The organism is Pseudomonas sp. IPO3778 (assembly GCF_013386825.1).
In the GTDB taxonomy this organism is placed as follows: Bacteria; Pseudomonadota; Gammaproteobacteria; order Pseudomonadales; family Pseudomonadaceae; genus Aquipseudomonas.
In genome coordinates this window covers 115,344-173,014 of record NZ_JACARC010000037.1, presented here as the reverse complement: position 1 = coordinate 173,014, position 57,671 = coordinate 115,344, and the positions used below count along the sequence as shown (strand labels likewise).

General features: G+C 61.3%; 46 protein-coding genes (2 of these 46 cut by a window edge). 20 read left to right on the top strand and 26 right to left on the bottom strand.

Features of this window, described 5'->3' with window-relative positions:
* On the top strand, positions 1–382 hold the 3' end of the coding sequence (locus HX855_RS19115) for an ABC transporter substrate-binding protein (RefSeq protein WP_177088233.1). The gene continues 635 nt to the left of window position 1, outside the view; 382 of the gene's 1,017 nt are visible here — the last part of the coding sequence; the start codon falls outside the window, past its left edge; it ends in the stop codon at positions 380–382.
* A gap of 137 nt (positions 383–519) precedes the next feature.
* Here HX855_RS19115 and HX855_RS19110 read toward each other — a convergent pair whose 3' ends face one another.
* Positions 520–2,646, bottom strand: coding sequence for a TonB-dependent siderophore receptor (locus HX855_RS19110; protein WP_177088231.1), 2,127 nt, complete (start codon positions 2,644–2,646; stop codon positions 520–522).
* A 95-nt stretch (positions 2,647–2,741) separates the two neighbouring features.
* A complete protein-coding gene (locus tag HX855_RS19105; protein WP_177088229.1) occupies positions 2,742–3,131 on the bottom strand; it encodes a DUF2946 domain-containing protein in 390 nt (129 codons plus the stop codon).
* A 93-nt stretch (positions 3,132–3,224) separates the two neighbouring features.
* Between HX855_RS19105 and HX855_RS19100 the strand changes: the two genes are divergently transcribed.
* Complete coding sequence (locus HX855_RS19100) at positions 3,225–3,662, top strand: DUF3995 domain-containing protein (RefSeq protein WP_169388104.1); 438 nt, start codon at positions 3,225–3,227, stop codon at positions 3,660–3,662.
* Positions 3,663–4,017: 355 nt separating this feature from the next.
* Here the strand turns inward: HX855_RS19100 and HX855_RS19095 are convergent, their stop codons facing one another.
* Positions 4,018–4,443 (bottom strand): Imm50 family immunity protein, encoded by a 426-nt coding sequence (locus tag HX855_RS19095; protein ID WP_177088227.1) that lies wholly within the window; start codon positions 4,441–4,443, stop codon positions 4,018–4,020.
* The gene (locus tag HX855_RS19090; RefSeq protein WP_177088225.1) at positions 4,440–9,104 is read right to left on the bottom strand and encodes an RHS repeat-associated core domain-containing protein; all 4,665 of its coding nucleotides are present in this window, start codon (positions 9,102–9,104) and stop codon (positions 4,440–4,442) included. Before HX855_RS19090 ends, HX855_RS19095 begins: the two co-directional genes overlap by 4 nt.
* 338 nt (positions 9,105–9,442) lie before the next feature.
* Here HX855_RS19090 and HX855_RS19085 point away from each other — a divergent pair, with 338 nt between their 5' ends.
* The 7 genes from HX855_RS19085 to HX855_RS19055 all read left to right on the top strand — a co-directional run bounded on the left by HX855_RS19085 (position 9,443) and on the right by HX855_RS19055 (position 16,915).
* Positions 9,443–10,873: an amidase gene (locus HX855_RS19085; protein WP_177088223.1), complete on the top strand. Its 1,431-nt coding sequence runs from the start codon at positions 9,443–9,445 to the stop codon at positions 10,871–10,873.
* Positions 10,874–11,085: 212 nt separating this feature from the next.
* Entirely contained in the window at positions 11,086–11,844 is a 759-nt protein-coding gene (locus HX855_RS19080) for a DeoR/GlpR family DNA-binding transcription regulator (protein WP_177088221.1), read from the top strand.
* Positions 11,822–13,102, top strand: coding sequence for a Zn-dependent hydrolase (locus HX855_RS19075; protein ID WP_177088219.1), 1,281 nt, complete (start codon positions 11,822–11,824; stop codon positions 13,100–13,102). Before HX855_RS19080 ends, HX855_RS19075 begins: the two co-directional genes overlap by 23 nt.
* Before the next feature lie 8 nt (positions 13,103–13,110).
* Positions 13,111–14,067 carry an aminoglycoside phosphotransferase family protein gene (locus HX855_RS19070; protein WP_177088217.1) on the top strand — a complete coding sequence of 319 codons (957 nt, stop codon included), beginning with the start codon at positions 13,111–13,113 and terminating at the stop codon, positions 14,065–14,067.
* Entirely contained in the window at positions 14,064–14,999 is a 936-nt protein-coding gene (locus tag HX855_RS19065) for a choline kinase family protein (protein WP_177088215.1), read from the top strand. Before HX855_RS19070 ends, HX855_RS19065 begins: the two co-directional genes overlap by 4 nt.
* 132 nt (positions 15,000–15,131) lie before the next feature.
* On the top strand, positions 15,132–15,386 hold the full coding sequence (locus HX855_RS19060) for a hypothetical protein (protein ID WP_010173095.1): 255 nt from the start codon (positions 15,132–15,134) through the stop codon (positions 15,384–15,386).
* Positions 15,383–16,915, top strand: a complete 1,533-nt coding sequence (locus tag HX855_RS19055) for a sodium:solute symporter (protein WP_177088213.1) — start codon at positions 15,383–15,385, stop codon at positions 16,913–16,915. The genes HX855_RS19060 and HX855_RS19055 overlap by 4 nt, the downstream gene beginning before the upstream one ends.
* Positions 16,916–17,037: 122 nt before the next feature.
* On the opposite strand, the gene HX855_RS19050 is transcribed toward HX855_RS19055, so the two are convergent.
* Positions 17,038–18,882, bottom strand: a complete 1,845-nt coding sequence (locus HX855_RS19050; RefSeq protein ID WP_177088211.1) for a sigma-54-dependent Fis family transcriptional regulator — start codon at positions 18,880–18,882, stop codon at positions 17,038–17,040.
* A 338-nt stretch (positions 18,883–19,220) separates the two neighbouring features.
* Here HX855_RS19050 and HX855_RS19045 point away from each other — a divergent pair, with 338 nt between their 5' ends.
* Genes HX855_RS19045 through HX855_RS19020 form a run of 6 tightly spaced genes read left to right on the top strand, consistent with a single transcriptional unit; the run spans position 19,221 to position 25,147 of the window.
* The gene (locus HX855_RS19045; protein WP_177088209.1) at positions 19,221–20,315 is read left to right on the top strand and encodes an ABC transporter ATP-binding protein; all 1,095 of its coding nucleotides are present in this window, start codon (positions 19,221–19,223) and stop codon (positions 20,313–20,315) included.
* Positions 20,315–21,412, top strand: coding sequence for an ABC transporter ATP-binding protein (locus tag HX855_RS19040; protein WP_177088207.1), 1,098 nt, complete (start codon positions 20,315–20,317; stop codon positions 21,410–21,412). The genes HX855_RS19045 and HX855_RS19040 overlap by 1 nt, the downstream gene beginning before the upstream one ends.
* The gene (locus tag HX855_RS19035; protein ID WP_177088205.1) at positions 21,409–22,275 is read left to right on the top strand and encodes a carbohydrate ABC transporter permease; all 867 of its coding nucleotides are present in this window, start codon (positions 21,409–21,411) and stop codon (positions 22,273–22,275) included. Before HX855_RS19040 ends, HX855_RS19035 begins: the two co-directional genes overlap by 4 nt.
* 10 nt (positions 22,276–22,285) lie before the next feature.
* A complete protein-coding gene (locus tag HX855_RS19030; protein ID WP_177088204.1) occupies positions 22,286–23,086 on the top strand; it encodes a carbohydrate ABC transporter permease in 801 nt (266 codons plus the stop codon).
* 10 nt (positions 23,087–23,096) lie between these two features.
* On the top strand, positions 23,097–23,369 hold the full coding sequence (locus HX855_RS19025; protein ID WP_177088202.1) for a DUF2160 domain-containing protein: 273 nt from the start codon (positions 23,097–23,099) through the stop codon (positions 23,367–23,369).
* 35 nt (positions 23,370–23,404) lie between these two features.
* Positions 23,405–25,147 (top strand): ABC transporter substrate-binding protein, encoded by a 1,743-nt coding sequence (locus HX855_RS19020; RefSeq protein WP_177088200.1) that lies wholly within the window; start codon positions 23,405–23,407, stop codon positions 25,145–25,147.
* Positions 25,148–25,319: 172 nt separating this feature from the next.
* On the opposite strand, the gene HX855_RS19015 is transcribed toward HX855_RS19020, so the two are convergent.
* The 8 genes from HX855_RS19015 to HX855_RS18980 form a co-directional block, all read right to left on the bottom strand.
* Positions 25,320–26,960: a BatD family protein gene (locus tag HX855_RS19015; protein ID WP_177088198.1), complete on the bottom strand. Its 1,641-nt coding sequence runs from the start codon at positions 26,958–26,960 to the stop codon at positions 25,320–25,322.
* Positions 26,957–28,699, bottom strand: a complete 1,743-nt coding sequence (locus tag HX855_RS19010) for a tetratricopeptide repeat protein (protein ID WP_177088196.1) — start codon at positions 28,697–28,699, stop codon at positions 26,957–26,959. Before HX855_RS19010 ends, HX855_RS19015 begins: the two co-directional genes overlap by 4 nt.
* Positions 28,696–29,784: a VWA domain-containing protein gene (locus HX855_RS19005; RefSeq protein ID WP_177088194.1), complete on the bottom strand. Its 1,089-nt coding sequence runs from the start codon at positions 29,782–29,784 to the stop codon at positions 28,696–28,698. The genes HX855_RS19010 and HX855_RS19005 overlap by 4 nt, the downstream gene beginning before the upstream one ends.
* Complete coding sequence (locus HX855_RS19000; RefSeq protein WP_177088192.1) at positions 29,777–30,271, bottom strand: DUF4381 domain-containing protein; 495 nt, start codon at positions 30,269–30,271, stop codon at positions 29,777–29,779. The genes HX855_RS19005 and HX855_RS19000 overlap by 8 nt, the downstream gene beginning before the upstream one ends.
* The gene (locus HX855_RS18995; protein ID WP_003218540.1) at positions 30,268–31,200 is read right to left on the bottom strand and encodes a DUF58 domain-containing protein; all 933 of its coding nucleotides are present in this window, start codon (positions 31,198–31,200) and stop codon (positions 30,268–30,270) included. The genes HX855_RS19000 and HX855_RS18995 overlap by 4 nt, the downstream gene beginning before the upstream one ends.
* Before the next feature lie 5 nt (positions 31,201–31,205).
* A complete protein-coding gene (locus HX855_RS18990) occupies positions 31,206–32,165 on the bottom strand; it encodes a MoxR family ATPase (RefSeq protein WP_003218556.1) in 960 nt (319 codons plus the stop codon).
* A gap of 319 nt (positions 32,166–32,484) precedes the next feature.
* Entirely contained in the window at positions 32,485–32,835 is a 351-nt protein-coding gene (locus HX855_RS18985; protein ID WP_177088190.1) for a hypothetical protein, read from the bottom strand.
* 127 nt (positions 32,836–32,962) lie between these two features.
* Positions 32,963–34,651: a dermonecrotic toxin domain-containing protein gene (locus HX855_RS18980; RefSeq protein WP_177088187.1), complete on the bottom strand. Its 1,689-nt coding sequence runs from the start codon at positions 34,649–34,651 to the stop codon at positions 32,963–32,965.
* Between the two features lie 500 nt (positions 34,652–35,151).
* On the opposite strand from HX855_RS18980, the gene HX855_RS18975 reads away from it, so the two are divergent.
* Complete coding sequence (locus HX855_RS18975) at positions 35,152–40,011, top strand: NAD-glutamate dehydrogenase (RefSeq protein ID WP_177088185.1); 4,860 nt, start codon at positions 35,152–35,154, stop codon at positions 40,009–40,011.
* Positions 40,012–40,234: 223 nt separating this feature from the next.
* Here the strand turns inward: HX855_RS18975 and HX855_RS18970 are convergent, their stop codons facing one another.
* From HX855_RS18970 to HX855_RS18960, 3 genes are all read right to left on the bottom strand, one after another.
* A complete protein-coding gene (locus HX855_RS18970; RefSeq protein WP_177088184.1) occupies positions 40,235–40,933 on the bottom strand; it encodes a GntR family transcriptional regulator in 699 nt (232 codons plus the stop codon).
* A 17-nt stretch (positions 40,934–40,950) separates the two neighbouring features.
* Complete coding sequence (locus HX855_RS18965) at positions 40,951–41,655, bottom strand: FadR/GntR family transcriptional regulator (RefSeq protein ID WP_177088181.1); 705 nt, start codon at positions 41,653–41,655, stop codon at positions 40,951–40,953.
* A gap of 158 nt (positions 41,656–41,813) precedes the next feature.
* Positions 41,814–43,139, bottom strand: coding sequence for a C4-dicarboxylate transporter DctA (locus HX855_RS18960; RefSeq protein WP_177088519.1), 1,326 nt, complete (start codon positions 43,137–43,139; stop codon positions 41,814–41,816).
* A 217-nt stretch (positions 43,140–43,356) separates the two neighbouring features.
* Between HX855_RS18960 and HX855_RS18955 the strand changes: the two genes are divergently transcribed.
* Positions 43,357–43,986 carry a DNA-3-methyladenine glycosylase I gene (locus HX855_RS18955; protein WP_177088179.1) on the top strand — a complete coding sequence of 210 codons (630 nt, stop codon included), beginning with the start codon at positions 43,357–43,359 and terminating at the stop codon, positions 43,984–43,986.
* A gap of 134 nt (positions 43,987–44,120) precedes the next feature.
* Here HX855_RS18955 and HX855_RS18950 read toward each other — a convergent pair whose 3' ends face one another.
* The 9 genes from HX855_RS18950 to HX855_RS18910 all read right to left on the bottom strand — a co-directional run bounded on the left by HX855_RS18950 (position 44,121) and on the right by HX855_RS18910 (position 52,898).
* Positions 44,121–44,522 carry a cupin domain-containing protein gene (locus tag HX855_RS18950; protein WP_177088177.1) on the bottom strand — a complete coding sequence of 134 codons (402 nt, stop codon included), beginning with the start codon at positions 44,520–44,522 and terminating at the stop codon, positions 44,121–44,123.
* 84 nt (positions 44,523–44,606) lie between these two features.
* A complete protein-coding gene (locus tag HX855_RS18945) occupies positions 44,607–46,040 on the bottom strand; it encodes a PLP-dependent aminotransferase family protein (RefSeq protein ID WP_177088175.1) in 1,434 nt (477 codons plus the stop codon).
* Between the two features lie 59 nt (positions 46,041–46,099).
* Positions 46,100–46,867: an SDR family oxidoreductase gene (locus tag HX855_RS18940; protein ID WP_177088173.1), complete on the bottom strand. Its 768-nt coding sequence runs from the start codon at positions 46,865–46,867 to the stop codon at positions 46,100–46,102.
* Between the two features lie 19 nt (positions 46,868–46,886).
* Entirely contained in the window at positions 46,887–47,954 is a 1,068-nt protein-coding gene (locus tag HX855_RS18935; RefSeq protein ID WP_177088171.1) for a phosphotransferase family protein, read from the bottom strand.
* 130 nt (positions 47,955–48,084) lie between these two features.
* Complete coding sequence (locus tag HX855_RS18930; protein WP_177088169.1) at positions 48,085–49,938, bottom strand: pilus assembly protein TadG-related protein; 1,854 nt, start codon at positions 49,936–49,938, stop codon at positions 48,085–48,087.
* A 90-nt stretch (positions 49,939–50,028) separates the two neighbouring features.
* Complete coding sequence (locus HX855_RS18925) at positions 50,029–50,979, bottom strand: 2-hydroxyacid dehydrogenase (RefSeq protein WP_177088168.1); 951 nt, start codon at positions 50,977–50,979, stop codon at positions 50,029–50,031.
* A gap of 132 nt (positions 50,980–51,111) precedes the next feature.
* Positions 51,112–51,648: a cysteine hydrolase family protein gene (locus HX855_RS18920; protein ID WP_177088166.1), complete on the bottom strand. Its 537-nt coding sequence runs from the start codon at positions 51,646–51,648 to the stop codon at positions 51,112–51,114.
* A gap of 217 nt (positions 51,649–51,865) precedes the next feature.
* Positions 51,866–52,462, bottom strand: coding sequence for a TetR/AcrR family transcriptional regulator (locus HX855_RS18915; RefSeq protein ID WP_177088164.1), 597 nt, complete (start codon positions 52,460–52,462; stop codon positions 51,866–51,868).
* Between the two features lie 52 nt (positions 52,463–52,514).
* A complete protein-coding gene (locus tag HX855_RS18910; RefSeq protein ID WP_003210790.1) occupies positions 52,515–52,898 on the bottom strand; it encodes a tautomerase family protein in 384 nt (127 codons plus the stop codon).
* 252 nt (positions 52,899–53,150) lie between these two features.
* Here HX855_RS18910 and HX855_RS18905 point away from each other — a divergent pair, with 252 nt between their 5' ends.
* The 3 genes from HX855_RS18905 to HX855_RS18895 all read left to right on the top strand — a co-directional run bounded on the left by HX855_RS18905 (position 53,151) and on the right by HX855_RS18895 (position 56,838).
* Positions 53,151–54,428, top strand: coding sequence for a serine/threonine transporter (locus HX855_RS18905; protein WP_177088162.1), 1,278 nt, complete (start codon positions 53,151–53,153; stop codon positions 54,426–54,428).
* 168 nt (positions 54,429–54,596) lie between these two features.
* Positions 54,597–55,214 (top strand): ParB-like protein, encoded by a 618-nt coding sequence (locus tag HX855_RS18900; RefSeq protein ID WP_177088160.1) that lies wholly within the window; start codon positions 54,597–54,599, stop codon positions 55,212–55,214.
* Positions 55,204–56,838 (top strand): SulP family inorganic anion transporter, encoded by a 1,635-nt coding sequence (locus HX855_RS18895; protein WP_177088158.1) that lies wholly within the window; start codon positions 55,204–55,206, stop codon positions 56,836–56,838. The genes HX855_RS18900 and HX855_RS18895 overlap by 11 nt, the downstream gene beginning before the upstream one ends.
* 20 nt (positions 56,839–56,858) lie before the next feature.
* Here HX855_RS18895 and HX855_RS18890 read toward each other — a convergent pair whose 3' ends face one another.
* Positions 56,859–57,671 carry the 3' portion of an FAD-dependent oxidoreductase gene (locus HX855_RS18890; RefSeq protein ID WP_256353049.1) on the bottom strand. It continues 723 nt past the right edge of the window, so 813 of the gene's 1,536 nt are visible here — the last part of the coding sequence; its start codon lies beyond the right edge, outside the window; its stop codon occupies positions 56,859–56,861.

The window sequence follows — 57,671 nt, the reverse complement described above, 5'->3', positions numbered from 1 at the left end:
GGTGCTGTTCTACTACTGGTCACCGACGCCGCTGATGGGGCGCTACAAGCTGATCCAGCTGGAAGAACCGCCGTTTGATGCCGAGGCCTGGAAGACCCTGACGGATGCGGACAATCCTGATCCGAAGCCCACCCGTTCACTGGCTTCCAAGCTGAGCATCGGTGTGTCCACGCCGTTCCAGAAGGAGTACCCGCAGATCGCCGAGTTCTTTGCCAAGGTCGACTTTCCCATCGAACCGTTGAACAAGGCACTGGCCGAGATGAGCGAGAAGCACAGCCAGCCACGTGAAGTCGCCCAGGCATTCCTCAAGGATCATCCGCAAATCTGGAAGGCGTGGTTGACTGAAGATGTGGCGCAGAAGGTGGAAGCCAGCCTTAAGTAACCCCTCAATAGACATGACGGGCACCGACTAACTGTGGGAGCTGGCTTGCCTGCGATGCCGGCACCTCGGTTTGACTGCCAGACCGAGTTGCCGGCATCGCGGGCAAGCCCGGCTCCCACATGGACCCTGTTCCAGTCTTAGAATTTCGTCTGCACCGCCAGCTCAAACGTCCTCGGCGACCCGAGGTAATACGCCGGCGATACGTGGGCAAACTCCGCATACACCTCATTCGTCAGGTTGCGCACCCGGCCGGTCACAGAGGTGTGTTGATCCACCTTGTAGGTCAAGAACGTCCCGAACAAGGTATACGCCGGCACCGTCAGGGTGTTGGCGTTATCGGCATACACCGACGCTACATACCGCGCATCCACGCCCCCTTGCCAATCCTCGGCAAAGTCATAGGTCAGCCACAGATTGCCCACTTGCCTGGGCACATTGGTCGGCGTATTGCCCTTGCGCGACACCACGGCCCCGCTGGCGATTTTCTCGTTGAAGTCTTCGTACTCGGCATCGACCCAGGCGTAGTTGCCTTCCACCAATAGCCGGGGGGTAACCCGCAACGAACTGGCCAACTCGATCCCCTTGGACGACTGCGCGCCCACCGGGATGCTGTTGGTCGGGTCCAGTGGGTCGGTCACGGCGAAGTCCTTGCGCTCGATTTTATAGGCAGCGACGGTGGCCGAACCTCGGCCGTCCAGGTAGTCGAACTTGCTGCCCACTTCCCATTGCTTGCCGGTGGAGACATCGAACACCTGGGTGGTGCTGCTCGGCTGTTCGGCGGCGGTGCTGTATTGCACATAGACATTGGCTTGGGGAATGAACTGATACGTCAGGCCGATGCGTCCGGTGACCGGCTCCCAGCTGCGTTTGACGTGCCGGGGATTGCTGGCGGTGATGGCCCGGTGGTTGGTGACCTCAAGGTCAATCGCGTCGTAGCGCAGGCCGGTGAGCAACGACAGTTTGTCGGTCAGGCCCAGGCGGTTTTCGACGAACAGCGCTTGGGTGGTCACCGCGTTGGTTTTGTCCGGGTCGAAGCCGGGCTTCGTGCCGGGGATGTCATAGAAATGCCCGGGATCATAGTGGTTCGGGTCCACCGTACTGTTGCCTGGCACGTTAAGCGGGTTGTTCGTGGTGCTGTTGACCTTGTACTCAAAACCGCCCGACCACGTAGTGCTCAAGCCAAAAAACGTGTCTTCATGGAGCAGCTCGAACTGGTTGCCGTTCTGCTCGCCCTGATGCCGCACCTGATAGGCCGTCGAGCGATTCACGGCGCTGTTATCGGCGTTGTACTGGTAGGTTTCCAGGTTGCGATAGTCGCGCTGGCTGTCGAGGTGGTAGAGGGTGTTTTTCAGGGTGGTGCTGTCGTTGATCCGGTAATCGATGATCGAGCGCACCCAGATCGTGCGCTGCTCATAACGGCCGTCCGCCACGTTGTAGTTGTTGAAGCGGTTGTGCTTGTCGATCTTCAACTCCCCCGACTTCGGGTTGAGCACCGGCGTGCCCCAATAGGGGCTGTCTTCGTGCTCGTCCTGGTATTCCAGCGCCAGGGTGTGGGACAGGTTCGGCGTGAAATCACTCAACAGGGAAAACGCCACGCTCCAGGCATCGCGCTGCTGACGATCAATGTAGGTGTGGTTGGTGTTGCGGCTCACGTCCAGGCGCGCGTAATGCTGCACCTCGGCGCCCGGCTCGGTCAGTGCGTGGTTCAGACCGAAGGCCATGCCGGCGGTGTCGTAGCTGCCATACGTGAGTTGGCCTTCGGCGGCCTGTTCCTCACGGGTCGCCAGCTTGGTCACGTAATTCAGCGAGCCACCGACGGAACCGGCGCCGTTGATCAGGGAGGAGGGGCCACCCACCAGTTCGACCCGGTCATAAATCCACGCGTCCACCGGGCGGGCTAGGCCGCCGGCGACAGCAACGCCATTGAACATCTGGGTGATCTGGCTACTGGTAAACCCGCGATAAGAAATAAAACCGCCAAACCCCGGCGGCGCGCTGGCGTTGACCCCGGGCAGGCTATTGGCCGCGTCCTGGAAGGTTTTGGCGCCTCGGCGCTCGATGTCGTTGCGGTTGGCAATGGCGATGGACGCCGGGGTTTCCCGCACGCTCAGCCCCAGGCGCGAGGCCATGCCGCTGGATTGGTCCAGGGCCAGGCCGGGTTCGCCGGTCTGCTCGCCATCAATGGTGGTGGGTGCCAGCTCAATCGCCCAGGTGCTGACAGGCAGGCAGCCGAACAGGCCCGCCAAAAGGGGTAAATGTTTCATGGTTGAATCCTGAAAAACATGGCTTGAAAACAACGCACAGCCGCCCGTACTCCCGAGGGAGACGGCAACACGTGCCAATCAAAAAAGCGCAGGGATCAGGCGAAGGCGGGTGGGGCGCGCGGATTGGCCGCAGGCCAGGTGAAGCGGGCAGGAATGTCGGCGCTGGCAACGATGGCCGGCGGCGGTGCATGGGGTTGTGGCAGGACGACTATGTTGAGGCTGGAGCTGAGCGCCGGGCCCATGCCGCCGGTTGAGCACAGCGGGCAACCGAAGGCTTTCGAGAGCGTGGGCAGGGATTCATCGGTGGATTTGTAAGGCGCTGGCGCCTGGGTGCGCGGGTCCACCGTACAGAACTGGCCGCCGATGCCGTTGAGCTGCATCCCGACCATTTGCCCGTGGCCGATGCTGCAGGCGAACACATTGAACAGGACGCAGCAATAGAGCATCCAGGCAATGAGCGAGCGGTCGGTACGGGCGAGTTTCATGGGGCGGCACTTTACCATCAGCCGCCGACGAATTGCCTGCAAAAAATCTCAAGAGGTCTATCCTCTTTCGGACTTTTCCAAGGATATCCAGCCATGAGCTTTTTAGTCGCGCGATGGATCGTCGGGGTGTTTGGCTTTATCAGCCTGGTGCATTTGTACTGGGCGGCCGGTGGCAAATTGGGGGTTGCCGCGGCGATTCCGCAGCTGCCGGGTGAATTCGCCAGCGGGCCACGCCCGGCGTTCAAGCCCTCGGCGCTGGGCACGTTGCTGGTGGGAGTGGGATTGGTGGCGATTGCGGTGCTGGTGTGTTTGCGGGCCGGGCTGTATTTCGAGCCGGTGTCCAACCATGCGTTGCAATGGGGGATCAGTGCGGTAGCGCTGGTGATGTTCGCCCGGGCGATTGGGGATTCGGAGCTGGTGGGTTTTTTCAAGAAGGTCGGTGGGTCGCGGTTTGCGCGGCTGGATACGTTTTTTTACTCGCCGTTGTGTTTGGTGTTGGGGGCGGGGTTGTTGGTGGTGGCGTGGAGTTGAGGGGAGCGATTGCCGGAATAGAGTGAGGCTTGCGCTGTATAAACTAAAAGCCCTCTTGGTGATAGAACGTAAGGTGGCCCTCAAAAATCAAGGGCTTAGGAAGTAGTTTGTGGGGCATAAGCTCGGTAAATCGTCCCCATCCAAATTCTCAGTTTTGAATAACGAGTTAAGTAAATCAATTTGTGTTTTGTCTTTTTCTTGGAGAGTCAGTGAAAACTCACGTCAATTCACCTGCAAGCCGTGATTCTCTGAATATATATTGGTTTTTTTATGATCACATTTTCTTCAGTTAAGGGGGGCGAGTATTTGTTCTCAGGAAATGTGGCCGATCTTTACGTAAATTGGATAATCCAAATTAGGTGTGTTTGGGATTAGCTAAAAATTTATCATCCTCAGGGCCGTTTATGTAAACCGAAGGACCATTCAGAGATATGAATTGTGCTTTGAATTCGATTGAGGATTTTTTTGCGGCGGCTTGGAATATAAGAATTCCGTTTTCTTCCGCGATAGTTGCGGAAAAAAATTCTTTGGTTGGGATGTTGGTGATTTTCAAATCGCTGATGTTCGAGCAGGTAAGCCCGAGTCTGCAAGTGTTGAACCCTTTGTTTTGCCATTTCTCTGGTAAGTTATCTGGGAATTCCGGTATGTCAAATCCCAGCCCTAGCGAGGGCTGATCGTTCTCTATTTGTAATGAAAAAAGAGAAATTCGGCCAATTTCGATTGGGTGACTAAAAAGCTTACAGAAAAATATGCTTTCATCTAATTCATTCCAATATTTCATTTTTTCTCCTTGAAAAAGTAATGTTCCTTCGCGCCGGGTACGTTACCGTTCCTTGGTTTTTCTATGGGTCGTAAGTTGAAATGTGCGCCTTGGTCACCTGTTCCGCCTTTGCTGCCGAATCGGTGCCCGGCAGAATGGTCTTGAATCAGTACTTCAGAACCATCGCTCTTTGTATATTTATATACCCTGGTCTTTATCGGTTTGCCCGCGTCATTCAAAATACTTTCACCATTTTTGTCTGTCATTTTTACTATTTCATATTGTTTTACAGCTCCAGTCCTTGGGTCCACTACCATGTCTGGGTCTTGGCGCATCGGTATCTTGGCAGCTCTTTTTGCTTGTCTGAAAGCTCCTTTGCGAGAGACCTCAGGAGCGTCGGGTTCAACCGGAACACCGCAGTTCGGGTTACTTCGTCCTCCGGGTGGGCAATTGGCGCTCAATCCTAACGGATCCACCCACCCCGTAGGGTTGGGCACGTACTGGTATCCGTTCAGCCCACCCGCGAGCTTCACGGGATCAGGCGTCAGATAGCGGCCAACGTCCGGATTGTAGTAGCGATGGCGGTTGTAGTGCAGCCCGCTTTCCGGGTCGAAGTATTGGCCCTGGAAGCGCAGTGGGTTGGTGACGGTATTGACGTCCAGTTTCGCGATTTGGCCGTAGGCGCGGTAGTGGGCGGACCAGACGATTTCGCCATCGGGCGCGGTGAGTTCTTGTGGGGTGCCGAGGTGGTCGAGTTGGTAGTGGAAGGGTTCTGCTGCTTCCGGGCCGTAGCCTTTCAGCAGCGCTAACGGGCGGAAGCTGTTGGGTTCGTAGAGGTAGCTTTGGTGGTGATCGGCGCTGTGTTCGGCGATCAGCGTGTCGCCTTGCCAGAAAAACTCGGTGGTCTGGCCATTTAGGGTTTTGGCGATACGGCGGCCAAACGGGTCGTAGCGGTAGCTGGCGTGGGTGCCGTCGGGTTGGGTGACGCTGGTCAGGCGGTGTTGGCAGTCGTAGCGGTATTCGGTGACCAACTGCTGGGCACGGCCCCGACGCTCGCGTAGGAGATTGCCGAAGGCGTCGTAGTCGTAATGACGATCGCCTTGCATCAGCAGGCGGTTGCCTTTGATCACACTCGGCCCTACGCGGTCTTGCATCAGCAGGTTGCCCGCCGGGTCGTGGAAGAAGCGTTCTTGCAGGTCGTGCGAGTGGTTGGCGCGGGTCAGGCGGTCGAGTGGGTCGTAGTGGTAGTCGTGCTGGCCTTTGCGGGTATCGAGGATGCGGGTCAGGTTGCCGCGTTGGTCGTAGTCGTATTGGCGGCGTTGGTGGCGTTGTTCTTGTTGGGTGATGGCATGGGCGTGCAGGCGGCCGTGGTCGTCGTAGTGGTAGTGGCTGAGGAGTTGGCCCTGTTGGCGTTGGTGTTCGCGGCCGGATTTGAACAGGTGCGAGGTGAGCGGGTTGCCATTCAGTTCGATGGTGGCGAGGTCGCCGCCTTTGTCGTGATGGAAGGCCAGGCGGTTGTTGTCGGGCAGTCGCAGGTGGTTGAGTTGGCCGCATTCGTCGTAGCGGTAGCGCAGGGTGCCCCAGCCTTGGTGTTCGGCGGTGAGGCGGTTTTGCAGGTCGTATTCGTAGTGCAGCGGCCAGTGGCCGTCGTCGACACTGAGGAGATTGCCGAGGCGGTCGTAGGTGTAATCGACAATGCTGCGGTCGGGCAGGGTTTTTCTTACCAGGCGACCGGCGCTGTCTCGCTGATAACCGGTAACCAGCTGGCTGCCATCGTCACCGTATTCGGTCTTTTCCAGCAGATGGCCGGCGAGGTCGTAAACGTAAGCCGTGCGGCGTCCATCAAAGCCGGTTTCCTGCTGGATCAGGCCGTTGGCGTGGTAGTCGAGCCGATAGGTTTCGCCGACTTCGTTTTCAATCTCGGTCAGTAGCAACCGGACATTGTTGTAGCGGTATTTGAGCTGTGTGCCGTCGGGGTTGATGCGGCGGCTGATCAGGTGCAGGCCGTCCGCATATTCGTAGCGGGTGACGCGGCCCAGTTCGTCGCGCTCGGCGGTGATTTTTCCGTACGGGTTGTAGCTGAATTCGCGAGTGGCGCCGCCCGGCTGAATCACTTTCAGCAAGCGACCTGCGGCGTCCCACTGATACTGGGTCAGTGCACCGTGCTCATCCTCGCAAGCCACCTGCCGTCCCAGATCGTCATAGCGATAACGCCGCACACCGCCATTCGCCAGCTTCTCTTCGATAAGCTGGCCACGTTCGTTCCAGATAAATCGCTGGCTGCTGTTATCCGGGTGCCAGACGCCGGAGAGTTTTCCGTGTTTGGTGTAGGTGTATTCGGTGTAGTTGCCGTCCGGATCGGTCTTGCGGGTGATATCGCCTTGATCGTTACGCTGGTATTTCCAGACGGCATCGCCACGGCGTACGACTCGGACGAAACCATTGTCATGCTCGTAGGACGTGGGCGCATCGTCACCGGGAAACAGCGCAATCAACCGACCGGCTTCATCGTATTGATACGCCGTCACCGCCCCGAGTGGATCCTGCTCGACCGTCAGCCGGCCTTTGTCATCGTAGGATTTGAAGTGCTCGGCGCCGTCCGGATCAATTCGCTGCACCAGCCGTGCGCGCTGGTCGTGGACGTAGACTTCCTGGCTGCCATCGGCGTTGTGCACGGTGACCGTGCCGTTGTCATCCCATACATACCGCGTGTCCATCTGGGAAAAGCTGGCCCAATGCCGGACGCATCGCGCCGCCTTGCCGGACCGTTCCCACTCCCAGAAGAAACTCGCCCCACCGGCCAGTTGCCGTTCCAGGATCACCTGCTGATCGTCGTACCGATAACGCTCGCTTTCGCCGACAGCGTTGGTCGCCTCAACCAACCGCCAAGCGTCGTCATACTTGTAGGAAACAACGTTCTGCTCGGTAATCCAGTCCAGCTCCCGCTGTACCTGATAGTCGACCGCAACGATGTGCCCGCGGTCATAACGCAGCAGCAATCCCTGGCCGACGTGGTTATCAATCCGCTGAATCCGCCCGGAATAGTCACGGGAAATAAGCAGCCGGTTGTCATACGCGTCGCTGATCGACGTCAGCACACCGTCGCGGAAGTGATAGAAAAGGGAGGTTTGAGCCAGTACCAATTCATCAGGCAAAGCGCCCAGATAAATCGCGGCTTCCGCCAGGCTATTGGTGATGGCTGGCCGCGTAGCAGAGGGCAGGGGAAACGTAGTGCTGCGGTTTTCGTGATCGGTCCAGACCACCGTTTCACCGCTAACCACCAACCGCTGAGCCAGCGCATGACTCCAGCCAAGCCCCAACCCGCAATCCACTTCCACCGCACTGCTGCGATACAACCGCGTCCAGGCAAACGGCAGCACACCCTCCAACGAGCCATCCGTGAGGGTCAGCAGTTCCTCGCCGGTAACCATCGACACCGGGCAGCCATTGGTTGCGGTCTTGTCTGCGGGAGCGGCCGCATCGCCGCCGGGGTTCTTGGCGGAGGAGGGCACATCGTCGACAGGGTCTTGCCTGACCAACGCGGTCGTCGGCTGCCTCTTATCCCTGGCCAGCGGCATCGGATTTGGCACTTCATGCTGTCCGGCTTTCAACGGCACCGCCGCCGCCTTGGCCGGTACCGCCTGGCTTGCCAGCAACATCGGCTTGACCGCCTCGGCATGCCCATCCATCCGCAGGGTGCCGCCCAACTTGGCCATCTGCTCCAGCCAGTCCCGCGCTCGGCCGGACCTGACCTTTCCCAGCACCTGCGCCCCCAAGCGCACCGCCACACCCATCCCGCCGGTGGCCCACAGCAACAGCAGGTTGAGCAGCACCTCGAGCGTTATTTCTCCCAGCAGCTCGTTCATATCCGGCGGCGGAAGCAATTGCGCCCAACTGAACATCGCCGACAAATAGATGAACAACAGCGGTTCGTCACTCAGTATCAAAAGACCGTTGGCAATGGCCTCATTGCTAAGCTTCAACAGCTCTTCAAGTTCGCCTTGGGAGATGTAGTGCAGCAACTTTTCGCTATTGGGTTTGATGTCCGCCAGCAAGTTGTACAGGTTGGGAATTCCGTCCCAAAGGCTGTACAGCGTGTTCGCAATCCCTCGCACAAACGCTGCGTCCATCAACTTGCGACGGTCGAGGGGGCTGGCATTTGAATAATGGTTCCACTGCGCTTCGAACGTGTTCGTCCATTCGCTGCGCAAGCTGCTTTCCAGCGAGCTGATTACCGACTGATAGGAGGCGTAGAGCGTCTTGACGTGATCGTTGGAAACATTGGGATAAAAACTGACCTGATACTGCTGGTCGCGGGTGCAGTCGGTGACTTCGAGAATGCCGCTGGGGCCGATGGTTTTATGGATAGGAGGACCGATCGGACTGCCGTCCTCGGCGATGGCCTGGAGCATGACCGGCGTGTTGCCGATCGGCACAAACCGCCTGCTCTCAAACATATGCACCAAGGTGAGTGCGCCGTTCGATTTGCACATTGCAACCGTGGTACTTGGGGCTTTCGAGGAAACAGGTGCGATCAGCGCCACCTCATCCCCGACCTTGAACACTTGCTCGACTTCCAGCGCCGAAAAGCTCCAGAAGCTCTCAGCCCAATCGTCAAAGGTGTTAAGGCACTGCCTGAAGTTACGAAAGACCGCTTCGACGTCCTTCGTCTCCACATCCATGGGAGCCAGGGCCAACCTGCCTATGGCGGAATTCAAGAGGCAGCCCCATCGGGCAGAGCAGTAATCGAAAAAGACATCGGCGTTCCCTCGCGCTGTGTGATCAGGCGAGGGACTTTGCAGCGGTTTGTGAGAGAAAGAAGTCAGAGCTATCCACTGCTACTGATAGGACGTTTCGCCAAATTTCCCGCTAAACCGGCCCGTTTTCGTAAGCCAAATCTCCGATAAAAATAAAACCCACAAAACCCACATACACAACAAATCCAACTTGACAGCCGCCATTCCCTTGGCGTCTATTGACGTACCCGCTGGACCATTTCGCAGATGTCCCAGGATGCTCAATGAAGACTGATACCTCACTGACCGATATGCCCAGCGTCCTGTACGCAGCCGAAAGCATCCGCCAAGGCACGCTCACCCCCGTGCAACTGGTGGAGCAAAGCCTCGAATCCATCAAAACCCACAATTCCACACTGAATGCCTTTGGCGACGTCTACACCGAGTCCGCGCTTGAGCAGGCGCATGCCATGACGGTGGCCGCCGAGGCCGGGCAGATAAAAGGCCCGCTCCACGGCATCCCCTTCGGCATCAAAGACCTGTTCTCCACCGCCAACCTGCGCACCACCCGCGGCTCGCTCACTGGGCTGGACAACGTCCCAACACAAGACGCGCCGATCATTCGCCGTCTCAAAGACGCCGGCGCGATCATCCTCGGCAAGACGGCCACCACCGAGTTCGGGTGGACCGGCGCCAGCACCTCCCGCGTCTTCGGCAATGGCCGCAACCCCTGGAACCCGCAACTCACCAGCGGCGGTTCCAGTTCCGGTTCGGCAATTGCCGTGGCGGCGCGGATGGTCCCGGCCACGCTGGGCTCCGACGGCGGCGGCTCGGTGCGTATCCCCGGCGCCTTCTGCGGTGCGTTTGCCCTTAAAGGCTCCCTGGGGCGCATCCCCACGTGGCCCTGGTCCGCCACTGAAATGCTAAGCCACGCCGGCCCGATCACCCGCACCGTGCGTGACAGCGCGTTGCTCTTCGACATCCTCTCCGGCCCCGACCCGCTGGACCACCAGGCCTTGCCCGCACCCACCGAGTCCTACCTGGCCCGCTGCGACCGGCCGTTGGGCCCGTTGCGCGTGGCCTACTGCCCGACCTTGTTCGAAACGCCGGTGGACCCGGTCATCGCCGCCACCGTCGAAGCAGCGGTGCATTACCTCGCGGAAGAGCTGCCGGTCACCGTCACCACCCTGACCCTGGACTGGCAAGATCCGCTCTCCACCTTCGAAACCCTGTGGGTCGGCGGGCGCGGCATCGCCTACGGCAAATCCCTGGCCGATCGCCTCGACCAACTGGACCCCGGTTTTGCCGCGCTGATCAAACGCTCCGCCGATTACGATCTGGCGGCCTACCTCAAGGCCGTGCAGCAACGCGCACTGTTTGCCAATCAGGTACACGCGCTGTTTAACGATTACGACATAGTGTTGATGCCGACAATGCCGATCCTGCCGTTCGCCGCCGACCGGGTGGCCCCCGAAGGCTGGCCAGGGGAGGAGGGCGCGGTGCCGTGGGCACGCTGGACGCCGTTTACCTATCCGTTCAATATCACTGGCAACCCCGCCGCCAGCTTGCCTTGTGGCTTCAGTCCGAGCGGTTTGCCGATTGGCTTGCAGGTGATCGGCCCACGGTTTGCCGACGCCCAGGTGCTGCAGTTCTGCGCCGCCGTGGAAGCCATCGCCCCTTGGGATCAGCACCTTCCCCCGATGCTGACGCCCTGACTGATTGCACCCGGAGTGGGCTCAACAGAAGCCTGCCCGTGATAAACACTTTGTGTTGTCCTGCCCTTTCACACCCTGATGAGTGAGAGGTACCCGTGACCCTGTCCATGGCCGTATTACGCCCGATGCTCCCTGCTGGACCGGCTTTTGCCGCGTCTCGCCGTGGGCCGCGCAGTACCGGCCGCCTGAACCTGCCCTGGAACCACTCTTTTATGCTCAACCAGCCCCGTCTCGACGAAATCATGCTCCTGCTCACCCAACACCAGCGCGTCAAGGCGTCGGACCTGGCGCAGGCACTGTTCGTCTCCGAAGAAACCATCCGCCGCGACTTCAAGTACCTGGAAGAAGCCGGCAAGCTGCGGCGCATCCACGGTGGCGCGATCCTGCCGCGCCTCAACGAAGAACAGCCGCTGCAAGTGCGCAGCCGCATCAAGCCCCAGGCCAAGACACGCATTGCAGTGCGTGCGGCGAAGCTGGTGAGTGAAGGCATGGTGCTGTTCCTCGACACCGGTACCTCGACCCTGGCCCTGGCCCAGCAACTGATCGGGTTCAGCCAGTTGCGCATCATCACCAACTCCCTGGACATCGCCCGCCTGATCACCGAACAAAGCGCCAACCAGGTGCTGGTGGTGCCCGGCGATGTACGCCGTAACGACAACGCGCTGATTGGCGCCCACACCCTGGAATTCGTCCGGCAGTTCCATTACGACATTGCCTTCATGGGCATCGGCGCCGTCGACCTGGAACTGGGGTTCATGGACTACCAGGAGCCCGAGGCGCTGCTGCGCCGGGAACTGACCAAACACAGTCTGCGCAGCGTGATCCTGGCGGATGACGCCAAGTTCGGCCACCGCACCTTTATCAATACGCTGCCGTTCAGCGCCATCACGACCCTGATTACCAATCGTGCGCCGTCCGACGATTTTGCGACCCGCCTGGAGCAAGCCCATGTCGACATCCTTTACCCCTGAGTGGCTGTCGCCCAGCGAGCAGGACCTTGAAACCTTCGAGGCGCTGTTCCGCGACACCTCAGCCATCGGCGCCACCCAAGCCGGCGGGCTGCATCGCCTGGCGGCGTCCGCCGAAGATGGCGCGGTGCGTGACCTGTTCGCCGCCTGGCTGACCGAGCGCGGCTTTGAAGTGCGCGTGGACGCCGTGGGTAATATGTTTGGCTTGATCACCTTTAATCCAGACGCGCCCTACGTGCTGTGTGGCTCACACCTGGACAGCCAGCCCAGCGCCGGGCGTTTCGATGGTGTGTACGGTGTGCTGGCCGGCGCCGTCGCGGTGGCCAGCCTGGCCCGCCAACTGCGCGAACGCGGCGAGGTGCCGGCGTGCAACCTGGCGGTGGTGAACTGGACCAACGAGGAGGGCGCGCGCTTCCAGCCCAGCCTGATCGGCAGCAGCGTGTTCACCGGCGACCTGGCCCTGCAAGACGCCTGGGCGTGCCGCGATGGTGAGGGCATCAGCCTCAAGCAGGCGCTGCAACAGATTGGTTATCTGGGGGCGGGCAAGGTTGAGCTGGACGTGGCCGGTTATGTGGAAATCCACGTTGAACAAGGCGACGGCCTTGAGCGCAACGGCCTGGCCATCGGCGTCGTGCGTGACACCTGGGCCGCCCTCAAACAACGCATTCGTTTTATCGGCGAACAGAACCACACCGGCCCTACGCCCATGGCTGCGCGCAAGGACGCCTTGCTCGCCGCCGCCCATGCGATCACCGCAGTGCGCGCCGAAGCGGACCTGCACGGCTTGCAACTGCACAGCTCGGTGGGGCGCCTGGAGATCTACCCCAACTCACCCAACGTGGTGCCCTCCAGCGTGACGCTGCACGTCGAGTACCGGTCGCCGGACACCGAGTTGCTGGCCGCCGCCGGCGCGCGCCTGGACGCCACGCTCAAGGCCACCGCCGCCGCCACGGCGACGGACTACACCATCGAAAGCCGCGCCCTGCGTGAACCGACTCACCTGCACCACGGCTTTTCCGAGTTGGCCTACAGCGTCGGCCAGCAACTGGGCTTGCCCATCGGCAACAGCGTCACCGTCTCGGGCCACGACGCTATCAGCCTGAGCCGGCATTACCCGGTGTGCCTGCTGTTTATCCCGAGCAGTAACGGCGTGTCCCATAACGAAGCGGAGTTCACCAGCGAGCAGGACATGCGCAACGGTTTGCACATGCTGACCGCGTTGTTGCACCGAGCCTGTTCCACCCCCAACGCCTACCGCTGAGGTCTGCCATGTCGAGTCGTTTGCAAGCTAAGTCGCGGCTGCTGGGCGCCCTGGAGGCTGCCGGCTTGTCCGCCCATGTGGTGGTCGAAGAGGGCACCGCCGGGATTGCCTCGCCGGTGCGACTGGCCACCGAGTGGGCGGGCTTTACCGTCACCGCGCCGTGGGGCCAGTGTTACGCCAAGGTGTTGCATGACGACATGCGCGCGCTGATCGACATCGAACGCAGCGCCCGCGCCACCCAACTGGCGGCGGCGTGCGACGTCACCCCCGGCGTGCGCCTGGTGGATGCGGCGGCCGGCGTGCTGCTGCTGGACGCCTTGCCCGCCAGCGAATGGCGCTGGGCCCGCCTCGACGAACTGATGCAACCCCAACGCCTGCAAGCGCTCTGGGCCCTGAAGAAACAACTGCACCAGGGCGCTTCGCCGGGCTTCACCCGCTCGCCGCTGCAAGATATCCAGCACCTGCACGAACTGTGTGTGCGCTACAGCGTGGCCTTGCCCATCGACCATGCCTGGGTCGGCACCTGCATTGACCTGGCCTGGACCTCCCTGCAATTGAGCGCCAGTGACGCGGTACCGCTGCACGGTGACGGTGTGGTCAGCAACGTGATGATCGGCCCGGACGGCGCCTTGCAACTGATCGACTTCGACTACGGCGGCTGCGGCGATCCCTGGTACGACGTGGCCATCAGCCTCAACGAGTTGTACGTGTTTGAAAGCGACTGGCGCGAAGGCATTGTCGCGTGGGCCGGCCACTGCCGCGAAAGCGACTACGCCCGCTGCCGTTTGTACGCCCTGATCAACGATTGGTACTGGACCCTTTGGGGCCTGTGGGTCGGCGCCACGTCGGCGCGGCCGCTGGAGTTTTCCAAGGTGGGGCAGTGGACACTGTTGCGCTGCCGCCAAAGTCTGCACGACCCACGGTTTGAAAGTTGGCTACGTCAGGTACAGGAGGGGCAGGCATGAAAGCGTTGGGTGAGGCGTGTACGCCACAAGAGTGTCAGCTGGAAGCAGCGGTGCGCGGGGTCGCCAGTTGGGGCGGCACCGGCATTCGTTATGAGCCGGTCAGCGGCGGGATTTCCAACACCAACTGGCGGGTGGAAGTGGCCGGGATCGACACCGCCTATTTCTTCAAGGTGCCCGGTGTGGGCACCGAGATGTTTATCGACCGCCGCACCGCCCACGACGCCAGCCTCAAGGCGGCGCAAACCGGCTATGGCGCGCCGGTGTTTGCCTTCCTTGAAGAGTTCGGCGTGGAAGTGTTCGAGTTCATGGAAGGCTGGCGCGCCTCGTCCAACCACGATTTTCTCGACCGCGACGTGCGCCATAACGCGCTGCACGCCCTCAAGGCCTTTAATGACCAGCCGCCGCTGGTGCAGACCAAAACCGTGTTCGACATGATCGCCGAGCACCAGCGCCAGGTGGAACAACTCAACGGCTGCAAACCCGCGGATGACGCCTGGCTGCGCCGCCAATGCGAGCGCGCCCGCGGTGTGTTGCAAGCATCCGGCATCGACCTGGCACCGTGCATGAACGACACCCTGGCGGGTAATTTCATGCTCAACGACCGTCGGCAGATTCGCCTGGTGGACTTCGAATACGCCTCCAACAACGACCGGCATTACGAGCTGGCGCTGTGGTTCGGCGAGATGTTTTTTACCGACGAGATGGAGCTGGCCCTGATTGAAGACTACTTCGGCCAGGTCACCCCGCAGAACCTGGCGCGCATCAAGTTGCACAAGGCCCTGGCGGATATCAAATGGTCGACCTGGGCGATGGTGCAGCACGCCGTGTCCCAGCTGGATTTCGACTTCTACAAATACGGCACCTGGAAGCACATGCGTGCCCGCAGCATCATCAATGATTCGCAATGGGAAACCTGGCTAAGACAGGCTTGAGCCTGCGCCATAACAATAACGATGACACCCGCTGTACCGCCTTTGGCGCTGGTTTGCGCTGACGTTTCACTGCTTGATTTTTTGTTTGATCACATAACAAACCGATCCAGAAATTCAAGGAGCACCCGACTCATGAAATCCGATACCGCACCACCCGGACGCCTGAAGAGCCAACTCTTCGGCGTGTACTTTTTCCTGTTGCTGATGCTCGCTTTATTCCCGCCGTTCTATTTGAGCGTGAGCGGCAGTACCGCGTTGGTACTGGGCATTCCGTTGCCGATCTTCTACTGGATCGCCATCGCGGTTCTCGCAGGCCTGGGCCTGTGGGCGCTGTATGTCGCCGAGCTGAAAGCCGGTGAAATTCCCGAAGAGGGGGATGCGCCATGATCAGCACCACCAGCGATGCCAACCTCTTTATCACTTTCGGCGTCATCGGCCTGTTCCTGGCCGGGATGATCGCCGTGCTGTACGCCACCAACCGCGAGAGCACGAGCTTTTCCGATTACGCCGTAGGCGGGCGTTCCTACGGGCCGTGGTACATCGCCATGTGTTACACCAACTCGTGGTGGCCGGGCTCGACCTTTACCGCGTTTTTTGCCCTGACCATCGGCGGCGCCCTGGGCTTCTACGGCATGGTCTACGCCACCCTGGGCGTGACAGCGATGTACCTGATGGCGCGCCGCGCCTGGACCTGGGGCCAGCGCTTCAACCTGCGCACCCAGCCAGACCTGCTCGGCATGCGCTTCAACAGCCCTGTGGTCAAACGCGTGGCCTCGATCATCGGCATCATCTCGGTGTTCCCGTGGGTAGTGATGGGCATCCAGGCCTTGGCGATGCTGTTCCAGTTCGCCAGTTTCGGCCGTTGGGGCGTCACCACCTGCCTGATCGCCGGCGTAGGGGTGGTGCTGGTGCGCCAATACTGGACGGTGAGCATGGGCATGCGCGGGCTGATCATGACCGACATGTTCCAGGGCCTGATCGCCTACGTATTGTGCGCGGCGCTGTGTGTATTCCTGCTGTTCGGCGACCAGGCGTCGTTCTCCAACCTGTCGCATTTGCCCGCAAAAATGCTGCTGATTCCTGGCGCCAGCGGCACCGGTTATGGCCCGCTGTACATGTTCAGCCTGATCTTCACCGGGGTGATCGGCTCGATGTGCTGGCCCATGAGTTTTCAGCGCATCTACACCGCCAGCGGCGTCAAGGCCGTGAAGAAGGGCACGCTGTATACGATCCTGTTGGTGGGTGGTTTCTACGGCATCCTGATGCTGTTTGCCGCAGCCATCAGCCAGGACCCGAATGTTATCGCGCACCCGCAACAAGGCTGGTTCCTCTCGCTGTTCGACATCGGCGGGCCGTGGATGCTGGCACTGGCCATTGTCATCGTGCTGGCGGCGAGCATCGGCCACGTCGACGGATGTGTACAGGTATGTGGTACCCAGTTCGCCAATGACCTGGCCACCTGGAACACCCCGCGTACCGATCGCCAACTGACCCTGCTGGCCAAGTCCGGGATGGTGGTGTTTATCGTCGCCGCCTCGGTGCTGGCGTACCTGACCTTTGATTATTCACGCTTGCAACTGCTGGCGCAGATTTCCTACCAGGGGATTATCCAGTTGGCGGTGCCGCTGTTCTTCGGGATCTTCAGCCGTCGTGGCAACAAGGAAGGCGCGATTGCCGGGATGCTGGCGGGGATCGTGGTGGCGATTGTGCTGACGACGATCTACCCGGATGACATTCCCGGGTTGGGGTCGTTGACCAGCGGGATCGTCGGGTTGGTGGTGAATGCGGGGATTTTTGTGGTGTGTGCGTTGGCGATCAAACCGAGCGCGCAAGAAAGTGCCCGGGTGGAGCAGCTGTTTGAAATGGCCGCGCCGGGTCGCAAAGTACCGATGGGGGCGACGCCGGTTCTGAACTGAGCCCAAATTCCAAACCCGACGTAGTTCAAGTGTGGGAGCTGGCTTGCCTGCGATAGCGGTGTATCAGTGACAGAGATGTTGACTGACACTCCGCCATCGCAGGCAAGCCAGCTCCCACAGGTTTAACCGTGCCCCTGACTAGAATCCCCGTTTTGCCGCAGGCGCTTGTACAGCGTATTACGGCTAACCCCCAACTCCCGGGCCAGGTGCGAGATATTGCCGCCCACCGCCTTCAGCCGTTGGGCCAGGTCCAGGCTGTCATCCAGTCTTTCGCCCTGTGGCTCCGGCACCACCCCATTCAAATCCACAAAAAAATCATCCGGCAGATGCTCCGCCCGAATCGGCTGCTCTTCCGCCATCGCCAGCGCCACCTGCAACACGCTGCTGACCTGTCTTAAATTCCCCGGCCATGGATGTTGCTCAAACAGCGCCATCACCTCATGACTCAACCCGGCCCACTGCGTCGGTTCCCGATGCTGTTGCCACAGTTGCTTGAACAGTGCCTGTTTATCCGTGCGCTCCCGTAGCGGCGGCAGTTCCAGGGTCAGGCCGCCGATGCGGTAATACAGGTCTTCGCGAAAACGCCCGAGCTGCACCTGTTCCCGCAGTGAGCGGTTGGTGGCGGAGATGATCCGCAAATCCACCGGGAACAACTCGCTGCTGCCCACCGGCTGAACACAGCGTTCCTGCAACACCCGCAGCAGCCGGGCCTGGGTGGGCAGCGGCATGTCGCCGATTTCGTCGAGAAACAACGTGCCTTTGTCGGCCTTGCGGATCAGGCCGATGCTGCCTTTCTGGTTGGCGCCAGTGAACGCGCCTTTTTCGTAGCCAAACAGTTCCGATTCCACCAGTTCGGCGGGGATCGCCGCGCAGTTGACCGCGATAAACGCCTGTTGGCTGCGGGAACTGGCCTGGTGCAGGGCTTTGACGAAGACTTCCTTGCCCACCCCGGTTTCACCGTGGATCAGCAACGGGATGTCTTTTTCCAGCAGGCGCTCGGCCTGGCGCACGGCCTTTTCCACCCGGGCGTCGCCAAAGTGCAGGGTCTTGAGGTTGATGGCCGTGGGGGCGGGTTCGCTGGGTTTCTGGGTTTCCATAAACACGCGGGCCTGCACCGGCGCCTGCTTCGGGCGTTTCAACAGGCACTGGAAACGGTTTCGCCCCGCGGCTTGCAGCGAGAAGGGCAGGCCTTCGGGCTGGTTGAGCAGCTCCAGCAGTGACACCTTGAACAGGCTGTCGATCAGTACCCGCGACAGGCTGATACCCAGCAGATTGTCTGCCCGGCGATTGGCCGACAGCACCTGGCCGCTTTCATCAAAGATCAGCAAGCCCGCCCATTGGCTATCCAGGTTGTTCAACCCGGTGTTGAACGTCAGCTGGAAATGCTCACCGCGAAACAGGTTGAGGATCAGCCGGTTCTCCACGGTCTGGCTCATCATCTTGACCATGCCGAGGGTGTGGGAGGGCGGCAGGTAGCTGTCACTGGACACATCCAGCACCGCGATGATTTCCCGCTGGGCATCGAAGATCGGCGCCGCCGAGCCGGTCATGAAACGGTTGGCCTTGAGGAAGTGTTCGTCGTGTTCGATATGCACCGCCTGGGCACAGGCCAGCGCCGTGCCGATGGCGTTGGTGCCGCTTGCGCGCTCCATCCAGCTGGCCCCGGCGCTGAAACCCCGGGCCAGTTTGGGTTCGATAAAGCGTTGAGTGCCCCAGGAGGTCAGCACCTGGCCCTGGTTGTCGGCGAGCATGATCAGGCAGTTGGAATTGCTGAGAATATTTTCGTAGTAGGGCAGCACTTCCTGATGGGTGGTTTGCACGAGGGAATGCTGGCTTTCCAGCAACTGGCTAACACCGTCTGCGGGCAGTTGATCGAAGCTCGGCGTGCTCTGGTGATCCAGCCCATAGGCGCGGCAGCGGCGCCAGGAGTCCTGGATGATGGCATCGTGCGCCAGCGGTGTGCTCATGGCGGTGACCCTTGTTTTATTGTTGTTCTGGGTTCTATCTCTACCTATGTAGGAGCGAGCTTGCTCGCGAAGAACGTCAACGATAACGCGCCCATCCAGAATGAACGCGGCGCCCTGAAGTTCTTCGCGAGCAAGCTCGCTCCGACACAAAGTGTTGTTCAGAACTGTTCATTGTCAACCCACCACGTGTTCAGTTGTTCAGGCCGGCCTGTTCATTTCTGTTCAGAGGTGAACCGCCTTTTTGCCTAACCCGTTGACCCGCCTGGGTTTTGGGTTTTTGGCACGGAACTCGCTCTGTGCTCTTGCCAGAACCATTCCAATAATAAAAAGGTCGTGTCATGTCATTGACCCTGGAGCACGTCACTCGCGTTGTCGAAGGCCAGACCTGGATCGACGACGCCAGCCTGCGTTTCGAAGCCGGTTCCTTCAATGTATTGCTGGGCCGCACGCTGTCCGGCAAGACCAGCCTGATGCGCCTGATGGCCGGCCTGGACAAGCCCGACAGCGGGCGCATCCTGATGAACGGCGTCGATGTCACCCACAAACCGGTGCGTTTGCGCAACGTGTCGATGGTCTATCAGCAGTTCATCAATTACCCGACCATGACCGTGTTCGAGAACATCGCCTCGCCGCTGCGCCAGGCCGGTGTGTCGGCCGAGCAGATCCAGAGCAAGGTTCTCGAAACCGCCCGGATGTTGCGCATCGAGAAATTCCTCCAGCGTCACCCCCTGGAACTCTCGGGCGGCCAACAGCAGCGCACCGCCATGGCCCGAGCGCTGGTCAAGGACGCCGAGCTGATCCTGTTCGACGAGCCCCTGGTAAACCTGGACTACAAACTGCGGGAAGAACTGCGTCAGGAAATGCGCGAGCTGTTCAAGGCGCGCCACACCATTGCGATCTACGCCACCACCGAACCCAACGAAGCCCTGGCCCTGGGCGGCACCACCACCATTCTCCATGAGGGCCGGGTGATCCAGAGCGGCAAGGCCGCCGAGGTCTATCACCAGCCGCAGACCGTGCTGGCCGCCGAGCTGTTTTCCGAGCCGCCGATCAACCTGATGCCCGGGCGCATCAGCGGCAATGAAGTGAGCTTTGCCAACGTTGTGCACTTCCCGCTGAACGTCGACCTGCGGCCCATCGGCGAGGGCGAGTTTCGCTTTGGCGTGCGGCCCAGCCATATCAGCCTGGTGCCCAGCAACGATGACGACCTGGAGTTGGCGGTGACCGTGGAAGTCGCCGAGATCAGCGGCTCGGAAACCTTCCTGCATGTGCGCAGCGAACACTTCCTGCTGGTGCTGCATTTGCCCGGCGTGCATGAGTACGACGTCGACGCGCCGATCCGCATCTATATCCCTACCCACAAATTGTTTGTGTTCGATGGCCAGGGACGCCTGGTCCAGGCCCCGGGTCGACGTGTTGCGAGGGTTGCCTGATGGCCGAGATCCATTTGCAGAACCTGGCCCACAGCTACAGCGCAAAGCCCGCTGGCCCCGAGGACTACGCGATTCGCGAGATGAACCACATCTGGGAGCAGGGTGGCGCCTACGCCTTGCTTGGGCCCTCGGGCTGCGGCAAGTCGACCTTGCTGAATATCATTTCCGGCCTGCTCAGCCCGTCCGAAGGCCAGGTGCTGTTCGATGCCAAGGTGGTCAACGAGCTGACCCCGGAAAAACGCAACATCGCCCAGGTGTTCCAGTTCCCGGTGGTGTACGACACCATGACGGTGTTCGACAACCTGGCTTTCCCGCTGCGCAACCAGGGCATGGCCGAGGCGAAGGTGCACAGCAAGGTGCAGGAAATCGCCGAGGTGCTCGACCTGCAAAACCTGCTGGGCAAAAAGGCCCGCAACCTCACCGCCGATGAAAAACAGAAAGTCTCCATGGGCCGCGGGCTGGTGCGTGATGACGTGTCGGCGATCCTGTTCGACGAACCACTGACGGTGATCGACCCGCACCTGAAGTGGAAGCTGCGGCGCAAGCTCAAGCAGATTCACGAGCAGTTCAACATCACCATGGTCTACGTCACCCACGACCAGTTGGAAGCCTCGACCTTCGCCGACAAGATCGCGGTGATGTACGGCGGGCAGATCGTGCAGTTCGGCACGCCACGGGAATTGTTCGAGCGGCCAAGCCACACCTTTGTCGGCTATTTCATCGGTAGCCCGGGGATGAATCTGATTGAGGTGCAGGCCGAGGCGGGCGGTGTGCGCTTTGCCGGCACGCATCTGGCGTTGCCCGAGGCGTTGCAGCAGCGCATTGGCGAAACACCCTACAAGAAACTGCAGGTGGGCATCCGCCCGGAATTTATCCATGTGTGGGATGAGCACAATCCCGACGCGTTGCAGGCGCAAGTCACCCATGTGGAAGACCTCGGCACCTACAAGATCATGACCCTCAACCTCGACGGCGCACCGCTGAAAGTGCGCCTGGCGGAAGACAAGCCGGTGCCCGAGGGCCATGCGTCCATCAGCTTTCCGGGGCAATGGCTGATGCTGTATGCCGATGACTACCTGCTGGAGGTGCAGCCATGAACAAGGTGCAGAACAACAAGGCCTGGTGGCTGGTATTGCCGGTGTTTTTGCTGGTGGCCTTCAGTGCGGTGATCCCGATGATGACCGTGGTCAACTACTCGGTGCAGGACATCTTCGATCAGTCCAGCCGCTACTTTGTCGGCGCCGACTGGTACAAACAGGTGCTGCTGGACCCGCGCCTGCATGACTCGCTGTTGCGCCAGTTCATCTATTCCGCGTGCGTGCTGCTGATCGAAATTCCCTTAGGGATTGCCATCGCCCTGACCATGCCCACCAAGGGTCGCTGGTCCTCGCTGGTGTTGATCGTGATGGCGATTCCGCTGCTGATCCCGTGGAACGTGGTGGGCACCATCTGGCAGATCTTCGGCCGCGCCGACATTGGCCTGCTGGGTTCAACGCTCAACGCGATGGGCATCAGCTACAACTACGCAGCCAACACCATGGACGCCTGGGTCACGGTGCTGGTGATGGACGTGTGGCACTGGACGTCCCTGGTGGCGCTCCTGTGTTTCTCGGGGCTGCGGGCGATCCCGGATGTGTACTACCAGGCGGCGCGGATTGATCGGGCCTCCAGTTGGGCAGTGTTCCGACATATCCAGCTGCCGAAGCTGAAAAGCGTGCTGCTGATCGCGGTGATGCTGCGCTTCATGGACAGTTTCATGATCTACACCGAACCGTTTGTGCTGACGGGGGGCGGGCCGGGGAATTCCACCACCTTCCTCAGCCAGACGCTCACCCAGATGGCTGTAGGGCAATTCGACCTGGGCCCGGCGGCGGCGTTTTCACTGGTGTACTTCCTGATCATCCTGTTGGTGTCCTGGCTGTTCTACACCGCCATGACCCACTCCGACGCCAACCGCTGAGGCCGCCAACATGCGCAAGCGCAAGCTGATCCCGCTGCTGGTCTACATCCTGTTCCTGCTGGTGCCGATCTACTGGCTGCTGAACATGTCCTTCAAGAGCAACACCGAAATCCTCGGTGGCCTGACCCTGTTTCCCCAGGACTTTACCTTCGCCAACTACAAGGTGATTTTCACCGACCCGAGTTGGTACACCGGCTACCTCAACTCGCTGTATTACGTGAGCCTCAACACCGTTATTTCCCTGAGTGTGGCGCTGCCTGCGGCCTACGCGTTTTCGCGCTACCGCTTCCTCGGTGACAAGCACCTGTTTTTCTGGCTGCTGACCAACCGCATGGCACCGCCGGCGGTGTTTTTGCTGCCGTTTTTCCAGCTGTATTCCTCCATTGGCCTGTTCGATACCCATATCGCCGTGGCCCTGGCCCATTGCCTGTTCAACGTGCCGCTGGCGGTGTGGATTCTGGAAGGCTTCATGTCCGGTGTGCCCAAAGAAATCGACGAAACCGCCTACATCGACGGGTACAGCTTCCCCAAGTTTTTCCTGAAAATTTTCATCCCGCTGATTGGCTCGGGGATCGGCGTCACGGCGTTTTTCTGCTTCATGTTTTCCTGGGTCGAACTCCTGCTGGCCCGCACGCTGACCTCGGTGAACGCCAAGCCCATCGCTGCAGTGATGACCCGCACGGTGTCCGCCTCCGGCATCGACTGGGGCGTGCTGGCGGCGGCGGGGGTGTTGACCATCCTGCCGGGCATGCTGGTGATCTGGTTTGTTCGCAACCACGTGGCCAAGGGCTTTGCCCTGGGCCGGGTCTGAGGAGTCGATGATGGAATGGATGGCCTGGACCACCCCGACTGCACTGTTCTTTGTCGCCATCGGCCTGCTGCTGGCGGGCATGACGACCTGGGAATTGCGCTCGCCGAGTATCCCCCGGCGCGGCGTGTTACCGATCAGCACCACCCGTGGTGATCGCTTGTTTATCGGTCTTCTCGGCAGCGCCTACCTGCATTTGTTGGTGATCGGCGTAACCGGCTGGAGCATCTGGGTGGCGTCCGCGCTGTCTCTGGTGTGGCTGTTGTCTGTGATGCGCTGGGGCTAGTTGCCCCTTTTGAACCCCAAAACCAGGAGGTCTCTATGTTCGATAAAAACAATAAGCTGCGACATAGCATTTCATTGGCGGCCGTGCTGGCGCTCAGCGGGCTCAGTGCTGCGGCCTGGGCCGATGCCTATGAAGACGCTGCGAAAAAATGGATCGGCAGTGAGTTCAAACCGTCGACCCTCACCGAAGCCCAACAGCTCGAAGAGCTGAAGTGGTTTATCAAGGCCGCGGAGCCTTTTCGCGGGATGAAGATCAACGTGGTGTCGGAAACCCTCACCACCCACGAATATGAATCCAAGGTGCTGGCCAAGGCCTTCAGCGAAATCACCGGGATCAAGCTGACCCACGACTTGCTGCAGGAAGGCGACGTGGTGGAAAAGCTGCAAACCCAGATGCAGTCCGACAAGAATATCTATGACGGCTGGGTCAACGATTCCGACTTGATCGGTACGCACTTTCGCTATGGCAAGACCGAATCCATCACCGACCTGATGGCCAACGAAGGCAAGAACTTCACGTCGCCCACCCTGGACATCAAGGACTTCATCGGGATCTCGTTCACCACCGCGCCGGACGGCAAGATCTACCAATTGCCCGACCAGCAGTTCGCCAACCTGTACTGGTTCCGCGCCGACTGGTTCGAACGGCCGGACCTGAAGGCCAAGTTCAAAGAGAAATACGGTTATGAACTCGGCGTGCCGGTGAACTGGTCAGCCTACGAAGACATCGCCAAATTCTTCAGTGAAGACGTCAAGGAAATCGACGGCAAGCGCGTCTACGGGCACATGGACTACGGCAAGAAAGACCCGTCCCTGGGCTGGCGTTTCACCGATGCCTGGTTCTCCATGGCCGGCGGCGGCGACAAGGGCCTACCCAACGGCTTGCCGGTGGACGAGTGGGGCATTCGCGTGGAGGACTGCCACCCGGTGGGTTCCAGCGTGAGCCGTGGTGGCGACACCAACGGCCCTGCGGCGGTGTATGCCACGCAGAAATACGTGGATTGGATGAAAGCCTACGCGCCACCGGAAGCGGCGGGCATGACCTTCTCCGAATCCGGGCCGGTGCCGTCCCAGGGCAACATCGCCCAGCAGATCTTCTGGTACACCGCGTTTACCGCCGACATGACCAAGCCGGGCCTGCCGGTGGTGAACGCCGACGGCACGCCGAAATGGCGCATGGCGCCATCGCCGGTCGGGCCGTATTGGGAGAAAGGCATGAAGAAGGGCTATCAGGACGTGGGTTCCTGGACCTTCCTCAAGTCGACGCCCGAGAAGCAGAAACTCGCGGCCTGGCTGTACGCGCAGTTCGTGACCTCGAAAACCGTGTCGCTGAAGAAAACCATCGTGGGCCTGACGCCGATTCGTGAATCCGACATCAACTCCCAGGCCATGACTGACCTGGCGCCGAAACTCGGTGGCCTGGTGGAGTTCTACCGCAGCCCGGCCCGGGTGGAGTGGACCCCGACCGGCACCAACGTGCCGGACTATCCACGGTTGGCGCAATTGTGGTGGAGCCATATTTCGGAAGCGGCCAGCGGCGAAAAAACGCCGCAACAGGCGCTGGATGGGTTGGCCAAGGACCAGGATGCGATCATGACGCGCCTGGAACGCTCCAAGGTGCAGCCGATTTGCGGGCCTAAGATGAACGAGGAGCGGGACGCGCAGTACTGGTTTGACCAGCCGGGTGCGCCGAAGCCGAAGCTGGCGAATGAGAAGCCACAGGGTGAGACGGTCAGCTATAACGAGATGGTTAAGTCGTGGGAGGCGGCGCGCAAATAACCCAAACGCAGCAGATCAAAATGTGGGAGCCAGGTTTGTGTGGGAGCCGGGCTTGCCCGCGATGGCATCCCCTCGGTCTATCAGCCAGACCGCGGTGGTGCCATCGCAGGCAAGCCAGCTCCCACATAAGCCCGGTTCCCACATTTGCTTCGTGGTGTTTCTGAGAGGGGGGCTACTTGGGATACAGCGGCGGCAAGCTGGTGCTGTCCCCCGCAGGGTCCTGCTCACGCTCCGCCATCGGAATCGCCTTCACCGCCCGCCACAATTCCTCACCCTGCCAATACTGCCCACTCTCGCTGTACAGCGCGCCATTCAACCCGTCCAATGCATCCGACAGCGGCACAAACCGCGCGGCCATGTCGGCCAGGGTCTCCGGCTGTTGCCGGGCCCAGGCATCCAGTGCCTGGCGCGTGGCTTGCGGGTCGTTGGCCTGGCTCGCCCGTTTGAGGTCGTCCAGCAAGGTACGCGGGCTCGGGCCGGTTTGCGCGGCCCGCAGGATCGCCGGCTGCCAGCGTGCACGCCACCACAAACCGAAGCCCAGCAGGGTGGTGCAGGCCAGGATCAGGCTGGTCAGTTGCCAGATCCACAGGCTGTCGTTGTCCGGCGCGGTGATTACGGTGGGGCTGGCCGGTGTGTCCACGATCAGGCTCGGGTTGGTCGCCACTTGCAGGGTGCGGGCCGGGAGGCTGGTGCGTTCCAGGTGGTCTTCGTGGGTGTTCCACCACACCACTTCCACCGGCGGCAGTTCGAGTGGGCCGACGCGGTTGGGCACCAGGGCTTCGCGGTCTTCACGGCTGCCGATCAGGCCGCGGTCGTTGTTCTGGTTGCTCAGCACCGGCTGGTCCGGGTAGCGGCGCAGGCCGGGGATGTCGCTCAGCGCCAGGGGCGGCAGTTGTGCGCCGGCCAGGCCTTCGGCTTTCAGGGTCAGGCTGCGGGTCAGGGAGTCGCCGACCTGCACGTGATCCGGCTCAGGGTTCCAGGCTTCAGTTAAGGTCAGGCTGCGGGCCGGCAACCAGGGGGCGTCTGCCGGGTACAGCGCAGGCTTGGCCTTGACCGTCAGTGACAGCTCCGGCGAGCTGACGTGGATCAGCTTGCCGGGCTTGGAGCCTTGAGGGTTGTTGTCCTGGGCGGGACGTGGCTCCGCCAGGGTGGCGCTGAAGATCTGCGGCGGGATCGTCAGCGTGCCGCTGTGCTGCGGGTAGATGGCATAGCGGGTTTCGATCACGCCATGGCGGATGCCGTTGATGACTTTTTCGTAGGTGCGCGACTCGCCCAGTTGCTCGATGCGCGTGTCGGCGATCTGCAACGGCGTGAGGCTGCTGTCGTCATACAGCGACACCGAGTGGTAGACGCGCACGGTCAGCAGCGCCTGGGCCTGGACGTAGACGCTGTCTTGATCAAGGTTGGTTTCGATAAACACCGGGGCCAGTTGGGTCTCGGTGTTCTGGCTGACGGTTTCCACCACTTGCAAGGTGATCGGCTGGGTCTTGAGTTCGCCGATCTGCAACGGCGGAATCACCACGGTACCGTTTTCCTTGGGCAGCAGGGTGATGATCCAGCGGGTGGTGGCGTGGTTGTCGCCGGCCAGCGTGGTGAGCTGGTTGATCTGGCGGGTGCCGCTTACTTCAAACAGCGGGTCCAGGGGCGCCAGGTCCGGTTTGCCGAACAGCGTGACGTCGTTGGACTCCACCGTCAGTTCCACCGTCTCCCCGGAGTTGATGCGGCTGCGGTCGACACTGGCCACCAGGCCGGCGGCCTGGGCCTGGCTGGCCCACAACGCGAGGGTGAGAAGAAGGGCGGTGCAGCGGTTCATCGAGTCTTGTCCTGATGTTGTTGCTGTTCGTACCAGAATTTGCGTCGCAGCAGCTCGCCGGGGTTGTCCGGGATCTGCCGCAGCCATTGTTCCAGGGCCTGGCGCTGTTCGCCTTCGATCGTGCCGTCGGCGGGGCGCAGGGGCGGCGTGGTGGTTTGCTCATCACCCAACTCGCTGCCGGGTACCTCGTTACTGCCGGCGTGGGGTGTGGCGCCGGTTTGGGTATCGGTCGTACCGGGCTGGCCCTGGCCTTGGGACGTCTGCTCGCCACCGGTGGCGGCTTGGCTGTTGGCGCCCGGTTGCGCAGTCTGGCCGGGTTGGGTGGTTTCGTCATCCTCGTTTTTTGCAGGCTTGGCCGGCTCGGTTTTTTCCGGCTCCTGCTGCATCAGGCTTTCCACCAGGGCTTTGTTCTTCAGTGCCGGCTGCAAGTCGGGCTGGGCTTCCAGGGCCTGTTCGTAGGCGTCGATCGCCGCTTCCAGTTCGCCGCTTTTGGCCAGGGCATTGCCTCGATTGTAGTGGGAATAGGCGTCGCTGCCTTCGGCAAAACGCTTGGCGGCTTCGGCGTAGTTACCCGCTTCATACAGCGCGACGCCTTGCCATTGCGGGTCTTCAAAATGTTCGGCAGCCTCGGCCGGGCGTTTTTGCTTCAGCAGCAATTGGCCCTGTTGGTCCGGGCGCAGCCACAGGTCCTGGAAGTCGAACGCATAGCTGGGCTGTGGCGCGCCCAACAGCAGTAACGGCAAGAAGAACAGCCAGCCGCGGCGCCCGGCGCAGGCGGCCAGCAGCAACAGCGGCAAGAGCAGCCAATAACCCTGGTCGGCCCAGGTGTCGAGGTGCAGCAGTTGGCCGTCATTGCGCAGGCTTTGCGGGCCGTCCAGCAGGCCGAGGTGGCGCAGGTCCTTGTCGTCCAGGCGGGCCTGGCGGTAGCGGCCGCCCATTTCGCTGGCGAAGGCCTTGAGCGTCGGGCTGTCGAGGCGCGGTACGAGGATCGCACCCTGGGCGTCCTTGAGGAATTCGCCGCTTTCCTGGGTCACCGGCGTGCCTTCGCGGCTGCCGATGCCGAGGATCGACAAGGTCGGCGCCTGGCTGCCTTGCAACTGCAGGCGGATGCCCTGGCGCTCCTGCTTGGACAGCGACGAGCCAATCAGCAGCAGGCGGCCCTGGCCGAGGCCGCCATGCTTGAGCAGGCCCAGGGCTTTTTCCACGGCGAGGTCCGCGCGATGGCCGGGCTCAGGCATGATCGAAGGGCGCAGGGCCTCCAGCAGGTTATGGCTGGTGGCCAGGTCGTCCGAGAGCGGCACCAGGGTGTGGGCGCTGCCGGCGTAGACCACGATGGCGGTCTGCGCATCGCTGCGGGCCTGGAGCAGGTCGAACAGCTTGCGCCGCGCCTGTTCGAGGCGGCTGGGCGGGCTGTCGGTGGCGAGCATTTCCGGGGTCAGTTCCAGCAGCACCACCAGCGGGTCGGCGGGTTTCTGGCTGGGTTGTTCGACGCGTTCCCAACTCGGGCCCAGCAACGCCAGCACGGCCAGCAGCCAGGCGATGCCCAGCACCACCCACGGCGATTTGCTTTCCCGGCCACTGCCGCCGCTGAGCAGCGCGGCATGGAAGGCCTGTGGCAGGATCATCTGCCAGCGCCCGGCGCGTTTCTGCCGGTGCCACAACTGCCACAGCAGCCAGCCGAGCAGGGGCAGCAGCAACAGCCACCAGGGACGGAACCAGTGCGGCCACAGGGCGATCATCGACGCCTCCGCAAACGCAGGCGTTTCAGGCGTTCGCGCCATTCGGGGTTGGGTTGCAGGAAACGGCCCTTGCTTGAGAGTTTGTTGAACAGGCGTTGCAGGGCGTTATCCGGCCAGCGTTCCTGGATCACCAGCAGCATGCTGAGGATCAGTGCCAACGCCAGCGGCGCGCTGTACAGCGCCTGGGCGGGGCGGGCCTGGGTCGGTTGCTGGGCCACGGGTTCAAGCTGATCGAGGGTTTCCTTGATCTTCAGCAATTCATTGCCGTCGCGGGCGCGGAAGTAGCGGCCACCGGTGGCTTCGGCGATGGCCTTGAGGGCCGGCTCGTCGAGGTCCAGGCTCGGGTTGACGCCGAGGATGCCCAGGGAACCGGTTTGCTCGGGGTCTGCGCCGATGCCGATCGGGTAGATTTTTACGCCTTCCTCGGCGGCCAGGCGGGCGGCGGTCAGCGGGTCGATTTGGCCGGCATTGTTGGCACCGTCGGTGATCAGGATCAGCACCCGGCTTTGCGCAGGGCGCTGACGCAGGCGCTTGAGGGCCAGGCCGATGGCGTCACCAATCGCGGTATTTTTACCGGCGATGCCAATGCGGGCCTCATCGAGCCAGGTACGCACGGTGCGTCGGTCAAACGTCAGGGGTGCTTGCAGATAAGCCTGGCTACCGAACAGGATCAAGCCTACGCGGTCACCTTCACGACTTTCCAGGAAGTCCCCCAGCAGGTGCTTGACCAGGCTCAGGCGGCTGACGTCCTCGTCCTGCCACTGCATGTCGGGGAAGTCCATCGAGCCGGAGACGTCCACCGCCACCAGCAAATCTCGGCCACTGGCAGCAATGGGCAGCGGTTCGCCGAGCCATTCCGGGCGGGCAGCGGCGGTTAACAGCAACAGCCACAGGAACACGAACGGCGCTTGCTGGCGCCAGCCCGGCAGGTTGACCCGCGCACGGCGACGGGCGAGGCCTTCGAGGTCGCTCAGGAAGCTGACTTTCAACGCCGGCTCGCCGCTGTCGGCCACCGGCAAGACGACCCGCAGCAACCACGGCAAGGGCAACAGGGCAAAGATCCACGGCCAGGCGAACTCAAACATGTTTGCGAATCCAGGTGTCGACGGCCTGGGTCAGGCCGGCGATGGCCTTGTCGTCGAGTTTGCATTCGGGCTTGTAGGCGCCTTCCACCAGCACCATCCAGCGGGTCAGGCCGGCGGCGGGGCAACGGTTGTCGAGGAACGCCAGCCATTTGCGACCGTTGAGGGTATGACTCTGGCTGTAGGGATAGTCGTTGCGGCACAGGCGTTTAAGCAGGCCGTTGAGTTGTTGCAGCCAGGCACCGGCCGGCGCGCCGTCATAGGGTTTGGGCATCAAGGCCAGCTCGGCGAGGGCGGCGATGCGCAACGGGTCCAGGGGTTGTTCGGCACGGGCCAGCGGGCGTTTGGCCGGCAGGAAGCGTCGCAGCCACCACAGGCCCCAGCCCGCCAGCGGGAGGATCAGCAGCAACAGCCACCAACCCGGCGCCGGCGGCCAGAAGCCGATCACCGGCGGGGCGATCAAGGGTTGCAGTTGGTCGAGGCTGCTCATTGCTTTTTAACCGGGCGTTGCGGGTTCAGGTATTCGCGCAGTTGCTCGACCATTTCACCCTGGGTGCTCAAAGGCATCAACAGCACCCGCAGCTTTTGCGCGAGCAGTTCCCAGCGGGCGCTGCGGGCTTCGGCCTGGGCTTTGTAGGCCTGGCGCAGGTCAAAATTCAGGGTGTCCAGTTCCAGCTGCGCGCCTCTTTCCGCGAAACGCAACAGCCCGGCGGCAGGCAGGGCGTGGTCCAGCGGGTCGGAGACCGGCAACAGCAGCAGGTCGCAATGCCGCGATAGCAGGCTCAACTGTTGCTCGGCGCCTTCGGTCAGGGCGCGCTCGTCGCAGATCACAATCACTAGGCTGCCCGGGCGCAGCACTTCCCGGGCCCGGCGCAAGGCCATGCCGAGGGCGTCGGCTTCCGGGCGACGTTCGGTGTTGAGGCTCTGGTTGACCCGCACCAGGCGGTTGAGCAGTTGCAGCAGGCTTTGTTTGCTGCGACGGGGTTTGATTTCGTAGTGCTCGCTGTCGCCGAACACCAGGCCGCCGACCCGGTCGTTGTGACCCAGCGCTGCCCAGCCGATCAGGCTCGCCGCCTGGGCTGCCAGCACCGACTTGAACATCTGCCCCGAGCCGAAAAACAGCCGGCAGCTTTGTTCCACCATAATAAAGATCGGCCGTTCGCGCTCTTCATGGAACAGCTTGGTATGGGGCTCCTGGGTGCGTGCGGTGACGCGCCAGTCGATGGTGCGTACGTCGTCGCCGGCCTGGTACACCCGCACCTGGTCGAAGTCGACCCCGCGCCCGCGCAGTTTCGAGTGGTGCAGGCCGATCAGCGGGCTGCGCTGGCTCGGCGTGGAAAACAGCTGCACTTCCCGCACGCGATGGCGCATCTCGATCAATTCGCTCAGGGTGACACGGGTTCCATCGCCGGCATTCATGGGCGTCAAGCGACGGCAACGACGTCGAGAATGCGTTGCACCACGCGGTCCTGGTCGATGCCGGCGGCTTCCGCCTCAAACGACAGAATGATGCGGTGGCGCAGCACGTCGAACAGCACCGCCTGGATGTCTTCCGGGCTGACGAAGTCGCGACCGGCCAGCCAGGCGTGTGCCCGGGCGCAGCGGTCCAGGGCAATCGAGCCACGGGGACTGGCGCCGTAGGCAATCCACTCGGCCATTTCCGGGTCGAACTTGGCCGGGGTGCGGGTGGCCATGACCAGTTGCACCAGGTATTCCTCCACCGCGTCGGCCATGTACAGGCCGAGGATTTCCTTGCGGGCGGCAAAGATCGCCTGCTGGCTGACCCGGCGCTCGGGCTTGGTCTCGCCGTTGAGGGCTTCGCCACGGGCCTGCTGCAGGATGCGGCGCTCGACGGCGGCATCGGGGAAGCCGATTTTCACGTGCATCAGGAAGCGGTCGAGCTGGGCTTCGGGCAACGGGTAGGTGCCTTCCTGCTCGATCGGGTTTTGCGTGGCCATTACCAGGAACAATGGCGACAGCTCATAGGTACTGCGCCCCACACTGACCTGGCGTTCGGCCATGGCTTCGAGCAAGGCCGACTGCACCTTGGCCGGGGCGCGGTTGATTTCGTCCGCCAGCACCAGGTTGTGGAAGATCGGGCCTTGCTGGAACACGAAGCTGCCGGTTTCCGGACGATAGATCTCGGTGCCGGTGATGTCGGCGGGCAGCAGGTCGGGGGTGAACTGGATGCGATGGAACTGTGCTTCGATCCCTTCGGCAAGCTCCTTGATGGCCTTGGTCTTGGCCAGGCCGGGAGCGCCTTCAACCAGCATATGGCCATCGGCGAGCAGCGCAATGAGCAAGCGCTCGATGAGTTTTTCCTGGCCGAGAATCTGCGTTGAAAGAAAGGTTCGCAGCGCAAGCAGCGCTTCACGATGTTCCATCGATGACGGTTCCTGGAGAGGTGAGACTGGGCATTGCGAAAAATGCCAGGCCTGGGGGCGTTACTTTAATGCATCGGAGGGGGTGGAGACTAACGGCGCGGGGGGTATTTTTTGGGAAATAGGGGAAATGTCTGAGGTTTTTTCCGATAGGCGCCTGCCTTTGTGGCCTTTGTGGCGAGGGAGCTTGCTCCCGCAGGGTTGCGCAGCAGCCCCAACAAGGCTGCCGAGTTTTTCCGGGCAGGGCGCAGTCGGCTGGATTGGGGCCGCTTCGCAGCCCAGCGGGAGCAAGCTCCCTCGCCACATTGAGCGGTTTTGATTTCTAGGTGCGGATAAAAGTCCCGGTGCCCCTGAGAATGTTCTGCAAGGTTTCTTCCACTTCGGCCAGATCCGACTCGGCCGTACCGTGGGTAATTTCCAGATGATCGCTGCCGCCCAACGCATCGGCGTCCGCCGCGCCAATTTCTACCAGCAAGGTCGTGGCACTCAGGGTGATCTTCAGCCCCTCCAGGGTCGACGGCTCGTAATCCCAGGTGATTTCCACCTCGTCCTCATCGGGATAACGGGTAAGCATGAACATCTCGCCCTGGTTGCCGTGGCAGCAGAGCATGGCCATGTTGTCTTCTTCGTCATCGCACGGGTTGACGATCAGGTGGGCGGTGGTCAGTTGCATGGGCGATCCTCGGAAAGCAGCACTCTAGGGCGGCAAAAAAGGGGATTTTGCCATTGTCCTGGGGTTTGTGCTGTCTTTAACGCAGGAGGAACGCCCACGCTTCACGGTCCGGTGTGGCTCCGGTTCGTCAATTCTTAAAAATCAGCGGTTGTAGAAACGTCTTGAACGGCTGGGTGACCGGTTCTAGCGCTTTACCGAAGCCGCTGGTCAACACCGGCGTAGCCGCATTCCACAAGCCAAACGTGATTCGGTCTGCGCCACCGGGGCGGTCCTGAACCTTGTCATCGATGCCGATTCCCAGTTTTACGAGACCTGTTGCTGTGGACAGGGCGGACATCAGGACACCTACGGGTGGGAACGCCATGCCCAAGGGGGCTAGAAAAAGAAGCGCATAGCTCAGAACGTTTGTTGCCTTTAGAACGGTTTTTTTTGTGATGTCGGTGTTAAGGACGAACTGTTGGCTGGTACTGGCTTTGACGGCGGTTTCAACACGCTGCTGAACTGCCTTAAAGGGGTCGCCTTCAATTTTTTCTCCGTCAAACAAGCCACCCTCTTTCCAATACCCCTGCTCTTTATAGTGTTCATTCGTGCCCTGGTTGGCCATTCGCTTCTGCAGCACGTCTATCCGGGCATCCATTCCGGCGTAAAAATAACTGGAAGGTTGGTCGCGCGGTAGAAAGTGTGTTTTGAATTCTTCAGCCTTGGCTTTGTCCGTCAACTGATTACCGAGCCATTCGTTCATGGATTCGGGAGAGTCGAATGTATGAATGGGGGAAGAGTTTCCCGGGATGTATAAAAGTGTTTTTTGGGTAGTGGTGTCGCGGGTATAAAAAATGTCGGTGGATTTGAAACCGTTAAACGTCAGGAATTTTGTTTCCAGTCCAGGGTCGGGTATGTACGGCTTTTTAAGCGTCTGAGCATCAACATCCATATAAGTCTGGTTGGAAGGGATACCCGACAAACGCATGGCTATCTTTCGCCCTTCTTCATCCAGCGACTGTTCATGGTGTTGTGTGTGCGCAGCCTTCAGATAAGAAATTTTACCGAGCAGCGAGTATGAACTGCGGGTGTCGTTATGCGCCCAATAGTGATTCAGGTATTCGTCGTAAGGTTTTTTGTATGCATGATTCCAGACCATTTTCTGGAATTCCTTAGGGGGGATTGGCGTTTGATTAGCGGCGCTATAGGTGTTGGGTTCGCTGGGTGACGGCTCGGTATAAATGGCCTGATGGTGTGCCGAGAAGACGCCGACGTCCGGCAGCGGGAAGGTGCCATCAGGGCCTGGCTTTTGCGAGTGTTGAGACGTCGGAAGGATTTCGATGGGGTTGTCGCCCAGCGACGGGTTACCTCTTTGTGGCATGCGTGAAGGGAGCGGTGTGCCTTGCGAGTTGAGTCGTGCTGCGTCGGCCAGCGATATTTTTTGCAGGATAACGCCTTTGTATGGCCGTTTCGTACGGTCATAAGCGATGGTCACCAGAAAGGTTTTTTCAGGATCGACATCAACGCCCCATTGTTTTTTTACTTGTGCTTTTACATGGACGGCAGTGTGTTCGCTGGGTGTCTTCATCGGGCGATAGTTGTCGGCCGCCAAGCTGTCGACCCAATTGTTTCTGGGCAATGGCGCCGTGAAATATTCAGGCGTGGCGCCTTCAGGAGACAGCGTTTTTTGACCGCTGCTATCGATTTTGGGGATGGCATCCCAATTAATAGTTACGGGGTAATTATTGGTCTCATCATTATTTTGGGGTTGCACGGTATTGGTGGCGGGCACCCAGGATTGAGCTTCATGGCGGGGGAGCGCAGGGAGAGTATTCATGTTGTATGTTTTCTCGATTAAATAGTCGCCATCCTTGAAATGATTTGTGTCTGTCCAGATCAGGAAAAAGTAACGGGAACGTTAAGTCTTACTGACCGCACTTTTTAAGTGGTGAGCGCACAACAAGTGGCTCCATGAGCAATATCTATTGGCCGTACAGATACAGTCTATCGGCGTCCCAGGTGTCTTTCAGAGTGGGCCCGGCAGCCTTGATGAGTGCTACCGGCTGTTGACCGAATATGTCGCCGTGCAGAAAGCACGTGTCTTCCTACACTCGTTAAGCTGCACAGTGGATGCGCCTCTGCCAGGATTCTGACCTGCCCGTCGTTCCGTCGCCTGCACCCGCGGCGCATCTGATGTGACCTGATCGTCTTGTCCAGCTTCACCCACCTGTCACTCTGAATTCGTTACTGTAGACCGCGAACAGAGCTGACGGTCTCCCCGCAAGGGGATAACACGCGACGCTTCCATCAATAACAAGCCCAAGCGGAGTACCACAGATGGCGTTCTTCACCGCAGCCAGCAAAGCCGACTTCCAGCACCAACTGCAAGCGGCACTGGCGCAGCACATCAGTGAACAGGCACTGCCACAAGTGGCGCTGTTCGCTGAACAATTCTTCGGCATCATTTCCCTGGATGAACTGACCCAGCGTCGCTTGTCCGACCTGGCCGGTTGCACCCTGTCTGCCTGGCGCCTGCTTGAGCGCTTTGATCACACCCAACCGCAAGTGCGGGTCTACAACCCCGATTACGAACGTCATGGCTGGCAATCGACCCACACCGCGGTCGAAGTGCTGCACCACGACCTGCCTTTCCTGGTGGACTCGGTGCGTACCGAGCTGAACCGCCGTGGCTACAGCATCCACACCTTGCAAACCACCGTGCTCAGCGCGCGTCGTGGCAAGAAAGGCGAGTTGCTGGAAATCCTGCCCAAAGGCACCCAGGGCGAAGACGTTCAGCAAGAATCCCTGATGTACCTGGAAATCGACCGCTGCGCCAACGCCGCCGAGCTGAATGTCCTGAGCAAGGAACTTGAGCAGGTACTGGGCGAAGTGCGCGTGGCCGTTGCCGATTTCGAACCGATGAAGGCCAAGGTCCAGGAACTGCTGGCCGGTATCGACGCCAGCTCCTACGTGATCGACGGCGAAGAGAAAGCCGAGATCAAGAGCTTCCTGGAATGGCTGGTGGGCAACCACTTCACCTTCCTCGGCTATGAAGAGTTCGTGGTACGTGACGAGGCGGACGGCGGTCATATCGAATATGACGCCAACTCGTTCCTCGGTCTGACCAAACTGCTGCGCCCAGGCCTCACCGCCGACGACCTGCGCATCGAAGACTACGCCGTGAACTACCTGCGTGAACCGGCCGTGCTCTCGTTCGCCAAGGCCGCTCACCCAAGCCGTGTGCACCGCCCGGCGTACCCGGACTACGTGTCGATCCGCCAGATTGATGCCGACGGCAAGGTCACCAAGGAATGCCGCTTCATGGGCCTCTACACCTCTTCGGTGTACGGCGAAAGCGTGCGGGTGATCCCGTATATCCGCCGCAAGGTGGCGGAAATCGAACGTCGCTCGGGCTTCCAGGCCAAGGCGCATTTGGGCAAGGAGCTGGCCCAGGTGGTCGAGGTGCTGCCCCGTGATGACCTGTTCCAGACCCCGGTGGACGAACTGTTCAGCACCGTGATGTCGATCGTGCAGATCCAGGAGCGCAACAAGATCCGCGTGTTCCTGCGCAAAGACCCGTACGGTCGTTTCTGCTACTGCCTGGCCTATGTGCCGCGTGACATCTATTCCACCGAAGTGCGCCAGAAGATCCAGCAAGTGCTGATGGATCGCCTGAAAGCCTCGGACTGCGAATTCTGGACCTTCTTCTCCGAGTCCGTACTGGCTCGCGTCCAACTGATTCTGCGGGTAGACCCGAAGAACCGCCTGGACATCGACCCGCTGCAACTGGAAAAAGAAGTGGTGCAGGCCTGCCGCAGCTGGCAGGACGACTACTCCAGCCTGGTGGTGGAAAGCTTCGGCGAAGCCCAGGGCACCAACGTGCTGGCGGACTTCCCCAAAGGCTTCCCGGCCGGCTACCGCGAGCGTTTCGCCGCGCATTCGGCCGTGGTCGACATGCAGCACTTGCTCAGCCTCACCGAAGCCAACCCGCTGGTGATGAGTTTCTATCAGCCCCTGGGCCAGGTCTCCGGCCAGCGCGAGCTGCATTGCAAGCTGTACCACGCCGACACCCCGCTGGCGTTGTCCGACGTGCTGCCGATCCTGGAAAACCTTGGCCTGCGTGTACTGGGTGAATTCCCGTACCGCCTGCGTCACGCCAATGGCCGCGAGTTCTGGATTCACGATTTTGCGTTCACCGCCGCCGAAGGCCTGAACCTCGACATCCAGCAGCTCAACGACACCCTGCAGGACGCGTTTGTGCACATCGTCAACGGCGATGCCGAGAACGATGCGTTCAACCGCCTGGTGCTGACCGCCGGCCTGCCATGGCGCGATGTAGCGCTGCTGCGGGCCTATGCCCGCTACCTCAAGCAAATTCGCCTGGGCTTCGACCTGGGTTACATCGCCAGCACCCTGAACAACCACACCGACATCGCCCGCGAGTTGACCCGGTTGTTCAAGACCCGTTTCTACCTGGCGCGCAAGCTCACCGCCGAAGACCTGGAAGACAAGCAGCAGCGCCTGGAACAGGCCATTCTGACGGCCCTGGACGACGTTCAGGTGCTCAACGAAGACCGCATCCTGCGTCGCTACCTGGACCTGATCAAGGCCACGCTGCGTACCAACTTCTACCAGGCGGATGCCAACGGTCAGAACAAGTCGTACTTCAGCTTCAAGTTCAACCCGCACGCCATTCCTGAATTGCCCAAGCCGGTGCCGAAGTTTGAAATCTTCGTCTACTCGCCACGGGTTGAAGGCGTGCACCTGCGCTTTGGTAACGTCGCGCGCGGCGGCCTGCGCTGGTCCGACCGTGAAGAAGACTTCCGTACCGAAGTGCTGGGCCTGGTAAAAGCCCAGCAAGTGAAGAACTCGGTCATCGTGCCGGTGGGCGCCAAGGGCGGTTTCCTGCCCCGTCGCCTGCCATTGGGCGGCGGTCGGGACGAGATCGCGGCCGAGGGTATCGCCTGCTACCGCATCTTCATTTCCGGCCTGCTGGACATCACCGACAACCTGAAAGACGGCGCCCTGGTGCCACCGTTGAACGTGGTACGCCACGACAACGATGACCCGTACCTGGTGGTGGCCGCGGACAAAGGCACTGCGACCTTCTCCGACATCGCCAACGGCATCGCCATCGACTACGGCTTCTGGCTGGGTGATGCGTTCGCGTCCGGTGGTTCTGCCGGCTACGACCACAAGAAAATGGGCATCACCGCCAAGGGCGCGTGGGTGGGCGTGCAGCGTCACTTCCGTGAGCGCGGCATCAACGTCCAGCAAGACAGCATCACCGTGGTGGGCGTGGGCGACATGGCCGGCGACGTGTTCGGCAACGGCCTGTTGATGTCCGACAAGCTGCAACTGGTCGCGGCCTTCAACCACCTGCACATCTTCATCGATCCAAACCCGACCCCGGCCAACAGCTTCGCTGAACGTCAGCGCCTGTTCGACCTGCCGCGTTCGTCCTGGACCGACTACGACACCAGCATCATGTCCGAAGGCGGCGGTATCTTCTCGCGCAGCGCGAAGAGCATTGCCATCTCGCCACAGATGAAAGAACGCTTCGACATCCAGGCCGACAAGCTGACCCCGACCGAACTGCTGAATGCCTTGCTCAAGGCGCCGGTGGACCTGTTGTGGAACGGCGGTATCGGTACGTACGTCAAGGCCAGCACCGAAAGCCATGCCGATGTGGGCGACAAGGCCAACGACGCCCTGCGCGTCAATGGCAACGAGCTGCGCTGCAAGGTGGTGGGCGAGGGCGGTAACCTCGGCATGACCCAATTGGGTCGTGTGGAATTCGGCCTCAACGGCGGCGGTTCCAACACCGACTTCATCGACAACGCCGGTGGTGTGGACTGCTCCGACCACGAAGTGAACATCAAGATCCTGCTCAACGAAGTGGTGCAGGCCGGCGACATGACCGACAAGCAACGCAACCAGTTGCTGGCGAGCATGACCGACGAAGTCGGCAGCCTGGTGTTGGGCAACAACTACAAGCAAACCCAGGCCCTGTCCCTGGCCGCCCGCAAAGCGTTTGAGCGTGCAGCCGAGTACAAGCGCCTGATGAGCGACCTGGAAGGCCGTGGCAAGCTGGACCGCGCCATCGAGTACCTGCCTTCGGAAGACCAGCTCACTGAGCGCGCTGCCACCGGTAAGGGCCTGACCCGTCCGGAGCTGTCGGTACTGATCTCCTACAGCAAGATCGACCTCAAGGAAGCGCTGCTCAAATCCCTGGTGCCGGACGACGACTACCTGACCCGTGACATGGAGACCGCGTTCCCGCCGAGCCTGGTGGCGAAGTTCTCCGAAGCCATGCGTCGCCATCGTCTGAAGCGCGAGATCGTCAGCACCCAGATCGCCAACGACCTGGTCAACCACATGGGCATCACCTTTGTTCAGCGGTTGAAAGAGTCCACGGGCATGAGCCCGGCGAACGTGGCCGGCGCGTATGTGATTGTGCGTGACATCTTCCACCTCCCGCACTGGTTCCGTCAGATCGAAGCCCTGGACCACCAGGTGTCGGCTGACGTGCAACTGGAGTTGATGGACGAACTGATGCGCCTGGGTCGTCGTGCCACACGCTGGTTCCTGCGCAGCCGTCGCAACGAACAGGACGCCGGGCGTGATGTTGCGCACTTTGGTCCGCACCTTGCTGCGTTGGGCCTCAAGCTCGACGAACTGCTGGAAGGCCCGACCCGCGAAGGCTGGCAGAACCGTTACCAGGCTTACGTCGAGGCCGGTGTGCCGGAGTTGTTGGCGCGCATGGTTGCAGGCACTACGCACCTGTACACCCTGTTGCCGATCATCGAAGCTGCCGACGTGACAGGCCAAAGTGCGGCTGACGTTGCGAAGGCTTACTTCGCCGTCGGCAGCGCCCTGGACTTGCCGTGGTACCTGCAGCAAATCAGCAGCCTGCCGGTGGGCAACAACTGGCAGGCCCAGGCCCGCGAGGCCTTCCGCGACGACGTGGACTGGCAGCAACGGGCGATCACCATTTCCGTACTGCAGATGGCCGACGCGCCAGAAGACATGGAAGCCCGCGTGGCCCTGTGGCTTGAGCAGCACCAGGACATGGCTGAACGCTGGCGCGCCATGATGGTTGAGATTCGTGCTGCGGTCGGCACGGACTACGCCATGTACGCGGTGGCCAACCGTGAGTTGCTGGACCTGGCGTTGAGCGGTCAGTCGGCGCTGTAACTGGCGTGATTGAGCGGTAAAACAAAAAGCCCGGTATCGAAAGATGCCGGGCTTTTTTGTGCACATTGATTGGGTGGTGGGTTAGCCCTGTGGCGAGGGGGCTTGTCCCCCGTTGGGCTGCACAGCAGCCCCAATCCAGGCACCCCATTTATTCAGGAAAAATGCATTTGCGGTTTTAGGGCCGCTGCGCAGCCCAACGGGGGACAAGCCCCCTCGCCACAAGTTAGCGGTGCTCCCGGTTGCTGCGAAGTAACTTGGCTTCCAGGTGATCCAGATGGCGGGTCATCAAGGTGGCGGCTGCCCCGGCATCGCCTTGCTCCACCGCCTCCACAATCGCCATGTGCTCCTGCCACGCGCAATACGTGCAGGCCTTGGCCTCAAACTGCGCAATCACCAACGACGTCAACGGCACCAGGCTGTTGAGAAACTGTGCCAGCGGGGCGTTACCCGCAATCGCCGCCAGTTGCAGGTGAAACTCCCCGGAAAGCCGAATCGCCGGGCCGCGTTCGTCGCGCTCGATGCAGTCACGTTCCCGAACGATCAGCTCTCGCAGCTGGCGGATCTGCGCCGGTTTCGCGTGAGCACATGCCAGTTGCACCACGGTGATTTCCGTCAGGCGTCGGGCCTCAAGAATGTGTCGGGTTTGCTGGGCGTCCGGCGCCGCCACCTGGGCCCGATGGTTGGGCCGCAGGATGATCACTTGCTGGTGGGAGAGCCGCGCCAGCACCCGGCGAATCACGCTGCGGCTGACGCCAAAGGTCTGCCCCAGGCTTTCTTCGGTAAAGCGGCTGGCGGGGGCAATGCGCTGTTCGAGAATGGCGTCGAACAGGGCCGGGTAGATGTCGTCCACCGAGAGTTTCGGCTTGCCCACCAGGCGCAACGGCGTCAGTGGGAAAGCGGTGTGCAAGGCGCGGGCAGTCATGGCCGTTCTCCAGAAAGTCAGCTACCCAGATGGTCGTCCGGGATGTTCAGGCGAATGCCCATGCGCAGGCCTTCCTGCAGGATGTGCCGGCGCATTTCGGCGCTGGCCAGGGCGCTGTTCTTGTTGCGGATGGCGCGCACTACGGCGTCGTTTTCCTGCAGGCGTTCCGCCAGGTGTTCGGGGGAATTGCGCAACACCTGGGCGCTTTGCTTGAGGGCGTTGCTGGTCTGTTGCACCACGTTCTGGAAGATCGGGTTGGAGGTCAGGGCGAACAGTTCTTCGTGGAACGCGATGTAGGCGTTCATCCCGGCTTCGCTGTCGCCGGCGTCGAGGGCTTCGCGCATGTCCATCAGTGTCAGGCGCAGTTGCCCGACTTCCTTGCTGCTGATGGATTGCGCCACCAGGCCGACGATAAACGGCTCGAGGGTGTAGCGCAGTTGCAGGATGTCTTCAAGGCTGGCCTCGGCCACGCCGCTGTCCTGGGCCTGGGATTCGTTGAGGGTGGTTTCCAGCACCACCACGCCCTTGCCGGGCATGGAGCGCACCAGGCCGAGGGTTTCGAGCACGATCACCGCTTCACGCAGGCTCGGGCGGCTGATGCCCATTTGCTCGGCCAGTTCACGCTGGCCGGGCAACATCTCGCCGCGCCGCCACTGACCCCTCGCCAGGGCGGCGCGCAGTTTTTCTACCACTGAATTGACGACGGTTGAGGTGCTGATCACGTCTACGTCTCCTTGAAGTTGCAAATACGGTAGTGAATCCGGCGAAGATCTATTGTGGGAGCTGGCTTGCCTGCGATGGCGATGTGTCAGCCAACCCATCATCTATTGATACACCGCCATCGCAGGCAAGCCAGCTCCCACATTGGATGTGTGTTGTCTTAGAACTCCTGGTGGGCGGGCAGCACCGGTTTCTTGGCCTGGAAGGCATACCCGTGTTGCCCGTCCAGTACCTTGTTGGCCCGCTGGATATCAATGTCTTTTTCCCAACGGGCGATGGCCACGGTGGCCACGCAGTTGCCGATCAGGTTGGTCAGCGCCCGGCCAATCCCCATGAACCAATCCACCGCCAACACCAGCACCAGGCCCACCACCGGAATCGCCGGGATCGCAGTGAGGGTCGCTGCCAGGATCACCAGCGCCGACCCCGGAATCCCGTGGGCGCCCTTGGAGGTGATCAGCGACACCAGCAGGATCGTCAGCAGGTCGGTCATCGACAGCGGCGTGCCGGTGGCGTTGGCGATAAATACGATGGCCAGGGTCAGGTAGATGGAGAAACCGTCGAGGTTGAACGAATACCCGGTGGGAATCACCAGGCCCACCGTCGAGCTGCCAATGCCCAGGTGCTCCAGTTTACGCATGATCTGTGGCAACACCGCATCGGAGGACGCGGTGCCCATCACGATCAACAGTTCTTCGCGCAGGTACTTGAGCAGCGGCAGCATTCGCAGCCCCGACAGGCGCATCACCAGGCCGAGGATCACCGCCACGAACAGGAAGCAGGTGAGGTAGAATAGGCCCACCAGGCTGCCCAGGTGTTGCAGGGAGTCCAGGCCGTAGGTGCTGGTGGTGAAGGCAATGGCGCCGAACACGCCGATGGGCGCCAGGCGCACGATCATGCCCATGATGCGGAAGATCACGTGGCTCAGCTCGTTGATCAGCCGCGAGATGCCGGAGGCGGCTTCGCCCACCAGGTTCAAGGCGCTGCCGAACAACACGGAGAACAACAGCACTTGCAGCACGTTGTTGTCGGCGAAGGCACCGATCACTGAGTTGGGGATCAGGTCCATCAGGAATTGGCTGGTGCCCTTGATGTGCTGGCCTTTGTCGGCCAGTTCATTCAAACCGGCGGAGGAGAGCTGTTCCAGGTGGATATTGGCGCCAGTGCCGATCCCGGTGCTGAAAGCCATGATCAAGCCAATCACCAGGGCCACGGTGGTCAATGCTTCAAAGTAGATCACCGACTTGAGGCCGATGCGCCCGACTTTCTTCAAGTCGCCGGCGCCGGAAATACCGCTGACCACCACGCAGAACACGATCAGGCCAATCAGCATTTTGATCAGCTTGATAAAGCCGTCACCCAGGGGTTTGAGTTGGGAGGAGAATTCGGGGAGGGCCAGGCCGCAGATTATGCCAATGATCAGGCCAATCACGACTTGCAGGAAAATCGAACGCGAGCACCATCTGAGCATGGGAGGGATCTCTATTCGGTGCCCTGGTGGGTCCAGGGCTTAATTGTTGTGGTCTGACCGGTATGTCCAGTGCAGGGCCAGTCTACGCTCGGTTTTTTTCAAGTCGCAAGTAAATATTACAGAGATGACCGGTCCCGGTCTGACCAGTGGGTTCGCAAGGTCGGTGCTTGAGCGGTTGGCGGCCCGGAATTTTTTTCGCTTATCATCCCCGGCTTGGTCCACAGGGTGAGTTATGGATATTCCAGGATTGATCACTGACGCGGCGGGCGTCACGAGCTGTATATGGCGCACGGCCGCGCCGGAGTACCCCCATTACCACGACCACGAATGGGGCGTGCCGGTGGCCGATGACATCGCGTTGTACGAGAAGATCTGCCTGGAAGGCTTTCAGGCCGGCATGGCGTGGATCACCATCCTGCGCAAGCGCGAGGCGTTTCGGCGGGCGTTCGAGGGGTTTGATTTTCGCCGGGTGGCGCAGTACACCGAGCAGGACATCGAGCGACTGATGGCCGACCCGGGCATCGTGCGCAATCGCGCCAAGATCGTCTCCACCATCAACAACGCCAGGCGCGCCTGTGAGCGGGTGGACGAAACCGGCTCGCTGGCGGCGTGGCTGTGGTCATTTGAACCGGCCGACGATGAACGTCCGGCGCGGGTCGACCTGGCGTACTGGACGGCCAACCCCACGTCAGCCGCGTCAACACGTTTGTCCAAGGCCCTGAAGAAACGTGGCTGGAGCTACGTGGGCCCGACCACGATGTATGCGTTCATGCAGGCGATGGGCATGGTCAACGACCACCTTGAAGGGTGCGTCTGCCGGCCTCGAATCGAACACCTGCGCCGCCACTTCAAACGACCCTGAGCCACTGACTGTGCGCGGTTAAAACTGTGGGAGCTGGCTTGCCTGCGATGGCGGTGGATCAGCAAACACAACGGTGTCTGATACACCGCCATCGCAGGCAAGCCAGCTCCCACAGGAGGGTGCGGTGGCGCGGGTTAGTGGGGCAGCGGCGTGAGCACCTCGGCCTTGTCGTCCATCACCATCACCACCAGCAGTTTCGCCGGTTGGGTCTGGCTGGCATTGCTGGATTCGAAGTGCCGCGAGCCGGCGGGCTCATAGAACGATTGACCGACCTTGTAGGTGATCGCCTTCTCGTCGTTGACCCGCGAGGTGATTTCACCTTCCAGCACATAGGCCACGGCCGTGCCGGTGTGGCTGTGGGGCACGGTGGCCTGGCCCGGGGCGTAATCCACGGTGAGCATGATGGTTTTCTTGCCGGGAACGTTGGTCAGGGCGTGCTCCTGCAGGACGTTGATTTTTTCCTGGTTGTACACCGGGTCGTGGGCAAAGGCGCTGATTGAGGCCAGCAGCAGGGTGGTGCCGAGCAGTACTTTCATGGCGATGCTTCCGCGTGATTCGAGACCCTTTCACCTTAGGCTCAGGCCTGCCATTGACCAATAGCCAATCCGGCGGAAAATCCCTCAGCCAATCTGCAACAGGATGTCCCGCACCACGTCCAGCGCCGGGTCAATGTCCAGGGTTTCGATGGCGCCAAACCCGATCTTCAGGCCGTCGCGTAACGGTGCGTCCTGGTAAAACACGCTCAGGGGGTAGATCCCGACGTCAGCTTCGCGAGCGAGTTGGATCAGCAACGGGATGTTCACCGGCACCTTGCACAGCGCCGCCAGGTGGAACCCGGCTACGGTTGGCACCACGTCGAACCAGGGCGACAGGTCCCCCGCCAGGCGTTGCAGAATCCGCTCGCGCCGCCCCGCATACACCCCATGACAACGGCGAATGTGCTTGAGCAGGTAGCCTTCGCTGATGAACTTGGCCAAGGCCCATTGCGGCAGGGTGGAGCTGTGTTGGTCGGTCAGTTGCTTGGCCTTGAGCACCGCGCCATAAATCGCCGGTGGCAGTACGGTGTAGCCCAGGCGCAGCTCCGGCAGCAGGGTTTTCGAGAAGGTCCCGACGTAGGCCACCACGCCGCGGGTGTCCATGCTTTGCAGGGAGTCGGTGGGGCGGCCCTCGTAACGGAATTCGCTGTCGTAGTCGTCCTCGATCACGATGGCGCCCAACGCCAGCGCGCGCGCCAGCAAGGCCGTACGGCGCGGCACGCTCATGGGCATGCCGAGGGGGAATTGGTGGGACGGTGTCACGTAGATCAGCCGCGTACCGTCGGGGATCAATTCGACCTGCAGGCCGTGTTCGTCCACCGGCACGCCCACCACGGTGGCCCCCATGGCGTCGAACATCAGTCGGGCGGGGGTGTATCCGGGGTCTTCCATGGCGACGAGGGTGCCGGGTTCCAGCACCACACGGGCGATCAAATCCAGCGCCTGCTGGGCGCCGTTGGTGACCACAATGTCATTCTCGCTGCACCGGACCCCGCGGGAAAACGCGATATGCCCGGCGATTGCAGTACGCAAGGCCGGCAAGCCTTCCGGCCGGCCGTAGAAACCGCTGTCGTGGGAGATACGGCGCAAGGCGTCGAGGGTGCAGCGTCGCCATTCATCCTGGGGGAACTGGCTGCGGGCGGTGGCACCGCCGATGAAATCCCGGCTGGGGCGGGCTGCGCGGCTCTGGTGGCCCATGGGGGAGGGAAGGGCCTGCCACTTTGCCAGGTTGGCGGCGCAGGCGAGGTCGGCGGCGCTTTGCAGGTGTTCGCGGCGTGTGGCCCAGGCGTTGACGAACGTGCCGCGCCCGATCTCGCCGGTCAACAGGCCTTCGTAGGTCAGCGTCGCATAGGTGTCTGAGACCGTCTTGCGTGACACCCCCAGTTGCAGGGCCAGCAGGCGGCTGGGGGGCAATTGCGCCCCGGCCACCAGCTGTCCCGACTCAATGGCCGTGCGCAGTTGCTGGTAAAGCTGTTCGGCCAGGTCCTTGCGGCCCTTGATAACGACGTGCAGTTCCATGGTTCATCCAGAGGCAAGCAATCACCCGCAAGATTACCGCAAGTCACCCGCCGGCCGTATCAGGACAGGAAACCACCGTCCACATTCAGCGATACACCGGTGGTGTAGCTGGACGCATCACTGGCCAGGTACAGCACCGCGCCGGCCATTTCGCTCGGGTCGGCCACGCGCTTGAGGGGGATCTGGGCCAGGGCCATTTTCAGGATCGAGTCGTTTTTTACCAGCGCCGAGGCAAACTTGGTGTCGGTCAGGCCCGGCAGCAGGGCGTTGCAGCGAATGCCGAACGGCGCGCATTCCTTGGCGAAGACCTTGGTCATGTTGATCACGGCGGCCTTGGTCACCGAGTAGATGCCCTGGAACACGCCCGGCGAAATCCCGTTGATCGACGCCACGTTGATGATGCTGCCGCCACCGTTCTCGCGCATCAGTTTGCCGGCTTCCACCGACATGAAGAAATAGCCGCGGATGTTCACGTCGACGGTCTTCTGGAAGGCGCCCAGGTCGGTGTCCAGCACGTTGCAGAACTGCGGGTTGGTGGCCGCGTTGTTGACCAGGATATCCACGCGGCCGAACTGTTCGCGGATCGCGGCAAACACCTGGGTGATCTGCTCCATCTCCCCGATATGGCAGGCCATCGCGGTGGCCTTGCCGCCGTCGGCGATGATTGCGTCGGCCACGTGCTGGCAGCCCTCGATCTTGCGGCTCGACACGATCACATGGGCGCCTTGTTGGGCCAGCAACTTGGCAATGGCCTCACCGATACCGCGGCTGGCGCCGGAAACGAAAGCGATCTTGCCGTCGAGGTCGAACAGTTGAGTCTTGGACATGGTTTTTCCTTGAAGAGGGTCAGAGGGAAGACTGTTTGATGACATTCAGGCTCATTTGCTCCAGCAGCTTGTTCATGTGGATGAACTGCGCAAAGCGTTTGTCCTGGGTCTGGCCATGGAAGAAGCGGTAGTAGATCTGCTGCACGATGCCGGCCAGGCGGAACAGGCCGTAGGTGTAGTAGAAGTCGAAATTGTCGATCTGGATCCCGGAGCGTTCGGCGTAGTAGTCGACGAACTGGCGACGGGTGACCATGCCCGGGGCGTTGCTCGGCTGGCGGCGCATCAGTTGTACCGGCGCCGGGTCGGCCGCTTCGATCCAGTAGGCGAGGGTGTTGCCCAAATCCATCAACGGATCGCCCAGGGTGGTCAGTTCCCAGTCCAGCACGCCGATGATCTGCATCGGGTTATGGGGGTCGAGGATCACGTTGTCGAAGCGGTAGTCGTTGTGGACGATGCTCGAAGTCGGGTGGTCGGCCGGCATCTTGTCGTTGAGCCAGGCCCGTACGGCCTCCCAGCTTGGCGCGTCGGGGGTCAGGGCTTTTTCGTAGCGGTCACTCCAGCCGCGAATCTGCCGTTCCACGTAGCCCTCCGGCTTGCCCAGGTCGGCCAGGCCGCAGGCGGTGTAGTCCACCTGGTGCAACTCGACGAACTTGTCGATAAAGCTTTTGCACAAGGCTTCGGTTTTTGACGCATCCAGGCCCAGTTCCGGTGGCAGGTCGGAGCGCAGGATAATGCCGTTGACGCGCTCCATCACGTAGAACTCGGCGCCGATCACCGACTCGTCGGTGCAGTGCACGTAGGCCTTGGGGCAATACGGGAAACCGTCCTTGAGCTGGTTGAGAATCCGGTATTCGCGGCCCATGTCATGGGCGGACTTGGCTTTGTGCCCAAACGGCGGGCGGCGCAGCACGAATTCCTGGCCGGGGTATTCCAGCAGGTACGTCAGGTTGGAGGCGCCTCCCGGGAACTGGCTGATGTTGACGCTACCGCTCAAGCCCGGAATATGGGCCTTGAGGTAGGGATCGATGAGGCTGGCATCAAGTTCTTCGCCGGGGCGAATCTGGGTCGATTGGTCATTAAGCGCCATGCTTATCCCTTCTGCTTATTCTTAAGGCCTTGGACTATTGGCTAATCTAATGCGCGCGGCCGTCCAGCCACAAGGTTGGGGCGGCTTAATAGGTTAGCGTGTTGGCCGATGATCAGCGGGCCTGATGTGCTCAGATCACCAGAATTGCACGCCCGCTGGGGTTGCAGGACAGGTTGGCACCGATCTCGACTTTTGCCAGGTCCACCCCCAGTCCGGCGAGTAGGTTGTTGACCAGCGGGTCGAGGAGTGGGCTGAGCAGACCGGAGATCGTGGTGCTGACGAGGTTGAGCACGGTCGTTAACAGCCCCACGACCAGGCTCAGCACCAACCCCAGAAGCCCGCCTTTAGTCGGGGGGTGGTTGATCAGCTGGATACCGTTGAGGGTATTGCTCAGGCTGCCCACGACGTTGTTGGAACTGAAACTGAAGTAATCCGGCGGGCTTGCGACTTCAGGTGGCGACAGGTAGGTATGGTTTCGGGTGGTCTTGGCCACGCTGCTGTCGATCTTCAGGCTGATACCGCCGACGGCATACGGTTCCCGGTCACACACACCCTTGCTGCAGGTTTTTTCGCCCAGGTCCAGCAGCGCAAATTCGTTGACCTTCAGTGGTTCAGTGGAGGAAAACAGGTTCTTCGGATCGATCTGGCCCACCATCAACCGCACGGCAGAGGTGGTGCCCACAACGGACAACGATTTGTCCGCCGCGCTCGTACAGCTGTAGCCGGTGACGCTGCTGCTGCCGCTGGCAGCCTCCAGGGCAACATCAATTTGCGAGCCGATGGCCGGGTCCAGGAATCCGCCCAACAAGCCACCCACCAGCCCTGTTATGACGCTGATAATTCCGTTCAGTCCGTCGATTACCGGCAGTTTGACGGAGATCAACGTCCTGACTTGCGCGGTCCTGACGTAAATCGGCTGGGTGGCGATCAGCTTCGGGTTGCCAATGGCGGAGACCTGCGCCGGTTCAATCACCTTGGTCTTGACCGTGATGTTCAGCAGTCCCAGCACATCCACCGGCAGCTCCACCGCCACGGCGTTGTACTTGTTCGACAGTTGCACAAACCCCTGAATCAGATTGAACAGTTGCAGGTTGACGTCCAGGGCGCTCTTGTCGGTGCCGTTCTGGATGGTCAGCAGGTCGCCCAGGTGCAGGATCTTCGTGCCGGGGGCAATCAGCTTGATTGCCTCCAGGTTATTGATCACCACCTTGACCGCATCGCCCCCCAGCTTGAGTACATCAATCGCGGCCTGGATCAAATCGCCGACGCTGGCGTCGGTCTTGAGCAGTTCGTCGTAGTTGCCGGCGTTGACCTTCAGCTGAATCGCCAATGCGTCCAGGTAACTGAGCAGGCTGATATCGGTATCGATCAAACCCTTCCAGCCCACTGCATCGAGCTGCAACTTGCCCCCCAGCAGTCCGCCGATCAGCGCATTGAGTGCTGCGGATTTGGTGCTGTCCACGGTCAATAGCGTGCTGCGGATGGTCAGCACGGCCACCGGTGGCGCGGGCACTGCGGCCACGGCCACGGCGCGCAATTGGATCGTCGGGTCGAACGCTCCCGGGGAGAACAACATGAAGAGGGCGTTGGCAATGCTGGTGGCCACGCGATGAGTGGCGATCACCTGAATCGCATCGGCCTTGGAGGGGTTGGGGCTGAAGGCACGCATGAAGTCAGCCCCGGTCACCAGGGTGCCGCAGGCGGTGCTGAGGGTACGGTTGTTGTCGATCGGGAAGTCATTGCGGGCCGCGCTTTGTATGGCGAATTGTGCGGCGTTGGTATTCGGCGTGATGCAAGCGCCGCCGCGAGTCACCACCTCGAGCGCTGCGGTGTCGGCCACGCGTTGCAGCTTGCGCTTTTCCAGGTACAGCCGGCCGCTGTCGACCACCAGCAACAGGAACAACAGCGCAATCCCAAGGGTCATCGCGCCCATCAGTCCTATCGCGCCGCGTTGGCGCTCCGGGCCGGGTCCATGGCAAATCATCCTGCGTTCCTTCGCCGGTCCAGCACCGGCGCCCTGAGCATCCCCGACAGCAGTGTAGTCAGGTTTTGGATGATTGCTGGCTAATGGCTACTATTTTCGGGGTGGCAGGGCCACCGGGGTCAGCACGGGCCGGCCGGCAAAGTATTCCAGCAAGTTGTCCGCCACACGCTGCACAGTGTCATGGGCCGCCTCCGGTGACAGCCCGGCGACATGGGGCGTGAGCACGGTATTGCTGAGGTGCTTGAAGGCGTCGGGCACCTGGGGTTCGTCGTCGAACACATCCAGCGCCGCACCCCCGATGCGCCGCTGCTCGAGGGCGTTAATCAGGTCGGCCGTGACCACCACGCTGCCGCGGCCGATGTTGACCAGGAACCCGTTGGGCCCGAGGGCGTCCAGGGCCTGGCGGTCGATCAAGTGCCGGGTGGTGGCACCGCCCGGCGTGGCCAGGATCAGGAAGTCCGAGGCCCGTGCCAGTTCCACCGCGGTGGCGCAGTAGGTGTAGTCCACGTCGTCGCGGGGCTGGCGGTTGTGATAACTCACCTCCATGCCAAAACCCAGGGCTGCACGCTTGGCGATCTCCAGGCCTACGGCGCCCAACCCGAGAATGCCCAGCTGTTTGCCGGCCAGGGAAGGGCGCATCATCTTAGGCCATTCGCTGCGCCGTACTGCTGCGTCGGCCCGGGGAATATCACGCACCAGCGACAGCAACAGGGCCATGGCGTGGTCGGCCACCGACGGCGCATTCACGCCGGCGCCATTGGTCACCACAATGCCCCGATTGCTGGCGGCTTGCAGGTCCACGTGTTCATAACCGGCGCCGATCACGCAGATGATCTCCAGCACCGGCAGCGCGGCGATTTCCTCGGCGTACAGGCCCAGCGGGCCGCGGGTCAGCACCGCCTGAATCTGCCCGCCGTGGGCCTTGATCGCCTTGGCGCGTTCGGCCGGAGTGGGCGCGAGGATCACGTGAAAGCCATTGCCTTCGATAATCGGCAGGTAGTCGTTGATGGTTTCAACCAGGACCAGAACGGTGACGGGCATGCGAGGGCTCTTCCTGAAGGGTTTGATGGCTTCAGTATGCGACATTTTGTGAGAATGAATCCCTTGCGTGTAGAAGAAAATACCGACGTCCGCCGGGCATTGGTGCTCCGGCGGGCGCTTCAGAGTGTGACGTTAAAAGCAGATATCTGCCGCCGTCACACGCTTCACAAATGCCCCGGCCAAGGTCGCATTGTGATGTTCAATAATCGCCTTGGCCGACAGCGTCGCAGTGTCCATGCACGTATGGCCATCCTCCGGCAGCACCACTGAAAACCCCAGTTCGACGGCGACCCGGCAGGTGGTGTCGATGCAGTACTGGGTTTTCTTCCCGACGATCACCAGTTCATTCACCTGTGCGGCCCCTAAAAGCTGCCCCAGCGCCGTACCGAGAAAACAGCTGGGCCGGGTTTTATCGAACACCGTGTCGCGTGCTTCATCGACTTCCAGCGCCGGCCATAGCTGCCAGAGCGGGCTGCCTACCTCGATGGGGGAGCCTGCCGGACCGGTGTGGCGCGCCGCGAAAATCGGCACGCCAGCGTGTCGGGCGCGCTGGATCAACAGATTGATGGTGTCGAGTACGCGCTGGCGCTCGTAGGGCTTTTCGGGGCCGTCGTACAGGCCGGTCTGCATGTCGATGACCAGCAGGGCGAGGCGCTTGATGTCTGGCATGGTACTGCTCCTTGTCGTTGCCAGATGGGCGGAGCAATAAAAAGGCCCCGTCCATTGCTGGCGGGGCCTTGGGTAAACCGGGGCGGCTTAGTTTGCGCGCCACTCACAGCTACCACACGACCCGCCATAAGCGGTCGTGGTGGTGGTAAGGGTGAGGGCGAGCTGAATAAGGTCCATTGGTCGATCATGTGGGCGCTGGCGTTTGGCTGTCAACGTGTCAGCCGAGGTTTTTTTCCGGGATCAGAAGCTTTCTGGCCGCTTCCAGGAATTCGTCGGACAGGCTGTTGCCTTTGGTCGCACGGGCCAGGGTTATGGCACCGACCATCATCGCGTACTGGGCAATGGCGGCCTGTCGATCACCTTCGGGGGTGCCGGTGGCCTGGGTCGTGCCCAGGATTCCCATGGATTTTTCAAAGCCCTGGATAAAGCTCCGTTGCAACGCGCTGTCGGTGGCCTCGTGGCACATTTCCCCGGCAAAGGCTGCCACCGGGCAACTGTCGCCGGGGTTGTCACGATTGGTGGCCGACAGGTACGGATCGATCAACGCCAGGCGCGCGGTCTCGGGGTCAGGGCATTGCTCGACCTTGGCTTGCCAACGCAGGCTCGACTGTTCGAACGCCCGGTTGCAGGCTTCCGTGGCCAGCGCCTCGCGGGACTCGAAGTGCCCGTAGAAACCACCATGGGTGAGGCCGGCAGCCGCCATCACGTCCGACACGCTGATGCCGTGGATACCCCGCTCACGAAACAGCCGCGTGGCCGCCTCGACGATAATCTCGCGGTTGAGTTCGGCTTGTTTGCGGGACACGCGTGGCATCGAAGGCTCTCAGGGTCAGGTTGAGACGGGGGCAGGCGGCATCATAAAACGTTTAGCTGGCGTACTGCGCAATCCCGTTGCCGAACGACCAGTTTTCTTTCTTGACCTCCACCAGGCTGATAAACACATCTTCCAGGCGTACCGCCAGTTCTCGGTTCAGGCTTTCGGCGATGGTCTTGTACAGCAGCTTCTTCTGCTCGGTGCTGCGGCCTTCATTCAGGGTGATCTGGATGATCACCAGGTTGTCGGTACGCTGGATGCCCAGGTACTCGGGGTCATAGATGAAGTGGTGTTCATCGTGCTCGGTGAGGATCTGGAAGTTGTCATGCTCCGGCACGCCGATGGCCGTGTGCATGGCGTTGTAGATCAGCACGCCAACGCGTTTGGCGTAGGTGACGTCGGGGTTTTTTCTAAGGTCGATGCGTACGATGGGCATGGCGGGTATTCCAGTGGGAGGCGTGGATTTAAAATACATGACGATGGGAATTTATAAAATAGATTTCTTTTGAAATGTAAAAAACACCCTCCGCCCATCCCTTCCAATCGCCTGCACGGCAGCACCGCTCCTCAGCTAAGTCTTTGCTTATTCAAGCGAATCCCGGACAATCGCGCCCCTGTTTCGGTCGGGGCGCTGCCTGTCAGGTTTTTCTGACTCGTCCCGACTGAGTGACTGCGGAGATCCGAACGGATGAATGATCAGGCCAATAGCGTCGACGAACGCTACGCAACGACACCTGCAACCCTCACAAGCTGGAGCCGCCAGGACACCACCTGGATGCTCGGCCTGTTCGGTACGGCCATCGGCGCCGGCACCTTGTTCCTGCCGATCAACGCGGGCCTCGGCGGTTTCTGGCCGCTGGTGATTCTCGCGGCGCTGGCGTTCCCGATGACGTTTTTTGCCCACCGTGGCCTGACCCGGTTTGTGCTCTCGGGCCGTGAAGGCTCCGACATCACCGACGTGGTCGAAGAGCATTTCGGCCTCAAGGCCGGTGCGGCGATCACCTTGCTGTACTTCTTCGCGATCTTCCCGATCCTGCTGATCTACAGCGTGGCGCTGACCAACACCGTCGGCAGCTTCATGGAGCATCAACTGCACATCGCGCCGCCGCCCCGGGCGATTCTGTCGCTGGTGCTGATCCTCGGCCTGCTGGCCGTGGTGCGTTGCGGCGAGCAGGTGATCGTCAAGGCCATGAGCCTGATGGTGTATCCGTTTATCGTCGCCTTGCTGTTCCTCGCCGTGTACCTGGTGCCGCACTGGAACGGCGGCATCCTCAGCACCGCCAGCACCGTGCCGGCTCCTTCGGCGCTGCTGCACACCCTGTGGCTGGCGATTCCGGTGATGGTGTTCTCGTTCAACCACTCGCCGATCATCTCGGCCTTTGCGGTGGACCAGAAGCGCCAGTACGGCGAACACGCCGAGGAGCGCAGCTCGCAGATCCTGTCCCGGGCGCACCTCCTGATGGTGGTGATGGTGCTGTTCTTCGTGTTCAGCTGCGTGTTGACCCTGTCGCCGGCGCAATTGGCCGAAGCCAAGGCGCAGAACCTGTCGATCCTGTCGTACCTGGCCAACCACTTCAGCAACCCGACCATCGCATTTGCCGCGCCGCTGATCGCGTTTGTCGCGATTGCCAAGTCGTTCCTGGGCCACTACATCGGTGCCAGTGAAGGCCTCAAGGGGCTGGTGCTGAAAAGCGGCCGTCGCCCGGCAGCCAAGACCCTGGACCGCATGACGGCCGCGTTCATGCTGGTGGTGTGCTGGATCGTTGCCACCCTCAACCCGAGCATCCTGGGCATGATCGAAACCCTGGGCGGGCCGATCATTGCGTCAATCCTGTTCCTGATGCCGATGTACGCGATCCGCAAGGTACCGGCGATGGCCAAGTACCGTGGCCAGGCGTCCAACGTGTTTGTCACCGCCGTTGGCCTGGTGGCGATTACCGCGCTGGTTTATTCGCTGATGTCCTGATCCTCGGGTTACGCTGAAAAAGGCCGGCTCGCCACCACGGGAGTCGGCCTTTTTTTGTGCCTGCAACACGCCGGGGGCTGATAAGTATCAACGCCAGGCGGGCAATCGCGGCTAAGCTTGTCGCGGGTGTCTGACAGGGCACGTCGAATTCTTACCTGGAGGTTATTCATGGCTCGCGCCCGCCCGCAGTTGATCACCGGCAAGCTGGAAAAACTCCACCCCACCCAATTGACGGTCGGCCTCGCCGAAGTTGCGACCAAGCGCGAGGCCTGGAAAAAACTCAAGCGCAAAGAGCGCGCCGCCGCCCTCGACCAGCATTGGTTTCCTTGTGTGGTGGGGCCGGACGAACGTTACTACATCACCGACCATCATCACTTCGGCCTGGCGTTATTGCAGGAAGGGGTCAAGAGTGTGTCGTTGCTGGTGCTCAAGGATCTGTCGTTTGTGGAACGCACCACGTTCTGGAATGTAATGACCTTCAACCAATGGGTGCACCCTTACGACGCACGGGGCATTCGCCGCTCCTACGATGCGATTCCGCGACGGATTACTGATTTGCAGGACGATCCCTACCGCAGCCTCGCGGGCCTGCTGCGCACCGCCGGAGGGTATGCCAAGGACGCGACGCCCTTCAGCGAGTTTCTCTGGGCCGACTTTTTCCGCAGCCGGATCGGCAGCGACCTGATGAACGACCTCAGCCCCAAGTTGATGGGCAAGGCCATGACCCTGGCGCGCAGCCAGGAAGCCCGCTACCTGCCAGGGTGGGTCGGCCAGATTGACAACTGAAACCCGACAGAACCGCGTTCAGGATTTATTGGCCGGGCTGTCCATTGCCGGTTTGTTACTGCCCGAGGCCGTGGCCTATTCCAGCATCGCGGCGCTGCCGCCCCAGGCGGGCGTTATCGCCTTGTTCGCCGGGTTGCTGTGTTACGGCCTGTTTGGTACCAGCCGTTTTGCGATTGTCTCTGCCACGTCGTCCTCGGCAGCGGTACTGGCGGCCGCTACGTCGACCCTGGCGGGTGACGATCCGGCGCTGCGGCTAAGCCTGGCGATGGGCCTGGTACTGGTGACCGGGGCGTTTTTCCTGCTGGCCGGGCTGCTCAAACTGGGCGGCCTGACTTCGTTTATCGCCAAGCCGGTATTGCGTGGTTTTGCCTTTGGCCTGGCGTTGACCATCATCCTCAAGCAACTGGCCAGCGTGGTGGGCGTGCACCTGACCGACAACAACCTGATTCGCTTCCTGCCTCAGCTTCTGGAGCAACTGCCTCGCTGGAACTGGGCGGCTGCTGCCGTCGCGGGCGTCGCCTTGCTGCTGCTTTGGCTGTGTGCGCGGTTCAGGCGCCTGCCGGGCGGCTTGCTGGTAGTGGTGCTCGGGATTGCCGCCGGCCAGTGGCTGGATTTGCAGGCCCACGGCGTGGCGTTGATCGGCGTGATCGACCTGCGCCTGGAATTGACGCACCTGCCGGTGTTGCCATTTGCCGACTGGCTGCGCCTGGGAGAGTTGGCGTTTGCCATGGTGATGATTCTTTACGCCGAGTCCTACGGCTCCATCAGCTCATTCGCCCTCAAGCATGGCGACCGCGTGTCATCCAACCGCGACCTGCTGGCGCTGGGGGCGGCCAACCTGCTGTCCGGGCTGTTTCAGGGCATGCCCGCCGGTGCGGGTTATTCGGCCACGTCGGCCAATGAGGCGGCGGGCGCCAACTCCCGACTGGCGGGTGCCGTGGCCGCCGGGGTGGTGTTGCTGATCGTCCTGACCGTGCTGCCGTGGGTGGCGCTGACGCCGGAGCCGGTGCTTGCCGCCATCGTTATCTATGCCTTGGGCCGGGGCCTGAGCCTGCAACCTCTGGGGCGCTATTTCTCCTGGCGCCGCGACCGGTTGCTGGTGATCTGCGCGGTTGCTGCGGTGCTGGTACTTGGGGTGCTGGATGGCCTGTTGGTGGCGGTGGGGATCAGCGTGGTGTTGATGCTGCGGCAGATGTCGTCGGCGGACGTTCGTGAGCTGGGGCGTATTGATGGCGGGCACGACTTTGTCGACCTGCAACGTCACCCAGGCGCCGAGCAGATTCCGGGCGTGCTGATCGTGCGGCCCAGCGAGGCGTTGTTTTTCGCGAATGCCGAGCGGGTGCTGGGGGCGGTGTTGCACCTGATGCGGCGCGTGGCGTCGCCGGTGCACACGGTGGTGCTGAGCCTGGAAGAATCGCCGGACCTGGACGGTACCAGTGTCGAGGCGTTGCAGGCGTTTTTCGTGCAGGTGCAAGGGGAGGGCAAGTGCCTGGTGCTGGCCCGGGTGCGGCATGAAGCTCAGGACGTGTTGCAGACGCTGCCTGAGGCATGTGCGCCGCAGGTGCTGATCAGCGGGTTGAGTGTGGATGGCGCGGTGCAGTTGGCCTTGCAGCCAACTGCCTGAACGTTAAAGGTCGTGGACGCTTATAGCGTCTGCGCACTGAGTCCCACGTGGGCGAGGTAGTTGCTCAGCGTCGCAACGTCGTCATGCCTGACGATCGCACCGATGTAGCCATCCGGGCGTATCAGCACCCAGTCGCCGCGTGTGAGGTTGTAGGCTTCGTTGAACTGTCGTTGATCATCCACCAGGTCGCCACCCGGGCCGAAGCGATGGATATGCAGCCCGGGCGCCGGTTTCAGTGACTGGCGTTCCACCTCGTAGCCCAGCAGCGTCCAATGCGCGCCCTGGAACAGGGTGAACAGCCGGGATGAATGACCCGCGGCGTCCCGGACCCTTGCATCGGGCGCCCGGTCGCCGGCGACCACGCCGCCCTCACGTCCGGGACGTTGCAGCGCGAGCGTGGAGTGGGGGTAACCGATATCGAGTTGGTGCACCTCGCGGCCACGGCGCATGTCGCCGTTTTTCATCCCGTCCAGCAGCTTGGTCGACAGGCCGAGCATCGACGCAGCCACCGGGCGTCTCTCTTCCTCATAGGTGTCGAGCAATGCGTCGGGCGCACCGGCAATGACCGCTGCCAGCTTCCAGCCCAGGTTGTAGGCATCCTGCACGCTGGTATTGAGGCCCTGGCCCCCGGTTGGCGGGTGAATGTGCGCGGCGTCCCCGATGAGAAACACCTGCCCGACGCGATAGCGGTCGGCGAGCCGCGCATTCATCGTGTAGGCCGACGCCCAGGAGACGGACTGGATGTGAATGTCCTGCCGACCTGTGCGCTGCGCCACCATGGTCATGAGCCCTTCAGCACTGAGGTCAACGTCTGCGTCCAGTGGAATCGGCGC

Coding starts and splice junctions, on each gene's coding strand:
- HX855_RS19110 (WP_177088231.1), bottom strand. CDS start 2,646: ATGAAACATTTACCCCTTTTGGCGGGCCTGTTCGGCTGCCTGCCTGTC.
- HX855_RS19105 (WP_177088229.1), bottom strand. CDS start 3,131: ATGAAACTCGCCCGTACCGACCGCTCGCTCATTGCCTGGATGCTCTAT.
- HX855_RS19100 (WP_169388104.1), top strand. CDS start 3,225: ATGAGCTTTTTAGTCGCGCGATGGATCGTCGGGGTGTTTGGCTTTATC.
- HX855_RS19095 (WP_177088227.1), bottom strand. CDS start 4,443: ATGAAATATTGGAATGAATTAGATGAAAGCATATTTTTCTGTAAGCTT.
- HX855_RS19090 (WP_177088225.1), bottom strand. CDS start 9,104: ATGGATGTGGAGACGAAGGACGTCGAAGCGGTCTTTCGTAACTTCAGG.
- HX855_RS19085 (WP_177088223.1), top strand. CDS start 9,443: ATGAAGACTGATACCTCACTGACCGATATGCCCAGCGTCCTGTACGCA.
- HX855_RS19080 (WP_177088221.1), top strand. CDS start 11,086: ATGCTCAACCAGCCCCGTCTCGACGAAATCATGCTCCTGCTCACCCAA.
- HX855_RS19075 (WP_177088219.1), top strand. CDS start 11,822: ATGTCGACATCCTTTACCCCTGAGTGGCTGTCGCCCAGCGAGCAGGAC.
- HX855_RS19070 (WP_177088217.1), top strand. CDS start 13,111: ATGTCGAGTCGTTTGCAAGCTAAGTCGCGGCTGCTGGGCGCCCTGGAG.
- HX855_RS19065 (WP_177088215.1), top strand. CDS start 14,064: ATGAAAGCGTTGGGTGAGGCGTGTACGCCACAAGAGTGTCAGCTGGAA.
- HX855_RS19060 (WP_010173095.1), top strand. CDS start 15,132: ATGAAATCCGATACCGCACCACCCGGACGCCTGAAGAGCCAACTCTTC.
- HX855_RS19055 (WP_177088213.1), top strand. CDS start 15,383: ATGATCAGCACCACCAGCGATGCCAACCTCTTTATCACTTTCGGCGTC.
- HX855_RS19050 (WP_177088211.1), bottom strand. CDS start 18,882: ATGAGCACACCGCTGGCGCACGATGCCATCATCCAGGACTCCTGGCGC.
- HX855_RS19045 (WP_177088209.1), top strand. CDS start 19,221: ATGTCATTGACCCTGGAGCACGTCACTCGCGTTGTCGAAGGCCAGACC.
- HX855_RS19040 (WP_177088207.1), top strand. CDS start 20,315: ATGGCCGAGATCCATTTGCAGAACCTGGCCCACAGCTACAGCGCAAAG.
- HX855_RS19035 (WP_177088205.1), top strand. CDS start 21,409: ATGAACAAGGTGCAGAACAACAAGGCCTGGTGGCTGGTATTGCCGGTG.
- HX855_RS19030 (WP_177088204.1), top strand. CDS start 22,286: ATGCGCAAGCGCAAGCTGATCCCGCTGCTGGTCTACATCCTGTTCCTG.
- HX855_RS19025 (WP_177088202.1), top strand. CDS start 23,097: ATGGAATGGATGGCCTGGACCACCCCGACTGCACTGTTCTTTGTCGCC.
- HX855_RS19020 (WP_177088200.1), top strand. CDS start 23,405: ATGTTCGATAAAAACAATAAGCTGCGACATAGCATTTCATTGGCGGCC.
- HX855_RS19015 (WP_177088198.1), bottom strand. CDS start 26,960: ATGAACCGCTGCACCGCCCTTCTTCTCACCCTCGCGTTGTGGGCCAGC.
- HX855_RS19010 (WP_177088196.1), bottom strand. CDS start 28,699: ATGATCGCCCTGTGGCCGCACTGGTTCCGTCCCTGGTGGCTGTTGCTG.
- HX855_RS19005 (WP_177088194.1), bottom strand. CDS start 29,784: ATGTTTGAGTTCGCCTGGCCGTGGATCTTTGCCCTGTTGCCCTTGCCG.
- HX855_RS19000 (WP_177088192.1), bottom strand. CDS start 30,271: ATGAGCAGCCTCGACCAACTGCAACCCTTGATCGCCCCGCCGGTGATC.
- HX855_RS18995 (WP_003218540.1), bottom strand. CDS start 31,200: ATGAATGCCGGCGATGGAACCCGTGTCACCCTGAGCGAATTGATCGAG.
- HX855_RS18990 (WP_003218556.1), bottom strand. CDS start 32,165: ATGGAACATCGTGAAGCGCTGCTTGCGCTGCGAACCTTTCTTTCAACG.
- HX855_RS18985 (WP_177088190.1), bottom strand. CDS start 32,835: ATGCAACTGACCACCGCCCACCTGATCGTCAACCCGTGCGATGACGAA.
- HX855_RS18980 (WP_177088187.1), bottom strand. CDS start 34,651: ATGAATACTCTCCCTGCGCTCCCCCGCCATGAAGCTCAATCCTGGGTG.
- HX855_RS18975 (WP_177088185.1), top strand. CDS start 35,152: ATGGCGTTCTTCACCGCAGCCAGCAAAGCCGACTTCCAGCACCAACTG.
- HX855_RS18970 (WP_177088184.1), bottom strand. CDS start 40,933: ATGACTGCCCGCGCCTTGCACACCGCTTTCCCACTGACGCCGTTGCGC.
- HX855_RS18955 (WP_177088179.1), top strand. CDS start 43,357: ATGGATATTCCAGGATTGATCACTGACGCGGCGGGCGTCACGAGCTGT.
- HX855_RS18950 (WP_177088177.1), bottom strand. CDS start 44,522: ATGAAAGTACTGCTCGGCACCACCCTGCTGCTGGCCTCAATCAGCGCC.
- HX855_RS18945 (WP_177088175.1), bottom strand. CDS start 46,040: ATGGAACTGCACGTCGTTATCAAGGGCCGCAAGGACCTGGCCGAACAG.
- HX855_RS18940 (WP_177088173.1), bottom strand. CDS start 46,867: ATGTCCAAGACTCAACTGTTCGACCTCGACGGCAAGATCGCTTTCGTT.
- HX855_RS18935 (WP_177088171.1), bottom strand. CDS start 47,954: ATGGCGCTTAATGACCAATCGACCCAGATTCGCCCCGGCGAAGAACTT.
- HX855_RS18930 (WP_177088169.1), bottom strand. CDS start 49,938: ATGATTTGCCATGGACCCGGCCCGGAGCGCCAACGCGGCGCGATAGGA.
- HX855_RS18925 (WP_177088168.1), bottom strand. CDS start 50,979: ATGCCCGTCACCGTTCTGGTCCTGGTTGAAACCATCAACGACTACCTG.
- HX855_RS18920 (WP_177088166.1), bottom strand. CDS start 51,648: ATGCCAGACATCAAGCGCCTCGCCCTGCTGGTCATCGACATGCAGACC.
- HX855_RS18915 (WP_177088164.1), bottom strand. CDS start 52,462: ATGCCACGCGTGTCCCGCAAACAAGCCGAACTCAACCGCGAGATTATC.
- HX855_RS18910 (WP_003210790.1), bottom strand. CDS start 52,898: ATGCCCATCGTACGCATCGACCTTAGAAAAAACCCCGACGTCACCTAC.
- HX855_RS18905 (WP_177088162.1), top strand. CDS start 53,151: ATGAATGATCAGGCCAATAGCGTCGACGAACGCTACGCAACGACACCT.
- HX855_RS18900 (WP_177088160.1), top strand. CDS start 54,597: ATGGCTCGCGCCCGCCCGCAGTTGATCACCGGCAAGCTGGAAAAACTC.